This is a genomic window from Lacrimispora sphenoides JCM 1415, from assembly GCF_900105615.1.
Taxonomy (GTDB): Bacteria; Bacillota; Clostridia; order Lachnospirales; family Lachnospiraceae; genus Lacrimispora; species Lacrimispora sphenoides.
On the sequence record NZ_LT630003.1, the window covers coordinates 1,960,828 to 2,018,270 of the forward strand.

Annotated in this window: 58 protein-coding genes and 1 other annotated feature (2 of these 59 only partly in view); of the genes, 8 read left to right on the forward strand and 50 right to left on the reverse strand. The window is 42.9% G+C overall.

Annotated elements, in window-relative coordinates; all coding sequences use genetic code 11:
• The 4 genes from pheS to BMX69_RS08760 form a co-directional block, all read right to left on the reverse strand.
• Positions 1 to 879, reverse strand: the 5' portion of a protein-coding gene (gene pheS, locus BMX69_RS08745) for a phenylalanine--tRNA ligase subunit alpha (RefSeq protein WP_100042143.1). The gene continues 141 nt to the left of window position 1, outside the view; 879 of the gene's 1,020 nt are visible here — the first part of the coding sequence; its start codon is at positions 877 to 879; its stop codon lies off the left edge, out of view.
• Positions 880 to 956: 77 nt separating this feature from the next.
• Positions 957 to 1,203, reverse strand: a binding site (T-box leader).
• A gap of 118 nt (positions 1,204 to 1,321) precedes the next feature.
• Positions 1,322 to 1,561, reverse strand: coding sequence for a hypothetical protein (locus tag BMX69_RS08750; RefSeq protein WP_025233322.1), 240 nt, complete (start codon positions 1,559 to 1,561; stop codon positions 1,322 to 1,324).
• A gap of 330 nt (positions 1,562 to 1,891) precedes the next feature.
• Entirely contained in the window at positions 1,892 to 3,637 is a 1,746-nt protein-coding gene (locus BMX69_RS08755) for an ABC transporter ATP-binding protein (protein WP_100042144.1), read from the reverse strand.
• Between the two features lies 1 nt (position 3,638).
• Positions 3,639 to 5,369: an ABC transporter ATP-binding protein gene (locus BMX69_RS08760; protein ID WP_100042145.1), complete on the reverse strand. Its 1,731-nt coding sequence runs from the start codon at positions 5,367 to 5,369 to the stop codon at positions 3,639 to 3,641.
• Between the two features lie 114 nt (positions 5,370 to 5,483).
• On the opposite strand from BMX69_RS08760, the gene BMX69_RS08765 reads away from it, so the two are divergent.
• Positions 5,484 to 6,371, forward strand: coding sequence for a LysR family transcriptional regulator (locus tag BMX69_RS08765; RefSeq protein ID WP_100042146.1), 888 nt, complete (start codon positions 5,484 to 5,486; stop codon positions 6,369 to 6,371).
• On the opposite strand, the gene BMX69_RS08770 is transcribed toward BMX69_RS08765, so the two are convergent.
• On the reverse strand, positions 6,368 to 7,258 hold the full coding sequence (locus tag BMX69_RS08770; RefSeq protein WP_054790977.1) for an SPL family radical SAM protein: 891 nt from the start codon (positions 7,256 to 7,258) through the stop codon (positions 6,368 to 6,370). The genes BMX69_RS08765 and BMX69_RS08770 overlap by 4 nt on opposite strands.
• A gap of 181 nt (positions 7,259 to 7,439) precedes the next feature.
• Between BMX69_RS08770 and BMX69_RS08775 the strand changes: the two genes are divergently transcribed.
• Complete coding sequence (locus tag BMX69_RS08775) at positions 7,440 to 8,276, forward strand: YihY/virulence factor BrkB family protein (protein ID WP_054790991.1); 837 nt, start codon at positions 7,440 to 7,442, stop codon at positions 8,274 to 8,276.
• Between the two features lie 61 nt (positions 8,277 to 8,337).
• On the opposite strand, the gene cysK is transcribed toward BMX69_RS08775, so the two are convergent.
• The 4 genes from cysK to BMX69_RS08795 all read right to left on the reverse strand — a co-directional run bounded on the left by cysK (position 8,338) and on the right by BMX69_RS08795 (position 12,296).
• Complete coding sequence (gene cysK, locus BMX69_RS08780) at positions 8,338 to 9,267, reverse strand: cysteine synthase A (RefSeq protein ID WP_054790976.1); 930 nt, start codon at positions 9,265 to 9,267, stop codon at positions 8,338 to 8,340.
• A 79-nt stretch (positions 9,268 to 9,346) separates the two neighbouring features.
• Positions 9,347 to 10,843 (reverse strand): carboxypeptidase M32, encoded by a 1,497-nt coding sequence (locus tag BMX69_RS08785; RefSeq protein WP_054790975.1) that lies wholly within the window; start codon positions 10,841 to 10,843, stop codon positions 9,347 to 9,349.
• A 110-nt stretch (positions 10,844 to 10,953) separates the two neighbouring features.
• On the reverse strand, positions 10,954 to 12,030 hold the full coding sequence (locus BMX69_RS08790) for a 5'-3' exonuclease (protein WP_100042147.1): 1,077 nt from the start codon (positions 12,028 to 12,030) through the stop codon (positions 10,954 to 10,956).
• A gap of 32 nt (positions 12,031 to 12,062) precedes the next feature.
• Positions 12,063 to 12,296, reverse strand: coding sequence for a hypothetical protein (locus BMX69_RS08795; protein ID WP_054790974.1), 234 nt, complete (start codon positions 12,294 to 12,296; stop codon positions 12,063 to 12,065).
• Positions 12,297 to 12,489: 193 nt separating this feature from the next.
• On the opposite strand from BMX69_RS08795, the gene BMX69_RS08800 reads away from it, so the two are divergent.
• Complete coding sequence (locus tag BMX69_RS08800) at positions 12,490 to 13,311, forward strand: CZB domain-containing protein (protein WP_100042148.1); 822 nt, start codon at positions 12,490 to 12,492, stop codon at positions 13,309 to 13,311.
• Between the two features lie 93 nt (positions 13,312 to 13,404).
• Here BMX69_RS08800 and BMX69_RS08805 read toward each other — a convergent pair whose 3' ends face one another.
• The 7 genes from BMX69_RS08805 to ruvA all read right to left on the reverse strand — a co-directional run bounded on the left by BMX69_RS08805 (position 13,405) and on the right by ruvA (position 21,131).
• Positions 13,405 to 13,857, reverse strand: a complete 453-nt coding sequence (locus tag BMX69_RS08805; protein ID WP_002603763.1) for an NUDIX hydrolase — start codon at positions 13,855 to 13,857, stop codon at positions 13,405 to 13,407.
• Positions 13,858 to 13,991: 134 nt separating this feature from the next.
• Positions 13,992 to 15,419, reverse strand: coding sequence for a peptidoglycan D,D-transpeptidase FtsI family protein (locus BMX69_RS08810; RefSeq protein ID WP_242941388.1), 1,428 nt, complete (start codon positions 15,417 to 15,419; stop codon positions 13,992 to 13,994).
• A complete protein-coding gene (locus BMX69_RS08815; protein WP_100042149.1) occupies positions 15,409 to 16,734 on the reverse strand; it encodes an FtsW/RodA/SpoVE family cell cycle protein in 1,326 nt (441 codons plus the stop codon). The genes BMX69_RS08810 and BMX69_RS08815 overlap by 11 nt, the downstream gene beginning before the upstream one ends.
• 7 nt (positions 16,735 to 16,741) lie before the next feature.
• Positions 16,742 to 18,877, reverse strand: coding sequence for a U32 family peptidase (locus BMX69_RS08820; RefSeq protein WP_242941432.1), 2,136 nt, complete (start codon positions 18,875 to 18,877; stop codon positions 16,742 to 16,744).
• 122 nt (positions 18,878 to 18,999) lie between these two features.
• On the reverse strand, positions 19,000 to 19,368 hold the full coding sequence (locus BMX69_RS08825; protein WP_025233336.1) for a cell division protein ZapA: 369 nt from the start codon (positions 19,366 to 19,368) through the stop codon (positions 19,000 to 19,002).
• Between the two features lie 132 nt (positions 19,369 to 19,500).
• The gene (gene ruvB, locus BMX69_RS08830; protein WP_054790971.1) at positions 19,501 to 20,499 is read right to left on the reverse strand and encodes a Holliday junction branch migration DNA helicase RuvB; all 999 of its coding nucleotides are present in this window, start codon (positions 20,497 to 20,499) and stop codon (positions 19,501 to 19,503) included.
• Between the two features lie 20 nt (positions 20,500 to 20,519).
• Positions 20,520 to 21,131: a Holliday junction branch migration protein RuvA gene (gene ruvA, locus BMX69_RS08835; RefSeq protein ID WP_100042151.1), complete on the reverse strand. Its 612-nt coding sequence runs from the start codon at positions 21,129 to 21,131 to the stop codon at positions 20,520 to 20,522.
• Positions 21,132 to 21,370: 239 nt separating this feature from the next.
• Here ruvA and BMX69_RS08840 point away from each other — a divergent pair, with 239 nt between their 5' ends.
• Positions 21,371 to 22,465 (forward strand): ribonuclease H-like domain-containing protein, encoded by a 1,095-nt coding sequence (locus tag BMX69_RS08840; protein ID WP_100042152.1) that lies wholly within the window; start codon positions 21,371 to 21,373, stop codon positions 22,463 to 22,465.
• Between the two features lie 138 nt (positions 22,466 to 22,603).
• Here BMX69_RS08840 and BMX69_RS08845 read toward each other — a convergent pair whose 3' ends face one another.
• Positions 22,604 to 23,914 carry a PQQ-dependent sugar dehydrogenase gene (locus BMX69_RS08845; protein WP_054790970.1) on the reverse strand — a complete coding sequence of 437 codons (1,311 nt, stop codon included), beginning with the start codon at positions 23,912 to 23,914 and terminating at the stop codon, positions 22,604 to 22,606.
• A gap of 478 nt (positions 23,915 to 24,392) precedes the next feature.
• A complete protein-coding gene (locus BMX69_RS08850) occupies positions 24,393 to 24,938 on the reverse strand; it encodes a DUF5662 family protein (RefSeq protein WP_054790990.1) in 546 nt (181 codons plus the stop codon).
• 214 nt (positions 24,939 to 25,152) lie between these two features.
• Between BMX69_RS08850 and BMX69_RS08855 the strand changes: the two genes are divergently transcribed.
• Positions 25,153 to 25,350: a cold shock domain-containing protein gene (locus BMX69_RS08855; protein ID WP_025233342.1), complete on the forward strand. Its 198-nt coding sequence runs from the start codon at positions 25,153 to 25,155 to the stop codon at positions 25,348 to 25,350.
• 109 nt (positions 25,351 to 25,459) lie between these two features.
• Here the strand turns inward: BMX69_RS08855 and hslO are convergent, their stop codons facing one another.
• The 12 genes from hslO to BMX69_RS08915 all read right to left on the reverse strand — a co-directional run bounded on the left by hslO (position 25,460) and on the right by BMX69_RS08915 (position 38,281).
• Entirely contained in the window at positions 25,460 to 26,335 is an 876-nt protein-coding gene (gene hslO / locus BMX69_RS08860) for an Hsp33 family molecular chaperone HslO (protein WP_054790969.1), read from the reverse strand.
• 1 nt (position 26,336) lies between these two features.
• Entirely contained in the window at positions 26,337 to 27,095 is a 759-nt protein-coding gene (locus BMX69_RS08865; protein WP_054790968.1) for a class I SAM-dependent DNA methyltransferase, read from the reverse strand.
• A 178-nt stretch (positions 27,096 to 27,273) separates the two neighbouring features.
• Complete coding sequence (locus tag BMX69_RS08870; RefSeq protein ID WP_100042154.1) at positions 27,274 to 27,783, reverse strand: SEC-C metal-binding domain-containing protein; 510 nt, start codon at positions 27,781 to 27,783, stop codon at positions 27,274 to 27,276.
• Between the two features lie 227 nt (positions 27,784 to 28,010).
• Complete coding sequence (locus BMX69_RS08875; RefSeq protein ID WP_100042155.1) at positions 28,011 to 30,590, reverse strand: transglutaminase-like domain-containing protein; 2,580 nt, start codon at positions 30,588 to 30,590, stop codon at positions 28,011 to 28,013.
• 61 nt (positions 30,591 to 30,651) lie between these two features.
• On the reverse strand, positions 30,652 to 31,413 hold the full coding sequence (locus tag BMX69_RS08880; RefSeq protein WP_092250318.1) for a DeoR/GlpR family DNA-binding transcription regulator: 762 nt from the start codon (positions 31,411 to 31,413) through the stop codon (positions 30,652 to 30,654).
• A complete protein-coding gene (locus BMX69_RS08885; RefSeq protein ID WP_100042156.1) occupies positions 31,392 to 32,159 on the reverse strand; it encodes a copper homeostasis protein CutC in 768 nt (255 codons plus the stop codon). Before BMX69_RS08885 ends, BMX69_RS08880 begins: the two co-directional genes overlap by 22 nt.
• A 38-nt stretch (positions 32,160 to 32,197) precedes the next feature.
• Positions 32,198 to 33,169, reverse strand: a complete 972-nt coding sequence (locus BMX69_RS08890) for an ABC transporter ATP-binding protein (RefSeq protein WP_100042157.1) — start codon at positions 33,167 to 33,169, stop codon at positions 32,198 to 32,200.
• 9 nt (positions 33,170 to 33,178) lie between these two features.
• On the reverse strand, positions 33,179 to 34,168 hold the full coding sequence (locus BMX69_RS08895; RefSeq protein ID WP_100042158.1) for an ABC transporter ATP-binding protein: 990 nt from the start codon (positions 34,166 to 34,168) through the stop codon (positions 33,179 to 33,181).
• Between the two features lie 10 nt (positions 34,169 to 34,178).
• Positions 34,179 to 35,084, reverse strand: coding sequence for an ABC transporter permease (locus tag BMX69_RS08900; protein ID WP_025233351.1), 906 nt, complete (start codon positions 35,082 to 35,084; stop codon positions 34,179 to 34,181).
• A gap of 2 nt (positions 35,085 to 35,086) precedes the next feature.
• Complete coding sequence (locus tag BMX69_RS08905; RefSeq protein ID WP_100042159.1) at positions 35,087 to 36,025, reverse strand: ABC transporter permease; 939 nt, start codon at positions 36,023 to 36,025, stop codon at positions 35,087 to 35,089.
• Between the two features lie 133 nt (positions 36,026 to 36,158).
• On the reverse strand, positions 36,159 to 37,835 hold the full coding sequence (locus BMX69_RS08910; RefSeq protein WP_100042160.1) for a peptide ABC transporter substrate-binding protein: 1,677 nt from the start codon (positions 37,833 to 37,835) through the stop codon (positions 36,159 to 36,161).
• A gap of 191 nt (positions 37,836 to 38,026) precedes the next feature.
• Entirely contained in the window at positions 38,027 to 38,281 is a 255-nt protein-coding gene (locus BMX69_RS08915; RefSeq protein WP_100042161.1) for a hypothetical protein, read from the reverse strand.
• A gap of 281 nt (positions 38,282 to 38,562) precedes the next feature.
• Here BMX69_RS08915 and BMX69_RS08920 point away from each other — a divergent pair, with 281 nt between their 5' ends.
• A complete protein-coding gene (locus BMX69_RS08920) occupies positions 38,563 to 38,784 on the forward strand; it encodes a hypothetical protein (protein ID WP_054790966.1) in 222 nt (73 codons plus the stop codon).
• A gap of 250 nt (positions 38,785 to 39,034) precedes the next feature.
• On the opposite strand, the gene BMX69_RS08925 is transcribed toward BMX69_RS08920, so the two are convergent.
• From BMX69_RS08925 to BMX69_RS08945, 5 genes are all read right to left on the reverse strand, one after another.
• A complete protein-coding gene (locus BMX69_RS08925; RefSeq protein ID WP_025233355.1) occupies positions 39,035 to 39,292 on the reverse strand; it encodes a hypothetical protein in 258 nt (85 codons plus the stop codon).
• 39 nt (positions 39,293 to 39,331) lie between these two features.
• Positions 39,332 to 39,817 carry a GNAT family N-acetyltransferase gene (locus BMX69_RS08930; protein WP_100042162.1) on the reverse strand — a complete coding sequence of 162 codons (486 nt, stop codon included), beginning with the start codon at positions 39,815 to 39,817 and terminating at the stop codon, positions 39,332 to 39,334.
• Positions 39,818 to 39,944: 127 nt separating this feature from the next.
• The gene (locus BMX69_RS08935) at positions 39,945 to 40,418 is read right to left on the reverse strand and encodes an acyl-CoA thioesterase (RefSeq protein WP_054790964.1); all 474 of its coding nucleotides are present in this window, start codon (positions 40,416 to 40,418) and stop codon (positions 39,945 to 39,947) included.
• Between the two features lie 370 nt (positions 40,419 to 40,788).
• Entirely contained in the window at positions 40,789 to 41,313 is a 525-nt protein-coding gene (locus BMX69_RS08940) for a hypothetical protein (RefSeq protein WP_147297057.1), read from the reverse strand.
• A gap of 140 nt (positions 41,314 to 41,453) precedes the next feature.
• On the reverse strand, positions 41,454 to 43,127 hold the full coding sequence (locus tag BMX69_RS08945; RefSeq protein ID WP_100042164.1) for a S8 family peptidase: 1,674 nt from the start codon (positions 43,125 to 43,127) through the stop codon (positions 41,454 to 41,456).
• A gap of 181 nt (positions 43,128 to 43,308) precedes the next feature.
• Between BMX69_RS08945 and BMX69_RS08950 the strand changes: the two genes are divergently transcribed.
• Positions 43,309 to 44,985 (forward strand): S8 family peptidase, encoded by a 1,677-nt coding sequence (locus BMX69_RS08950; RefSeq protein ID WP_054790961.1) that lies wholly within the window; start codon positions 43,309 to 43,311, stop codon positions 44,983 to 44,985.
• 33 nt (positions 44,986 to 45,018) lie between these two features.
• On the opposite strand, the gene mscL is transcribed toward BMX69_RS08950, so the two are convergent.
• The 10 genes from mscL to BMX69_RS09000 all read right to left on the reverse strand — a co-directional run bounded on the left by mscL (position 45,019) and on the right by BMX69_RS09000 (position 53,989).
• Positions 45,019 to 45,513 (reverse strand): large conductance mechanosensitive channel protein MscL, encoded by a 495-nt coding sequence (mscL, locus tag BMX69_RS08955; RefSeq protein WP_100042165.1) that lies wholly within the window; start codon positions 45,511 to 45,513, stop codon positions 45,019 to 45,021.
• Between the two features lie 160 nt (positions 45,514 to 45,673).
• Positions 45,674 to 45,877: a hypothetical protein gene (locus tag BMX69_RS08960; RefSeq protein WP_054790959.1), complete on the reverse strand. Its 204-nt coding sequence runs from the start codon at positions 45,875 to 45,877 to the stop codon at positions 45,674 to 45,676.
• 79 nt (positions 45,878 to 45,956) lie between these two features.
• Positions 45,957 to 46,427 (reverse strand): (2Fe-2S)-binding protein, encoded by a 471-nt coding sequence (locus tag BMX69_RS08965; protein WP_054790958.1) that lies wholly within the window; start codon positions 46,425 to 46,427, stop codon positions 45,957 to 45,959.
• A gap of 24 nt (positions 46,428 to 46,451) precedes the next feature.
• Positions 46,452 to 47,303 (reverse strand): FAD binding domain-containing protein, encoded by an 852-nt coding sequence (locus BMX69_RS08970; RefSeq protein ID WP_242941389.1) that lies wholly within the window; start codon positions 47,301 to 47,303, stop codon positions 46,452 to 46,454.
• Positions 47,279 to 49,603, reverse strand: a complete 2,325-nt coding sequence (locus tag BMX69_RS08975; RefSeq protein WP_100042167.1) for a xanthine dehydrogenase family protein molybdopterin-binding subunit — start codon at positions 49,601 to 49,603, stop codon at positions 47,279 to 47,281. Before BMX69_RS08975 ends, BMX69_RS08970 begins: the two co-directional genes overlap by 25 nt.
• A 20-nt stretch (positions 49,604 to 49,623) precedes the next feature.
• Positions 49,624 to 49,815 carry a capping complex subunit for YIEGIA gene (locus BMX69_RS08980; RefSeq protein WP_025233370.1) on the reverse strand — a complete coding sequence of 64 codons (192 nt, stop codon included), beginning with the start codon at positions 49,813 to 49,815 and terminating at the stop codon, positions 49,624 to 49,626.
• Positions 49,802 to 50,722 carry a YIEGIA family protein gene (locus BMX69_RS08985; protein ID WP_100042168.1) on the reverse strand — a complete coding sequence of 307 codons (921 nt, stop codon included), beginning with the start codon at positions 50,720 to 50,722 and terminating at the stop codon, positions 49,802 to 49,804. The genes BMX69_RS08980 and BMX69_RS08985 overlap by 14 nt, the downstream gene beginning before the upstream one ends.
• A 169-nt stretch (positions 50,723 to 50,891) precedes the next feature.
• Positions 50,892 to 51,704, reverse strand: coding sequence for a MurR/RpiR family transcriptional regulator (locus BMX69_RS08990; RefSeq protein ID WP_054790957.1), 813 nt, complete (start codon positions 51,702 to 51,704; stop codon positions 50,892 to 50,894).
• Between the two features lie 128 nt (positions 51,705 to 51,832).
• Positions 51,833 to 52,480, reverse strand: a complete 648-nt coding sequence (locus BMX69_RS08995; RefSeq protein WP_054790956.1) for an N-acetylmannosamine-6-phosphate 2-epimerase — start codon at positions 52,478 to 52,480, stop codon at positions 51,833 to 51,835.
• Between the two features lie 15 nt (positions 52,481 to 52,495).
• Positions 52,496 to 53,989: a PTS transporter subunit EIIC gene (locus BMX69_RS09000; RefSeq protein WP_100042169.1), complete on the reverse strand. Its 1,494-nt coding sequence runs from the start codon at positions 53,987 to 53,989 to the stop codon at positions 52,496 to 52,498.
• A 191-nt stretch (positions 53,990 to 54,180) separates the two neighbouring features.
• On the opposite strand from BMX69_RS09000, the gene BMX69_RS24410 reads away from it, so the two are divergent.
• Positions 54,181 to 54,318, forward strand: a complete 138-nt coding sequence (locus BMX69_RS24410) for a hypothetical protein (protein ID WP_166433185.1) — start codon at positions 54,181 to 54,183, stop codon at positions 54,316 to 54,318.
• Between the two features lie 6 nt (positions 54,319 to 54,324).
• On the opposite strand, the gene BMX69_RS09005 is transcribed toward BMX69_RS24410, so the two are convergent.
• The 5 genes from BMX69_RS09005 to BMX69_RS09020 all read right to left on the reverse strand — a co-directional run.
• Entirely contained in the window at positions 54,325 to 54,891 is a 567-nt protein-coding gene (locus BMX69_RS09005; protein WP_054790955.1) for a thymidine kinase, read from the reverse strand.
• Positions 54,892 to 55,076: 185 nt separating this feature from the next.
• The gene (locus tag BMX69_RS09010) at positions 55,077 to 55,586 is read right to left on the reverse strand and encodes a GNAT family N-acetyltransferase (protein WP_054790954.1); all 510 of its coding nucleotides are present in this window, start codon (positions 55,584 to 55,586) and stop codon (positions 55,077 to 55,079) included.
• Between the two features lie 189 nt (positions 55,587 to 55,775).
• Positions 55,776 to 56,060 carry a hypothetical protein gene (locus BMX69_RS24415; protein WP_054790953.1) on the reverse strand — a complete coding sequence of 95 codons (285 nt, stop codon included), beginning with the start codon at positions 56,058 to 56,060 and terminating at the stop codon, positions 55,776 to 55,778.
• A 79-nt stretch (positions 56,061 to 56,139) separates the two neighbouring features.
• Positions 56,140 to 56,955 (reverse strand): alpha/beta fold hydrolase, encoded by an 816-nt coding sequence (locus tag BMX69_RS09015; protein WP_054790952.1) that lies wholly within the window; start codon positions 56,953 to 56,955, stop codon positions 56,140 to 56,142.
• A gap of 127 nt (positions 56,956 to 57,082) precedes the next feature.
• Positions 57,083 to 57,443, reverse strand: partial view of a CarD family transcriptional regulator gene (locus BMX69_RS09020; RefSeq protein ID WP_100042170.1) — the 3' portion only. It continues 146 nt past the right edge of the window; only the last 361 of its 507 coding nucleotides appear in the window; its start codon lies beyond the right edge, outside the window — the gene reads right to left on this strand; its stop codon occupies positions 57,083 to 57,085.

The window sequence follows — 57,443 nt, forward strand, 5'->3', positions numbered from 1 at the left end:
AAGCACATTTGGATGAACCATGCCGCAGCCAAGAATCTCAATCCAGCCGGAACCTTTACAGAAACGGCAGCCTTTTCCGCCGCATTTGAAACAGGTAACATCCATCTCCGCGCTTGGTTCTGTAAACGGGAAATGGTGCGGACGGAATTTTACTTTTGTCTCCAGACCAAAAAGCTCTCTTGCAAACTCTGCAAGGGTTCCCTTTAAATCCGCAAATGTGATATTTTTATCAATCACTAGTCCTTCAATCTGGTGGAAGGAAGGGGAATGGGTTGCATCCACCTCATCAGACCGGAATACACGGCCGGGAGCCAGCATGCGGATCGGCAGCTTGCCCTTTTCCATGGTCCTGACCTGAACCGGTGATGTCTGGCTTCTTAATACGATGTTGTCACTGATATAAAAGGTATCCTGCTCGTCTCTTGCCGGATGATTCTTAGGTATATTCAGTTTTTCAAAGTTATAGGAATCGTATTCCACTTCCGGTCCTTCAATGACCTCATATCCCATACCAACGAAGATTCTCTCAACCTCTTCCAGAGCAATGGTATTTGGATGGGTGTGGCCTACCTTATTCCGTCTGCCGGGAAGGGTTACATCAATTACTTCCTTTTTCAGCTGTTCTTCTCTGGCTCTTTTTTGCAGGGCGGATATGGCATCCTCTAATTTCCCCTCGATCACGGCCCGGGCGTCATTTACCATCTGCCCCACCTTTGGCCTGTCTTCCGGAGCAACATCCTTCATACTCTTTAATACACTGGTCAGCTCACCCTTTTTTCCAAGATAAGCAACTTTAATATCGTTTAATTTTTCCAGCGCATCGGAAGCTTCAATCTGCTTTAACGCTTCCTGTTTGATTTTTTCCAATTGGTCCATCATCGTGCTCTCCTTCTTTTCATGATCATATTTTACTTTTGCTGCTTTAACATCGAAATAACTAAAAAAGCTCCGCCCCAAAAAGGGACGAAGCTATATTCGCGGTACCACCCTGATTCCTGCGTATGACACAGGCACTCGGTATACGTAACGTGTATTGACGTCATGACTTACCCGCCAGAACGGCAGCCAAAGCCGCCACTGGTTTCAATCATGCTGCTTCGGTGGGAAATTCAATCTCTTAGCTGAACTTAAAAGGGCTTACAGCCGATGGCCCCTTCTCTCTGGAAGAAAATAAGGATTTACTTACACCTTCATTGCATTTGATGTTTTTAATTGTAACGTTACGTACCATTGTAATAACGGATGTTCAAAATGTCAAGGATTATTTTCATATGGATTATATCAGAAGGAAATACGTCGGGTCTCTGCCCGTTTTCCTTTCTTAAATCGCATCCTTATAAGCTTCTTCTAAAATTCTTTTAAATTCAAGGAGTATTTCATAGGTTTCAGCCCGTTTTTCCAGATGCTCTATAAAAATATCAATATACTCCTTATCTTCGGCTCTTTTTGTTTTCTCAATCTGAACTTTTTCTTTTTCTTTATTATAAAAATGGGCCAACGCAACTAAAAGCACACTCTCTGTTAACAGTGCACCCAACAACATAATATCTAAAAAACTCATTTTTTCCCCCTGTTCTTTTAAACCATAAAATCGGCCAAGACTTTTATACTGTCTTTTACAGAATCAATATCTTAAACCGCCTGTAATGTGATTATAATAATCATCCATCCCCCCTCCCCTTATCCGTAAACTGCAAAGGAATTCTTACGGGGCTGAAACAGACTCTCCTGGTTTCCATAATGATTTCAAACATAATCCTACCGCCTTTTATATAGTTATTATTACTAATGTTGAACTTTATAAAGTATATCATAACAGAGAAAAAAAGAACAGCGTCAGAAATCATATCCAAATATCTTTCTGACGCTGTTTTTTATTATCTTTTGGAAACTACACAGCAAACTGGCTGTTATAAAGCTGTGCGTAAAATCCATTTTGGGAAAGCAGGCTTTCATGAGTTCCCTGCTCAATGATATGGCCATCCCTCATTACCAGTATCACATCCGCTTCTTTAATTGTAGAAAGACGGTGAGCGACGATAAAACTGGTACGCCCTTCCATCATCTTTCCAAATGCCTTCTGTATTTTTATCTCGGTTCTGGTATCAATGGATGAAGTGGCTTCATCAAGAATCAGCATGGGAGGAAGGCACAGCATAACTCTGGCAATGCATAAAAGCTGCTTCTGGCCTTGGGATAAATTTCCGCCGTCTTCCGAGATAATGGTATCATATCCTTCCGGCATACGCCTGATAAAACTGTGGGCATGAGCCTCCTTTGCCGCCAGAATGATCTCTTCCTCATCCGCATCCGGCTTTCCATATGCAATATTTTCACGAATGGTCCCTGACTTAAGCCATGTCTCCTGCAGCACCATACCGTAACTGGTTCTTAAGCTTTGTCTGGTCATATGGCGTATATCTGTCCCATCTACCCGGATGGAACCGGAATCCACATCATAAAAACGCATGAGAAGATTGATCACCGTGCTTTTTCCGCAGCCCGTAGGGCCTACGATAGCTACTCTCTGGCCCTTACGTACGTTTAAATTCATATCCTCAATCAAGGCGACCTCAGGATTATAGGAAAAGTACACATGTTCCAGAGAAATCTCTCCCTTTGCGTTGCCAAGAACTGCAGCGTCCGGCTCCTCCGGGACCTGAGGCTCCTCGTCAATCAGTTCAAACACTCGTGCAGCAGAGGCCAGGGCATTTTGAAGCTCAGTAACCACTCCTGATATTTCATTAAATGGTTTTGTATATTGATTGGCATAGCTTAAAAAACTGGAAAGCTGTCCTACGGTTAAAAGTCCTTTTACAGCCGCAAAGGCTCCGGCGATTCCAACGCTGGCATAAACCAGGCTGTTCACAAAGCGGGTGGCTGGATTTGTAATGGAAGAAAAAAATGTGGCTTTCAGGCTCCAGACACGCAAATTTTCATTAATATCTTCAAATTTTTCCTGTGCATCGGCTTCGTGGACAAAGGCCTGCACCACCTTCTGATTTCCCAGCATCTCTTCTACAAGAGAAGTCAGCTCCCCTCTTGTCTGAGACTGCATCTTGAACATGCGGAAGGTCTTTCTTGCAATAAAGCTGGCGACAAACAGGGAAACAGGTGTTACCAGAACCACCACAACCGTTATGGCCGGATTCATGGAAAACATGAAAACCAAGGTTCCTAAAATGGTAAGGACTCCGGTAAACAGCTGGGTAAAGCCCATTAACAGACCGTCGGAAAACTGGTCGATATCCGTGATAATCCTGTTTATAATATCTCCGTGAGAATGGGAGTCAATATATTTTAAAGGAAGGATCTCCAGCTTATTAAATGCCTGGGTTCTGATATCCTTTACCACCCGGTAAGTAACCAGATTGTTAATATGGCTCATAAGCCACTGGGCTGCCGCTGTTATTGCAATGATGACTCCGATTTGTTTTAAAATCGTCCACATGCCGGCAAAATCAACAGCCCCTGCCCCCACAATGCAGTCAATGGCCCGGCCTGTGAGGATGGGAACGTATAAAGTCAGCAAAACTGTGACAAAGGCACAGGCCAGGGAAGCAGCAACTCCCCATTTATAACGGCCAATGCATTGAAAGATCCGGCTGACAGTGGATCTGTATTTTTTTACGTCCATGTTATTGCACCTCCTCTTTTGACAGCTGGGATAAGCATATTTCCCGGTAAACCTGGCAGGAAGTTAACAGTTCCTCATGAGTTCCCCAGCCTGCCATCTGCCCGTCATCTAAGACCAGGATCCTGTCCGCATTTTTAATGCTGGAAGCTCTCTGGGATACCAGGAACACAGTCATATTCCCGGTACTTTCTTTAATTGCCTTTCTAAGCCTGGCATCAGTAGCAAAATCCAGGGCAGAAGCGCTGTCATCCATGATAAGTATCTGAGGATCTTTTACCAATGCCCTGGCAATGGCAAGCCTCTGCCGCTGCCCGCCGGAAAGGTTTTTTCCTCCAGCCTGGATCATAAGCTCCAGTCCTTCTCCTTTTTCCTCTACAAAATCCTTTGCCTGGGCAGTTGCAAGAGCCTCATAAATCTCCTGATCCGTTGCTTCCTTTTTCCCCCACTTCATATTTTCCCGAAGGGTTCCTTTAAAAAGCACTGCCTTTTGTGGGACAATTCCCACCAGCTCCCTCAGCTGGCCCAAAGGATATCGCCTTACGTCAACTCCTCCCACCTTTACGGATCCTTCTGTGACCTCATAAAACCGGGGTATTAAATTAACCAGGGTGGTCTTACCGGAGCCTGTTCCTCCGATGATTCCAATGGTCTCCCCCTTCATGACCTGAAAGGATAAACCGCTTAATGCCGCATCCTTGGCACCTGCATAGGCAAAAGTCATATGGTCAAATTCTACTTTGGGAGCATCCTGTTTCTCTTCCACAGCCTTATGAGTAACTTCTGTAATGGCTGGTTTCTGTTCAAACACAGCGCTAATCCGGCCTGCACAGGCTAAGGACTTTGAAATCGTGATGATCAGATTTGCCAGCTTTACAAGCTCAACTAAAATCTGGGACATGTAATTTACTAATGCAATCACAGCTCCCTGAGTGATGATGCCGCTCTGCACCTGTCTGGCACCGGTGTTTATCAAAACGATGACACCTAAGTTGATCAGCACATAGGTAAGGGGATTCATTAAGGCTGAAATTTTTCCTACGAAAACCTGAAAGCGTACTAAAAGGCCATTTTCCTCATCAAACCTGCGTATTTCATCATTTTGGCGGTCAAACGCACGGATGACACGGACTCCTTCCAGATTCTCCCTGACAGCCAAAAGCACCTGGTCCAATTGCTTCTGCACCTTTTTGTACAATGGGATGCTGATCAGCATAATGCCGAATACTACAATGGAAAGAACAGGGATAAGTACCACAAAAACAAGAGCTGCCCTGGCATTGATGGTAAATGCCATGATCATGGCGCCGCATACCACAAACGGGGAACGAAGGAACAGACGAAGGAATAAATTCACTCCAGACTGTACCTGATTGGCATCGCTGGTAATACGGGTAATCAGAGTCGCAGTCCCAGTGGAGTCTATTTCCTGGTACGAGAGTTTGTTGATATGGGCAAACAAATCATTTCGGAGAGAAGTTCCGAATCCAGCCGCTGCTTTTGCCGCAAAATACTGGGCCGTAATAGAACAGACAAGGCCTATGACACCAAGCAGCACCAATAATCCGCCCATTTTAAGGATATAAGGCATATTCTGAGACTTGATCCCTACATCAATCACCTTTGCCACTACAAGAGGCACCAATAATTCAAAGCAGGCTTCCAGAAGCTTAAATAACGGCCCCATAATGCTTTCTGCCTTATAGTCCTTTAAATATTTCAGGAGCTTTTTCATCCTAATATTCCTCCGCTTTTAAAAATTAAATACATTTTTGGAATAATACCTTGTAACATTATACCATTTTGGTATAATAATACAATACATAAATATGAAATAGAGGATATCCCAATGAATCCAATTAATTCAAAGCAGCTTTATTATTTTACCACAATTGCAGAAACCGGAGGCTTTACAGCCGCTGCAAAAAAACTGGGGTTATCCCAGCCACCACTAAGTAAGCAGATCCTTTTGCTGGAAGAAGAGCTTGGAGTAAAGCTTTTTGAACGCGGCTCCAGGAAAACAGAACTGACGGAAGCAGGTGCTTTTCTCTATTCCCGGGCCAAAGACATCCTGTCCATGATGGACTCCATTGTGGAAGAACTCGATCATTTTCCGACTGCCTCCAAAGGAATTTTAAAGCTGGGAACCATCTCTTCTTCCGGCAATCTGCTTCACGACTTTTTAAAGATATACTGCTGCACCCATCCAAAGGTACGGTTTGAAGTCACAGAAGGAAATACCTATGAGCTTCTGGAAAAGATGAAAAACGGGATTGTGGAATGCGCGATTATCAGGACACCTTTTAATGCAGAGGGATTTGAATGCGTGTACGGGAAAGAGGAACCATTAATAGCGGTTGGAAACCCGTCCTTTTTTTCAGGCGTCCCCAAGAATAAAATCAGGCTGACAGACCTTTCCGGCAAGCCCTTGATCTATTACCGCCGGTTTGATTCCATCATCTCCCTTGCCTTCCAAAACAGCGGTATCATGCCCAATGTTTTTTGCCGCAATGATGATGCCAGAACCTGTCTCCAATGGGCAGGCATCGGCCTGGGAATCGCACTGGTGCCTGAATCCATCAGCAAAATAGGGGAACACACGGACCTCGTATTCAGGGAGATCGACTCTGCGGATACTGTTACCAGAATGGCGGCCGTGTATAAAAAAAATGGCTATGTTTCAAACATAGCCAAAGAGTTTGTTTCCTATTTCGGAGAACTGATGTCCCTTTCCTAATCAAAAAGACTTAACTGGGTTATTTCGTAATTTTTTTTGTACCCATGAATGATATCTTTCATCCGGTATAATATCCCATACCGCTCACACTCCCGGGAAAATACCTGCCATAGCTTTCTGGCTCCCGGGCTTGTACATTGGTAGCTGTTGCCATACTGCCTGATATATTCCGACACCAAATCCTGTTGGGGGAACAGCTCTTTTAGGCGGTCAAAATACCATTCTCTTTGATTATTGCGCAAAGTCACGCCAAAAGCCGGATAAATGAAGCTGGCTCCGGCTTCATGGGCAGCTTTTACAATCGAAAGGATATTTTCCTCGTTATCCTCCAGAAACGGAAGAACCGGCATCAATAAGATTCCCGTAAATATTCCGTTCTTCCTCAATGCCTCAACCAAAGCCAGACGCTCCGAGGGGCTGGATGCATGTGGTTCGATTTTTTTCGCCAGATTGTCATCTGTTGTGGTAACCGTCACCTTACACAGGACAGGGGAATGCTCCATGATTCCTTTTAGAATATCTATATCCCGCTTAAGAAGAGCATTTTTCGTAGCCACTGCCGCCCCAAAGCCGTATGCATCAATAAGCTCAAGGGCATGCCGTGTTAATTCAAGCTCCTGTTCAAAAGGATTGTAGGGATCGCTCATGGCTCCTGTCCCAACAATGCCGGTTTTCACCTTACGCCTTAAATCATCCCGGATGATCCTAAGGGCATCTTCCTTGACCCGCACCGAATCAAAATTATCAATCCGGTAACAATCTGAGCGGCTGTCACAATAAATGCAGCCATGACAGCATCCTTTGTAGATATTCATATTATAGTCAATACCAAACCACTGGGAGCCTTTTGTTCTGGTCACTATGGTCTTTGCAGGAATATACTCCATTCGTTTTCGTTCCTTTCTTCGCCGGCAGCCTGATACTTGTTGGTTTTATTTTATGATTTATGGCAGGATCTGTCAATCATGTATGTATTTTTACCTATGGGCAGAATGCCTTGATATTTTTTTTGTTCCATGATAATATGCTAATACTAGCGAAGAAATTATGGCAGGAAAAGGAGATATTATGATTCGATTCTTATTGCGCTGTAAACAAATCTATGACAAATACAGCAGGGATGAAATGACTGTATATGCAGCCCAGGCCTCCTTCTTCACCATTATAGCAGCATTTCCCTTTATGATGCTTTTACTGGCATTGATACAGCTCATCCCATCTATTACGAAAGCCAATTTACTCCAGCTTATGATTACGATCATCCCAAGTACACTGGAAATGAACAGCTTAATCGTATCAGTTATCGATGACCTTTATACGAATTCTCCGGCAGCTGTCTTATCCGCGACCGCAGTGGCTGCCATATGGTCCGCTTCCAAGGGGATGCTCAGCATTGAACGAGGCTTAAACCGGGTATTTGGCCAGGAGAAAAAGCGAAACTATATCGTGACCAGGATCATCTGCGCTGTTTATACCATTATTTTTATGATTATCTGTCTCCTGACCCTTGTTCTGCTGGTCCTTGGAGGTACCATTCAGAGCTTTATGAACCACCACTTTCCGCTGCTGGCCGAGATCACCCAGTATGTCCTTACATTTCGTACCATGCTCGTTTTTATGATGACGATCTGCTTTGCTGTCCTTTATACTTATGTTCCGGAAAAAAAGCAGCATTTTTTAAGTCAGCTGCCCGGAGCCGCCTTTTGTACCTTGGGATGGATCGCTTCATCTTTTGCGTTTTCCATTTATTTTAATAATTTCGGCAATTACTCGGTCATGTACGGAAGCCTTACAGCCATTGTGCTGTTAATGCTGTGGATTTATGCCTGTATCTGCATCCTGTTTTATGGTGCTGAAATCAATTACTATTATTCATTAAACTGGAGGGAGCATATGCGCTCTTAATCAAAAACCAGGGCTTGCAGAAAAAGGCAGCCCTGGTTTTTCTTATTTACAGTTAAATTGTTCAGGTAAACAAAGGGGTGGATAAGTATCTGTCCCCTGTATCGGGAAGAATGACTACAATCCTTTTTCCGGCATATTCCGGACGTTTCGCAACTTCCCTGGCTGCCCATACGGCTGCAGAGGAAGAAATTCCCACTAAAATCCCTTCTGTTTGCGCGATTTCCTTTCCCGTCTCGTATGCATCTCCATTTTCCACCGGTATGATCTCATCGTAAACATCTGTATTTAAGATTGACGGGACAAATCCGGCACCGATTCCCTGAATTCCATGAGGTCCAGGATTTCCGCCGGATAGAACCGGCGATGCGGCAGGTTCTACTGCTATCACCTTTATCTCTGGATTTTTGCTTTTTAAATATTCTCCTGCTCCGGTAATGGTACCTCCGGTTCCCACACCAGCTATAAGAACATCGATCATACCATCGGTATCTTCCCATATTTCCGGGCCGGTTGTTTCATAATGAGCCCTGGAATTGGACGGATTATCAAACTGTCCCAGAATAATGGAACCGGTTATTTCTGTTTGCAGCTCTTTCGCCTTTGCAATGGCGCCGGACATTCCCTTTGACCCTTCTGTCAATACAATTTCCGCTCCATATGCCTTTAATAGATTACGCCGTTCCACGCTCATGGTCTCCGGCATGGTAAGAATCGCTCTGTATCCTCTCATAGCAGCTATGCTTGCAATACCGATGCCCGTATTGCCGGAAGTTGGTTCTATGATCGTGGCGCCAGGCTTTAAAGTGCCGGACTTTTCTGCATCCTGAATCATATAGAGAGCCGCCCGGTCCTTAACACTTCCGGCCGGATTAAAATATTCCAGCTTTGCTATAATGGCAGCCGCCACATGGTGCTTTTTTCCATAATTGGAGAACTCTACCAGGGGTGTATGGCCGATCAGTTCTGATGCACTTTTCTTGATATTTTCCATATTCATCCTCTTTTCAACTGCGAACGATTCGTTCCCTTTTTATTTCAGCAGGACAGGACCTGCCGCCCCAGCCAGGGCTTTATGACAGTTCATACAGGCTGTAATACTTTTCTTTCAGGTACTGAATGAAATATTCCGGGGTAAAATCCTCTCCAGTAGTATCTTTTAATATCTCACGGCTGGTTTTCAGCTTACCAAACTTGTGGATATGTTCTCTCAAATAATCTCTTATAACATCAAGCTTTCCACTTATAAGAAGCTCGTCAAAATCCATTTCTTTTCTCATATGGTAATATAACTGCGCTCCAAAAGCATTACCCAGGGCATAAGAAGGGAAATAGCCGATCAGCCCCTGAGACCAGTGGATGTCCTGCAGGATTCCCTCTGATGGATTTTCCGGTCGCACTCCAAGATATTCTTCATATTTATCTGCCCAGATTTCCGGAAGCTTCTTTAAGTCCACATCTTCTTCCATAATCATTTTCTCAATTTCATAGCGGATCATAATATGAAGATTATAGGTAAGTTCATCGGCCTCTGTACGGATAAAGCTTGGCTGCACCTTATTAACTGCATCCATAAACTGCTCAATGGAGATTCCCTTTAGTTCTTCAGAATAAAGTTCCTGAAGCTTTCCATAAAGAGGAGTCCAGAACGCCTGGCTGCGGCCGATGATATTCTCAAAAAACCGGGACTGGGATTCATGCATTCCCATGGAGGTCCCCTGCCCTACCGGTGTCTGGGTGATCTCATCACTGATTCCCAGTTCATAAATTCCGTGACCGGCTTCATGGATCACAGAGAACATAGCGTTATCCATCTTCTCACGATAACTGGTCGTAATTCTCACATCGTGATTATGGAGATTTGTCGTAAATGGGTGGGCGCTTTCTGAAAGCACACCCTTTGTAAAATCAAAACCAACATATTCCGCGAGATAGTGTGCCATCTCTCTTTGCTTTTCCTCAGGGTATCCGCCTGATAAAAAGGAATCATCAATGTTCTTTCCATTCTCCTTTATTTCTTTTAAAAGGGGAACAATTTCTTCTTTCAGACGGCTGAAAAACTCATCCAAAAGCTCCATATTAAATCCTTTTTCAAACTCATCCAATATAACATCATAAAGCTTCTGGCCTTCCTTCTTCCGGTAAGAAGCAAACTTCTTTTTAAATCCGATTACTTTTTCAAGTGTCGGTGCAAAGGAATCAAAATCTTCCTCTTTTTTTGCCTTTGACCAGATTCTGGCTGCCTCGGCTATGAGCTGGGCATTTTCCCGGTACTCATTTGACGGAATACACACCAGTTCTTCTCTGGCTTCCTTTGCTCCCTTGACAATGGCCCGCTCCACATCAGACAGGCTTTTATCTTCCTCGCAGTCGGCAATGGCTTTTCCCATCTCTTCCCCTGTCATAACTCTGTAATATTCCTCAGAGAGCGCACCGATTACCCTTGAAGTGTAGGAACCGGCACCTTCCGGTGCAAGAGTTTCATTATCCCATTCAAAAAGAACGAGGGAAGTTTGAAGTGCCATAGTCTTTTCAAGCAAAGAGTACAAAATCTCATAAGATTTGCTCATAATTTGTTTCTCCTTTATTTCTATAAGTAATAAACCTAGTATTTGACTCAAAATCAGGGACGCTCTGTATGAGTGTCCCCAGGCAGGATGAAAAAATACTTTTTAAAGCATCATTTTCCGGTGCCAAAAATGGATGCTTCTTTTATATCAAGGGATTTAAGCCATTTTTTGACTTTTTCCTCCTGATAGGCTTTTGCAGAAAAATCCTCAAGCTCCATATCAATAGGAATATCCGTTTTCATGGTCGCCAGGGTTTTAGAAAGCAGGGCTGCCTTTTCCCCGCACAACTCTTCTTCACTGGTCTTTGTCATCGCTTTATAAGGAGAACGGGTGATTCCCAATTCATTTTTCCAGAAATCCTGGAGTGCTTTCAGGCTCTTTTTATCAGACTCAGCCTCGTGAATGGAACGGTATATCTCTTCCACTGTGCCGTATTCCCGAAGAAGCGGAGGCGCCGCACTGCTGACTCCCTTTACTCCCGGGATATTATCAGAAGGATCTCCCTGGATTCCCTTTAAATCTGCAATCTGCTCCGGCCGTACACCCTCTTCATTCAGCACCGTGTCAGAGGTATATTCAAAAACCTTTTCAGGAAGGTTGACCTCATCTTTTTTTACACCGTAAAAAGAATAATATTTTTTGTATAGCTCCTCCGCTTTCTCCTGCCGTGACTGAACCATCCACGCACGGACATTGTATTCATCGTTTACCAGCTGGAGATAATCGTGGTCCTTTGTCAGAAGGATCATAGAAATCTCATCCCGGAATTTCATAACCAGGCTTCCGGCATAATCATCAGCTTCATACTGTTCACTTAAAAGCACCTGAAAGCCCACGTCTTTTAAGATCTCTTCCATCAGGACAAACTGGCTTTTTAACGGCTCCGGAGTCACTCCCCGGGTTCCTTTATAATCCGGGTACAGCTCTCTTCGAAATGTATCCCTGGTTTTGTCAAATACAAAGGCTATGTGATCCGGCTGCTGCTTTTTCATCAAAGAGACCACCATCTTAAGCATACCGAAAATAGCGTTGGTATAAGTGCCATCCTTTGCATGGAGGATCCTATCATAATGCTTCTGTTTCTCCTCCTCTGACTTTGCAAACATGATCTCCCTTGGTAAAACCGCGTAATAACAGGTCGACAGCATAGAGGAACCGTCAACGACTACAAATTTTCTTTCAGACATGTATTTCTCCATTTCTTTAAATCTTAGCAAAATCAGGTAAAATAATTCTGCAGTTCTGTTTCATTTTTCGCGCCCAGGCGTTTCATGACTTCTTTTCGCTCCTGAGCAGATAATCCCTTCCACAGTTTTTGGACGCGAGGGTCCCCAAAACCGATGTATGGTACTCCATTCCGCTCGCATTCATAGGATGACAAGTAGTGATTGAGAGCACTCCATTCCACATAAAACGCATTGATGCCGCGGCTTAAAGAGCTTACTTTTACCATGATCCTTCCTCCCTGATAAATATGTGCTATCCCGATCAGATATTCCCTTCCATTATACTCTGAATTTCCATTTATTCATAGTCCAATCATTAAGTTTTAAAATATAATTTTCCTCAAAAGACGTTGAACTATGTAGCAATAGGCTATATAATACAGATATCAAGAATAAAAAAAGGGAAGGTACTATCAGAAAATGGAAAAAGAGATCAGATGTCCGTATATTTTATTTAAAATTGCCGGTTCCCTCTATTGCATCAACAGTAAATACATATCAACCATTGTACAGCTGCCAGACTACAGCACAATACCGGCCGCTCCGGCCAATGTGACCGGAATGTTCAAATACCGGAACGAAGTCATTCAAATGCTTGACTTACGGGTTACTTTTGGATTAAAATCCATTTCCGATGAGTGCAGGGATTTTGAAGATATGATTGATGCCAGAAAACAGGACCATGTTAATTGGGTAAAGGAACTGGAGCGTTTTATTAATGAAGGCGGCTCCTTCCATCTGGCAAAAGATCCCCATCAGTGCGCTTTGGGAAAGTGGTATGACAGTTTTAAAACCGACAATCTTACCATCATCAATCATCTGCGCAAAATAGAAGAGCCTCATGAAAAGCTTCATCTGGCTGCCGATGAAGCAGACCGCTGCAAAAAGGACTGCGAAAACTGCCAGAGAGAGGAATGCCTCCTTAAAATTTTAAAGCGGGTAAAGGAAGTATCCATGCCGACCATACTCAACCTTTTGGACCAGACAAAGGAATTATTCCGTTCAACGATTTACAAAGAGATGGTTCTTATACTGGATGGCATCAGATGGGGAATCGTGGTTGACGAGATCGTTTCCGTTGAAGAACTTGAAACAATTGCAGGCAGGGATCAGGATCCCATGGTAAGCCATTGTTCCTATATCAATCAGGTAATGGAAAGTCCTAAAAGCGAAGGTCTTATCTTCGAGCTGAACACAAAGTCCTTATCAGCCAAATTAAAAGAATTGGAAGCTGCTTATTAAAAGATGATTCTATATGAAAAGAGCCGGAAAAGTTGCTGTTAAACTTTTCCGGCTCTCCCAGTGAAAGCCCAGGTACTTCCCTGGACTGACCGTTCAGAAATACTTCTTATTGCCCCACAAATTACTCTTCTTTAAATCCAGATATTCATTGTAGGCCTTTTCCAATATTTGTTTTTCGTTGGAAAACTTCAGAAGATGATACGCTTCATGGAACTTGTAATATCCTGAATCAATAAAATATTCTTCCCGCTGTGGTTTACTGTAATAGCTGTCGGCCATCATAAGATACCAGTGCACATCCTTCTCCACCATATCCTGAGGTGTGTTAAAAGAGTACTGGCTCTTTCCAATGTATTTGATTATGGACGCACTTACGCCTGTCTCTTCCTTTACTTCCCGGAGAGCCGTCTCCTTATACTCTTCACCCGCTTCTACTGTTCCCTTTGGCAAAACCCAACCTTCATACTTATTTTTGTAATTCTTATATAAAACCAGAATTTTACCTCGAAAAATAACCACACCGCCACAACTCGTTGCTTCTATCATTGCAATTCCTCCAGAGTGAAACCGTAACTCCCATGGGAAGCCCGGTTTTGGTGTGTCACACAGACTGGCTCTAGTATACCTCTTTTTGGTTTCATATGCAAGTGCGTAATTATTGTAAACATGTATCATTCTTTTTATTGTTTGGAAAAATATACATCAAAAAGAGCTCTGGCAATCGGAGCTGCTGCCTGCCCGCCTGAGCCGGCCTCTTCTGCAATTACACTTATAACAACTCTTGGATGCTCTGCCGGAGCAAATCCCACAAACCAAGCATGGGTTTCCTTACCTTTTTCAAATTCCGCAGATCCGGTCTTTCCGGCTACCGTATAGGCATCGGTCCTAAGGGCGGAGCCTGTTCCCTCTGTTACAACATCCCGCATAAACTCGGTTAATTCAGAAGCTTCCACGGCAGTCATTAGATTCGTATAGGACTGAGGCATAAATTTCTTAATGACATCTCCCCCTACGTTTTCCACCCGGTCAATAAAATAAGGCTTCATAAGAGTTCCGCCGTTTGCAATGGCCGCAACAATCATGGCATTATGAATGGGCGTGATCTGAGTCTGGCCCTGGCCAATCGCAGTCTGAAGGATCTGCCACGTATCAGCGCCGCCTCCCATGGTATAAGAGCTTTTGCTGCTTGCAATAGGTAAGGCCAGATCCGTATTAAACAGAAGCTGGTCCGCAGTATTCTTTAACCCATTTAAGTCCAGCTGCAAACCAAGATTTGAAAAAGCTCCGTTGCAGGAATTTGCAAACGCCTGTTCCAGATTTTGGTGTCCATGGACTGTCTCATGGTAACACCGTATGGTATAATCCCCATTTTTATAAATCCCTTTGCAGTCAAAGGTATAATCATTATAATTGGAGGGATTTTCCTTTATATATTCCAATGCCGTAATTATCTTAAAGGTGGACCCCGGAGGGTAAAGTCCCTGAGTCGCACGGTTTAATAACTGTCCTGAAGTGTTCTCCTCCGCCACTAGTTGACTCCAGTCTTCAGCCAGGGTATTGGGGTTATAATCGGGCTTGGATACCATGGCAAGGATCTTGCCGGTATCCGGCTCCATCACTACCACCGCCCCTTTTCGCTTACCTAAGGCATCATAAGCCGTCTTCTGAAGATCCACATCAAGAGTAGAGACAACACTGTCCCCCTGATTCTTCTTGCCGGACAGCTCATTTGCCACCTGCTCAACAAGATTTACATGGCTTGTCAGGAGATAGAAATTAGCCAGGGCTTCCAGACCGGTCTTTCCATTGGTGGAATATCCCACCGCATGGGCAAACAGCGAATCATAGGGATAAATTCTAGTTTCCTTTCCCTCTCCGTCCACCTCAGTCCTGGCAAGGATCCTGCCGTCATTGCTGTAGATTTCTCCACGCACCACCCGGTCGGCAAAGCTGTCAAGTCTGGCATTATAGGAGTTATTGATCACGCTGTCGCTTTTCACAAGCAAAAAGTAACCAAAATAAGCCGCAAGCCCTACAAAAAGTAGTACGACCCCATAGGTAAGTATCAGGATATGGTGATTTGCTTTTGGATTCGGGTTAGCCTTCATATTTTTCTTCTTCCTCTTCATTGCGTTTGAGTATATAAAGTCCCTGGATGATTCCAAAGATGATAAAGGTGCTTAGGATTGAGCTTCCTCCATAACTGACCAAAGGAAGCGTTACTCCTGTGGAAGGGATAAATTTCGTTACTCCTCCCACAGTTAAAAATACCTGAATGATATAAATTGTCCCAAGGCCAAATGCAATCAGCTTATAGAATATCGCCTGCATCCGGCTGGCAATCATCATGAACTGTAAAAAGCATCCCAGGCAGATGAGAAGGACACACAGGGCAAAGATTCCCCCCAGCTCCTCCGAAATCGCTGAAAATATAAAATCCTTTTCTACCACCGGGATCCTTCTTGGCATCCCACGGTACAGTCCCATACCAAACCAGCCTCCGGTGCCAATGGCAAACAAAGACTGGGTAATCTGGTATCCCTTCCCTGCAATATCCGACCAGGGGTTTAACCATGCCGATACTCTGGTCCTTACATGCCCGAACAGCTGATATGCCAGCATAGAAGCCAAAGTTCCTCCTCCGGCGCCGGCCAGAAGATACCACCATTTTCCCGTTGCAACAAAGAGCATGAAAACATAAGTCACAAAGAAAATGAGGGCGCTTCCAAGATCTTTTGATGCCACCAGAATGAGCACATGAAGGGCCGCCACCGAAGTGACAATAAGAACCGTCTTCATGCTGGTGGACCGATAAAACATCGTGGCTATAAAAAAGACATAAATAATCTTTACAAATTCCGTGGGCTGGAAGGAATAACCTCCGAACTCCAGGGAAAGCTGGGCGCCGTAACTGCTGGTTCCGGCAAGGCATACTATTCCCAGGAGAAGAATTCCTCCTATTCCATAGATCCATGGAATCTTACTTAGCTGCCATACTCTGTCAATGACAAAGGGGATGGCAAATGTCACCAGAGCCGCGGCAGCTACGATGACAAACTGCTTCATGGCCCGGTCAAAGGAAAGCCTGGTCAGCATAATAAAGCCAATGGTAAGGAGCATGCACATATTATTGACCAGTAGCCTGGATACATTGCGGTAGATCAGCCGGTACAGGAAAAGGTAACTGAAAAAGAAAATTACCTGAGCCACGTAAAAAACCAGCATCTTTTCATCCTCTGTCTCCAGCCAGATGACCAAATAGCCAAGCAGATGAATGAGAAACATAGCAAAATTCTGGCGTCTGCAAATCTTCCTTTTCCTGATTTCATCCGGAAAGGAAAAAAAACGAAAATTCAAATATGTGTATAATGCAATCAACAGTATCATCAGATATCTGGAGATGTCAATAATCAGATTAATCATATGTCACCTACTCTACACCGCGTTTGAAATGACCTCTTGTGAATTCTTCAAACGGCAACTTTGCTTCTCTTCCGTTAAGGAATCCGTCAGAAAAGCTTTGTATCACCGCTTTTGTCTGTGCTTTGTTCTCTGTGGTGAACTGAAGCCGTAACCATGAGGGAGATAATCCCTTTACCGCCTCTTCTAAGCCAAGAAGGGAGACGGCCGCTGAATTATAAATGGAATTATAGCAGAAAGTACAATGGTTTTTTACAGGAAATGCTTTCCCCAACCGGTCCTTTAATGTCAGTACGACCGGTGTTTTATCGCATTGTTCCATTCCCTGATGAAGGCACTGGGCAGTCACCATCATTGGCAGCCGGCCATATACCAAAAGCTCCCCAGGAACTTTTAGTTTTCCCAAATCACGGCTGTTTAATTCTACCGGCCAGGTAAGCTCGTCCGCTCCCAGCTCTTTTAGCATCTCCTGAGCATAATTGTTCATCCCATACATGCCAAAATCAAATACCAGGGTTCCCTTGACTTCCTTCTCTTTTAAATAACCTGTTTCCTCCAGAGAACGGATCAGAAATCCGTCAAATGCAGCGGCTTTCAATTCCGTTAAATGTTTATCAAAGAACTTTTCTGCCCTGATCCTGAAAATGTGAGGCATGGTAAGCATACATTCCTTACCGGCCCTATGGCATGCCTCCACAGACGCTTTCCATTGTTCCGGCTTAAATTCTGCAGCATCAATATAAATTCTTTTTACATCAGGGCTGGACACCGCTTCTTCCAGGCAATCCGGCCGTTCCAGAGAAACCGTTAGTTTAGGGCCTTCTGAAGCAACTTTTCGGCTATAAACAGCCTCATCTACCGCTTTCACCGGTTCTGCCTGCCTGTTCTCCTTGTAATCTTTAAGAATCTCATATTCCAAGGCTTCCAATCCGCGCCTGCGCAGATCATTAAGAGCCTGAACCGGCAGAAATATATTCCCCATTATCTTTATATCAAGATTTTCAAAATAAAAAGGTGTATTTCCGGTTTTATCAAGCTGTTTCCTTACCTTTTCCTCTGTTACAGGCTGATTTTGGGCGGTCTGCACGATCTCGCCTGCGACAGCGGCATTATGGCCGCAGGCACTTAACTGCAAAGAGGCCATTTGTCCTTCTTCCAGAATTGCGGTTCCAACCACCGGCTCTCTTACCTGTTTTTCTACAAAGTTTTTATCAAGGAAATCAAACAACTCCTGATTGCCTTCCCGAAAAGCAGGCTTTTCTTTCCAGACCACCATATCGCGCCCATTTTGGCGCTTGTAGTATCCGTCGGTCTGACCTCCCCGGTCAAATAGATCCAGAAGTATTTTTTTATCCTGCTCTTCGACCCGGTAGCCCTCTCTTCCTTTCGCAAGATAAAGGTCCGCGTACTTTCGGTAAATGCTCACTACTCCAGCCGTATACCTTGGACTCTTCATTCTTCCTTCGATTTTCATGGAATAGACTCCGGCTTCTATCATGTCCGGTATGATATCCAAAGTACTCAAATCCTTAAGGCTTAGGCAATAACGGTCATCTTTTCCTCCAAGAACCTGTCCTTCCCGTTTCACATCGTAGGGCAGGCGGCAGGTTTGGGCACATCTTCCCCTGTTTCCGCTTCGCCCTCCTATGAGGCTGCTGAATAAGCATTGACCGGAATAGCAGTAGCATAATGCGCCGTGTACAAAACTCTCAATCTCCACATCCACCTGATCACGGATCTTTGCAATTTCCTTCAAGGATAATTCCCTGGCAGTAACCACCCGGTCAGCTCCTAAGTCTTTTAAAATCCTCGCCCCATAAGCGCCGGTAATGGTCATCTGAGTACTTGCATGAATGGGAAGTCCCGGAAAATTCTCACGGATAAACCGGAAGGTTCCCATATCCTGTACGATGACTGCATCCAGGCCCTGCCTGTAATATGGAACAAGATAATCGTAAAGCTCCCCTATCTCCTGCTCCTTCATCAGCGTATTAACGGTCATGTACAGTTTTCGCCCATGAAGATGGACGTATTCAATGGCTTCCAGCAGCTTGTCCTCTTCGGGATTTTCCGCAAAAGCCCTTGCCCCAAACCGGCTGCCGCCCATATAGACCGCATCGGCGCCTGCCGCCACCGCTGCCTTCATACTTTCAAATGATCCTGCCGGAGCAAGAATTTCAACTGCTTTCTTCACAAGTTCCTCCTGTTTGCCCTTTATTGATGAAAGAGAGGATGTCACGGCCCTGCCGCCCAACATCCCCTCCTGACTTATTCTTTCTTACCGGAATCTGCAGATTTCCTGGTTTCCACCAGTTCCAGCTTTGCCGACTCAAGCTTCATCTGAGTGGCCACAAGCTCATGCTTTAAGCTATAAATCTCCTTTTCCATCTCCGCCTTCTGCTGCTCCAGTCTGGCGGTCTGTTCTCTGGCCTTGAAGTAATCATCCGCCATATTTAACTGAATCATGATATTTTGATATTCTGCGCTTTGCTTCGTAAACCCTTCCTGATGCTTCAGCGTTATAATCATCTCATTGATATAGCTTGCCAGGCGGTGGATATAACTTTCTTCCTCACTTCCGCCCAAAGCATAAATCTTGCCATCTATTAAAACTTCTGTACTGCGTTTGGAATCCATGCTGTTCTCTCCCTGTTTCATTTGCTCCTTTTTACTATAACATATTTTGTGCAGATAGAAAAGCCCTGCCTGCATACCTTTATGTCCAAAAAGTACGGCTAACTAATAGGAAAGTTCTAAAATCCAGGCAGATTATGAACCCAGGGAGATTCCAAGATGTTCATATGCCCGTTCCGTGGCAACACGCCCTCTGGAGGTGCGGTTTATAAAACCGTTCATCAGAAGATATGGTTCATAAACATCTTCCAGCGTCCCGGCATCCTCTCCCAGAGAAGCAGCCAGGGTATCCAGTCCTACCGGACCTCCGGCAAATTTCTCAATCATTGTGGTCAGGATCGCCCGGTCATTATAATCCAGGCCAAATTTATCCACATCCAGAATGTCCAGGGCAAAATCCGCCACTTCTTTTGTAATAATACCGTTGTATTTTACCTGGGCGAAATCCCGGACTCTTTTTAACAGGCGGTTGGCCAGCCTGGGGGTTCCTCTGGACCGCTTGGCAATCTCTGCCGCCCCTTCTTCCTCGATTTCCACCTGTAAGACTCTGGCAGAGCGGCAAACAATAATCTTTAGCTCCTGGGGCGTATAAAATTCCAGCTTCTGTACCACACCGAACCTGTCTCTTAGAGGAGCGGTTAAAAGCCCCGCTCTGGTAGTTGCTCCCACCAATGTGAATTTAGGAAGATCCAGTCTTATGGATCTGGCAGAAGAATCCTTTCCCAGCATGATATCTATGGCAAAATCTTCCATGGCTGGATACAAAACCTCTTCTACCTGGCGGTTTAAGCGGTGGATCTCATCCACAAACAGCACATCCCCTTCCTGGAGATTGTTCAGTATGGCGGCCATCTCTCCCGGTTTTTCGATGGCTGGTCCTGATGTGACCTTCATGTTGACTCCCATTTCATTGGCAATGATCCCTGAAAGAGTCGTCTTTCCCAGGCCGGGAGGCCCGTAAAATAAAACATGATCCAGGGATTCCCCCCTGGCTTTGGCGGCATCAATGTATACTTTTAAATTGGCACGTATCTTTTCCTGTCCAATATACTCAGCAAGACACATGGGCCTTAAGTTTGGTTCTATTCTTTTATCTTCTTCTGTTATCTCTGTGGTTATAATTCTACGTTCCATCTCTGCCTTTACCCGTTATTTTATATAAATGCCAGATGCTTTAAGGAAGCCTTAAGCACATCTTCCACCGTCATGGATTCCGTCACTTCCACCTGACGAACCGCCTTGCCCGCCTCAACTGAGGAATATCCCAGAGCAGCCAGTGCTTCCATAGCTTCTCCTGCCACCCCGCCGCCGGATAAAACTGGTTTATTCCCCTGTTCCACAAATCCGGAAGGGAGAATTCCAGCGATGTCAATCTTATCTTTTAAATCCAATATAATCCTCTGAGCAGTCTTTGCTCCTACCCCCGGCGCTTTGGATATGGCTTTGGCGTCTCCTGAAACAATGGCCCTTCTTAAATCATCCGGGTCAAGGGAAGAAAGAATTCCCAAGGCTCCTTTGGGCCCAATCCCGTTCACACTTATGAGCTGCTTAAACATCTGCAGATCCTGACGGTTTAAGAAACCGTAGAGGCACATGGCATCCTCTCTTACCTGAAAATATGTATACAACTTAGTCACTGCGCCGATTCCCGGCATATCTTGAATCACGGATATGGGAACATGTATCTCATATCCCACGTTCCCGCTTTCTATAACAACGGTATCTTCAAATAGTTCAACCAATGGCCCTTTTATGAAAGAAATCACGACCTCTGTCTCCTTTTGTTATGCTGGAAATCTTATCTATATTATTTATCATAGCATACAGCCTGTTCTTATGCAAGCGGATAGTCGAACAAATATTCTGTTTCCGTTGACGGACCGGCGCCTTTCCGCTATAATATTGGGAGAGAAATTACCCTGCGGGTATATCCATATACCGGGTAAAGCGGGGTTTGCCCTGTTCAAAAAACAAGGACAGTACTAAGGAAAGGGCGGAATCATACATGATCACCTTACAGAAAACCATTGCATTTCATGAGACATATCCCTTTGACCGGATCGGCCGGAAAGAGGATCTGCTGTTCTTTGATATAGAAACCACAGGCTTCTCCGGGGAGTATTCTACCCTTTATCTGATCGGATGTGTTTATTACAGAAACGACTGTTGGAACCTGGTCCAGTGGTTCGCTGACACCCTGGATTCGGAAAAAGAACTGCTGGAAACCTTTTTTAAATTCTTAGAAAATTTTACTACAGTCATACATTTTAACGGGGATGGTTTCGATATTCCCTATCTTTTGAAGCGATGCCTTGCCTATGGCATGACTTATAATTTTTCCGGAGTGGATAGCCTGGATATTTACAAAAAAATACGCCCTTACCGGGGAATTCTTGGACTTCCTTCCATGAAGCAAAAAGCCATTGAGGAGTTTTTAAAAGTAGAACGGAAGGATCTTTATTCCGGCGGGCAGCTGATCGAAGTTTATAAAGATTATCTTATTTCCCATGATAAATTTCTATTTGATCTTTTAATATTACATAATGAAGATGATTTAAAAGGAATGCCGTTAATCCTCCCTATATTGAATTACCCGGACTTTTTAGGACACAGCTTTTTCCTCGAACATCAGGAGTTTTTAAGCCAGGAGGACATCTTCGGCCGGGAGTTCCACTCTTTACGGCTCACCTGCAAAAATGGCTTTGCCGTTCCCGTTGGATTTTCTAAATCCAATTCCCTGGTCTCCATGGAAGCGGAAGGAGAGCACCTGACCATAACCATAGACCTCTATGAGGGTGAATTGAAATATTTTTATCCAGATTATAAAAATTACTATTATCTGATTTATGAAGACAAGGCCATTCACAAAAGCGTGGCGGAATACGTGGATAAGGAAGCCCGGATAAAAGCTACGGCTAAGACATGCTATACCCGCAGGGCCGGCTGTTATCTTCCCCAGTTTACCTCCTTGTGGACACCCTGCCTGCAAATGGAATTCAAGGATAAGATCACTTATGTTACCTATGAACCGGACTTCTTTGAGGATGGCGAAAAGCTTCGAATTTACGTCCGTCACCTGTTGGATTCCCTGTGCCGTTAATTTAGAATCGTTTTCCCCGGTTTCTGGCACTTTAGCGAATGCTTTCAGGGCACGCATTTTATATATAGCTTTTGTTTAAATCAGTGTTTAATATTTGGATGTTTTAAGGGAAGCCAAATGACTTCCCTTAAGTTATATCTAAAACTTTATTTTTCTTATTCTCCAAATGACTCCTGTGTTTGGTAAATAAATATTTTGCATATCTAAATCAGCGATCGCCATATCTGATATATACATGGAATGATCAGGTCCGAAAACAACATCAGTGGGCCTGCTTAGCCCCCTTTCTTCCGGAAATCCTGATTTGTTGATAGCAAATGTCGCAATTTCTCCATTAACAACATTAACTTTCAATACCCTATGTCCTACACCTGAACGTATATCGCCAAGCTCTTCGTATTGGATTCCGCCGAAACATGCAATGTATATATCGCCAATCAGTCCAAAATCTGATGACTCGTTAAAATCAAATCCCATTATATTGGATCCAGACGGAAAAACTGCTATTGGCGTGGGCGGTACCGATGGAATGGTATGAAGTAATGGTTCTGGTTTTCTGCCTCTGATCGGTGTAAACCTGGGCAATGTCACAGGAACTCCTCCTGTGTAATCCGGCCAGCCATACCACGCACCTATATTTAACAAATGTAATTCATCTAATGCATTGGCAATCGGTCTGCTTCCTCTTGGATCTATTCCCTGGTTTGATATGATCAGCCGTTTCAAGGCATCAAATTTCATACAGAACGGATTACGAAGCCCCCATGCAACCTGTTCTATATCAGATCCATCCATATTTGCCCTTAATACACTGCCAGAGGCTAAAGTTCTGCCTTCTTTTACTTGATATTGTTGAATATTGGGAACTCCAAAAGGGGAAAAAGCTCCGGTAACAGCCGTCCCCATGGCTGGTATCAAAACATTTTTAGTTTCAAAATTAGTGTAGTTAAGAAATATATAGGAACCTGGATAATCATGTAAATGAGGATGCTCAAGAACCCAGCTATTATCCAGTCCTACTACACCGGAATTCGTTGTTGTTCCCTGTCCGAAATATATCTTCTCATCAATACCAAATTCGACACGGTTGTTGCTAAAGTCTCCATTACTTGGCAAGCCACTTATAATATCCTGTCTTGTACCATCCGGACTAAGAACAGTTACAACGCCTTTATGCGATACATAAATATATCCATTTTTATAATTGATACCAGTTATAGGGACATTAAAGCCATCGGCTACAACATCTATATTTCCATTGCTAATACGCATAACTTTAGGATTCATTGTAGCCATTCCGGAATCAGCAATTAACATATCACCCTTTTCTGTAAAAACCATACCAATGGGTGCATTTAATCCCTGTGCAAATACTTCTATTTGATAACCTACAGGTACACTTATTCTATCTGGATCAAGCTCCCTCTGTTTATATGGAGCTTGCTGCATGCATGACCTCTGTAAGTGCTTGTTTACAGCGAAATTCACTTTAAATCTCCGCTTATATTATTCTTTACAATATATGATAAATATAAATATAAAGTGATCGATCTGTACATGATATTCATCGGTAGGATTTCCGGATTTTGCCGGCCTTCCAAAAGATTCACAACCAAACCATTGGATTTAAATTTCAGTATGAAAAATCAAACGATCAGCTCTTCTTTAAATATCTCTTGTAAAAGAGATTCTGATATCTCCTGGTCGATCTATATTTGCAGCATACCTTTAGGTGTTATTTTGAACTCTTCAATTCCTTTTTATATTGCAATATTGATTTTGCTTCAATGTTTATGTGATCCTTAATGAATTAACCTTATACATTTATCCTCAATATAATAACTCGGTAATTTGGCCCATAATTTCATTCACCCAACTCCCATCATTTGGATAAGAACGATTCACTTAAATCCCTCTATAATGAGAACTAGTAATCTCCTTTTTCCAATAAATGTCTGATATAAGAAAATGTCCTTTGCTCCCCTTGGTTTTTAAGCATCAAAAGAAGCTCCTCCAACAAATTCCTTGTCTCAGGGGCAATGACCATGTAGCTTTTCGCGTGCATGTAATATTCCCAGGGCGATGCATCGGTGTAATCCCTGCCCTTATAGGTTTTCGATGCTGCAATCCGGTCCATCATCATTTCGATGACATAATTTAGTGGCATCTTATGGCCTACCAGACCCTCCGACATATCTGTGGTAAAGTCGATCCAGTATTCGTAGTGATGCTTGTTGCGGCCTTTATGGTGGAGCCAGGCTCTTGAAAAACCCTTGTCCTCTCTTTCCGCAGCATTGGGGCTTCTTGTCCCCTGGTAATAAAGAACGCCTGGAACAAACTCTTCCAGACTGTATTTTGACATATCATGAAGCAGTCCCTGCTTAATAAGACCCACACGAAAACAGTTTTTCATGACTCTGATCTTATGTATATTGATCGTGCATAAATGACCCCAAAAATTCATAAATTTCATTGCATTCACCTTTTTATCCTTGCAAAAGAATCTTTTCCCATTTTACCACAAATTTCTCGGATTTCACTACTAATTTCCCCTTTATTTTTTAAAGAAGATTTCTTGATTTTTAAGACGGAAAACGTTTGACACCTCTCCCTTTTTATGCTATTCTTAGGGAGGTTACAGATATCCTGTAACAGTACAATTTTTTATTCATTTTGGAGGTATCATAATGAAAGGTACAGTTAAGTGGTTTAACAACCAAAAGGGTTACGGATTTATATCCGACGAACAGGGTAACGATGTATTTGTTCACTACTCAGGTCTTAGCATGGACGGCTTCAAATCCTTAGATGAAGGCGCTGCGGTAGAGTTCGATGTTGTAGACGGAGCTAAGGGACCACAGGCTACAAACGTTACCAAATTATAATCATTGACTCATCAGTGTACCTTTTTTCAATATACAGGAAGAAGTTATATTGTTTCACATGATTACGATTAGAGCCATCCAGTGGATGGCTCTTTTTGATGTCCTTGTCTTATGACTTATCGCGAAGACTTTCTAAATCTTCTACTGTAAACTCATAATTTTTATTACAGAAATGGCAATTCACCTCAATGCTCTTTCCTTCGTCAATCATTTCCTGAAGTTCTTTCCTTCCAATGCTGATCAGGGCTTTTTCCACCCTGGCTTTATCACAGTTGCAATAAAAGTGGGTAGGAACCTGCTCCATCAGTTCCAGGCCAAACTCTCCGAGGATATGTTCAAGGATCATTTCCGGTGTATTTCCCTGATCCAACAGATCTGTGATCGAAGTAATTTCTCCCAGCTTTTTCTCCAGTCCTCCAATGATCTCCTCAGAGGCTCCCGGCAAGAGCTGGATGATAAAGCCGCCAGCCTGTTTTACGGTATTGTCCCTGTTCATTAAGACGCCCAGTGCCACCGATGAAGGTGTTTGCTCAGAAGAAGCATAGTAATAAGTCAGATCTTCTGCAATCTCACCGCCCACCAGTATGGTCTGTCCAACGTAAGGCTCCTTGAGTCCGATATCTTTAATTACACTTAATACTCCCTCTCCTACTGCACCACCTACATCCAACTTTCCTGCCTGATTGGGAGGAAGCATGACGCCAGGATTGTAAACATAGCCTTTTACATTTCCTTTTGAATCTGCAGTCACCGTAAGGCCTTCCATAGGGCCGCTTCCCTGGATCTTTAGTGTCAGTAAATCATCTTCCCCCTTCATCATAATGCCCATCATGCTCCCCGCAGTTAAAAGCCTGCCTAAGGCAGCCGTTGCGATAGGGCTTGTATTATGAGATTGTCTTGCCTGTTCTACCAGTTCTCTGGTAGTAGCCGCAAAAGCACGGATCTGATGATCCCCTGCCGTAGCTCTGATAATATAATCAGCCATTTTATAATTCCTTTCCGCGTTCTCTTGCTATGATATAAATTCTTTCACTGGTATCCTTTACGGGAGCTTTGGTAAATGCATCAAAAGCTGCTACAAAATCCATGCCGGCCTCTTTTACCGCCATCTTTACCTCCTCCAGGGAATATGCCCTTTGATAATGATTTTCCGTATATTTCCGGTATAAGTCTTCCTCCTGCCTGATAAACAGGGAAAGATCATATTCATTGATCCTGGATTCCTTATCATAATAATTATCCCAGATAAAGCTGCATTCCTCCCGGTCCTCCGCAATGGTAGAGTCCCCCATAAGGGTTTCATATTTATATATGGTGTTCAGATCAAATATAAAAATTCCTCCTGGATCCAGATAATTGTTTACCAACCGGAAAACTTCCGCCAAATCCTCATATTCCAGAATATAGTTCATACAGTCACAAATGCTTATAACAGCCCGCACCGTGCCATAAAGCTCAAATTCCCTCATATCCTGCATAAGATAAAGGATGTCCTTTTCTGACTCTTCCCGCTTTTCCATGGCTATCTGCAGCATGTCTTCGGAGTTATCCACTCCGATCATATCATACCCCCGGTCTGCAAGAAGCTCCGTAAGGCTTCCCGTACCGCATCCCAGGTCAAGAATCAAGCCAGCCCTGATCCCATATTCATTCAACAGACCAGTCACGTATTCACACCAGTCCTTATATGGTATATTGTCCATAAACCGGTCATAGACCTCTGCAAAGCTAGTGTACGCTTCCATTCACAGTTTCCTCTCTCTTGCCCATGCTTTTTGGGCATTAAGGTATACCCGCAGGGTGTTTCCTCTCTCTTGCCCATGCTTTTTGGGCATTATTAAGGTATCCAAAAACAAAGCAGGTAACTCATAAAGAGGTACCTGCCTTCCTGTCTCTTTATCCTGCTGCCAGGGCAGCATTGGATTACTGGTTGGATCCGCAGCACTTTTTATATTTCTTGCCGCTGCCGCATGGACATGGATCGTTTCTTCCAACCTTTGCTCCCTTAACAATGGTTCCAGAAGCTTTCTGCTTTTTATAAAGCTCTTTTTTCTTTTCTTCTGACAGTATTGCCTCCCACTCAGGAAGATTATACAGCCATTCTGCTTTAGCCTCTACCATATTATAATACAGCTTTTCCGGATCGATCTCTATTTTTACCACGGTCTGCTCGTCCATGGTCTCAATAGGATTTTCATACCCCTTTAAGCTTTCATTAATTCCATCTAAAAATCCGGTCATTGTCTGGACATCTGTACCATATCTCTTTGCCAGATCCTCTACCGTTCCCTCTACCGCTTCCTCTGGTTTGGAAAGAATATGCTCATAGATTCCCTTTTCTACTTTGAAATACTCGGTCCATAATTCTTCTTTTCCTTTATCATCCAGCCCATCGCCGTATGCCAAGTTTCTCCAATTTTCTAAAATAGCCATGTTCAAACCATCCTTTTGTCTGTTATTCTCATGAAGGCAATGAGCCAAGATCAAGCGAGCCTGACTTTGGCAGCTGCCAACGGAGTCAAACGGCCCCCAGCTTGCTGCAAGGTATTTGACTTCCAGTAGTACTCCAACAAACAGTATATAACATCTTTATATATTTTGCAAAATGTTTTTTCTTATTTTACAATTCTCTGCGTCTCTTCCTATACACTTATGTTCTTTTAAAGCCTATTCCTGCTTAACCTCAGAAGCTTCATCATTAGATTCACGCTTCCAACATTGTAGCCGCTGCATCCGTAGACAGCTTTCAAGCCAGGGTCGGTAACAATTAGAAGAGGCAGCTTCTCCGGATCCACATACATTCTTCTAGCCAGTGGTTCTACCGTATCATCAAAGCTTATGTAACCCACCTTTATTTGAGGAATTGCTTCCAGGACTTTACTGATGGTCCGGTTCTGTAATGACGTTTCACTTTGCAGCAGGAAAATAATCTGAGCATCAAGGGATTCCAAGGCTTCCTTTTGTTCCAGCATTTCGTTAAGAACGTGTTCGGTTGGTTCCTGACCCTCAGACAGGATGGCAAGAATATTGCTCTTTCCTTCCATAAGCACTGATGCCGGAACCGTCTTTTCTTTCTCATTTTCCTCTTTTATGGTTACTTCAAAATCATCCAGCATGTTATCAACCAGCATATCATCCAGGCTTCCTGCCCGCAGGCGCATGGTCACAGACTTTTCTTCATCCTTTTTTAATTCAAAGACATACTCGCTGGCGTTCTGGTTTCCGCTGGGAAGACGGACAGAGGTGATCAGACGGTAGATACCAGGCTCTAAGTCCAGCTTTAAAACGCCGCCGGAAAATTTTAGGCCGGTATAATCCAGAGACACAAACTGCCCCTCTTTTAGCCTTCCAATGGTCCATGTCTGGTAATACGTCCACAGATTGTCTGTTTCCCCATAAAGTACCAGCTTTCCTGTCTCTTCGGTCCTGTCTTTTACGATCTCATCTGCCCCCGATATTGATACGAATCTTCCTGTCTCATAAACCTCAGCTTCCAGATTCACCGGGTTGATCCGGGCCGGAATGCCAAATGTCCGGCATATAGAGACAAATAATATCTTCTGGCTAAGGGGATTGCTCTGTAAAAGCTTAAGGCTGCCTGCCGGAGTGGAGCAAATCGTCTTGTAGTCCAGCTTTGATTCAAAACCGATATGCTGCTTCACATATTCCCAAATGGTTTCAGGATTTTTACGGAATTCTTCCTTTTCGTCCTCATTGAAAAATCCCTCAATAAATCCCCTGTAATCGGTCATTTCTTCCAGCAAAACTCTTGGACAAAGAATGTATTTTACATATATATCCAGATGTCCGTTCTCCTCCCACTTCTTACGATATGGGGCGGCCCCTGTAAGATGGGTTTCCAGAATCTCTGCCCTTGCATCCTTATAATCTTTTACAGTCAGGCTGTTAAGCATGGCCTTACGGTCCGGATTTTGATCCTTGGAAAGAAAGTTGTAAATCTCGTCAAAGTTACCGGCAGACAACCGGAGGATCTCTGATTCATCAGAATATGAGGAAGCCTCTTCCTCCTTAAAGTACCCTGCGATCCTGACTTCCCGCATCTGATTAGCCTCTTGGATTCGTTTTCTGTTTCTTTCCTTTTGTTCTTTTGTAAGCTTCACCGGATTTACGGGGTAATCCTTTGGAGCTCTGACGTCCGCATCCACCCAGGCATTTATTCCGGATTTCTCCTCTTCTTTCTTTAACACCAGAACCGTTCCATCTTCATCCTCCGGAGAAATCCACGCCTCACAGCATAACCCTTCCTTCATAGCACGGACATGAACATCTCCAAGACCAACGGTAAGGGATACCTTTCCGTTCCTGTCTGTATATAAGTTTACCACGCTGCAGTATTCCGCCATATTAAGGATCTCAAAAGAAACATGGACATTCTCTGCTGGGTTTTTATCCTCATCAAGCACCTGGATCTCATAAGATTTGGTCAGGGCATAGGTTGCTGTCCCATTATAATAGACCATTAAATCTTCTTTCCCCAGACATTCCGTCTCTGAATCACCGGAATAATCGGAGAAGGTTCTGGTGTGTACCAGCAATGCCCTGGAGGAAGCATTGGTAAACCACCCCTTATCCAGCACTTCTTCCGGCTCACAGGCTCCCAGAAAATGCCACTTTCCTTCCACAAACACTTCAACCCATGCATGATTGTCATCACAATGAGCCCATCTGGGGGTATACACCTGTCTGGCAGGAATTCCCACACTCCGGAAAGCCGTTACAGCAAACGTAGATTCTTCCCCACATCTGCCCTTCCCGGATTTATACACAGTCACAGGAGATATGGTTCTGTTGTCTGAAGCCTCATAGGTTCCATTCTCCGCACACCAATAATTGATTTCCAGCACCGCCTCCCTTACGGAAAGCCCTTTGATCCGGTCGACCAATTTGTCATAGAAAAATCTTCGGCAGTCTTCGATATTCTCCGTATTGATCCTGTAATATAAAATATGATGGAGGAACATATCTTCCGGAATTTCCTGGCACCATTCCATTTGTTCATAAACCATGATGGAATGCTTAACATATCCAAGAAACAGGTCAAAATCATATTCCCCAGCATCCCGTAAGGGCATTGTCCCATATAAAAATTTCATGAGTACCTGTTCTATAGGAGTACACCGTTCCATTGCCCTTTCAATTTCTTCCTTAAGACCTCCAAGAAAGGGAAGTCTAAGCTCATATTTTTCCTGGGCATATCTCTGCAAATGTTCTGAAAACATGACTATATTCTCCTTTGCGAAATCAATTAATTATTTTCTGACCCGGGCAGTCCTGCGGAAGTTACTGAATAGTAACTCCTGCAGAGTAAAGCTTCCTGGCTGTTGCCTCATCAGGCATGGAGTCCGTGATGATTCCGTCTATGTCATCAAAATGAGCAAATTTATAGGAATCATTAAAGTAGAACTTATCCTTTTCCATTACCAGATATTTGTGCCTGCTGCTGGCAATGGCCGCTTTTTTTGTCAGACCATCCTCCACTCCTAAGGTGGTAATGGAATTGTCCGTAAGGTCCAGGCCGCAGGTCCCGATAAAGGCCCTGTCAAAGCTGTACTGCTTGATGATCTCAATGGCAGCTGCCCCCATAAAGCCGTTTACCGTGCGGTACATGATTCCTCCGGTTCCAATGGAAGTGATATCCGGATTTACTGCCAGTGTCTGCATAATATCGATCATGTTCGTCACCACGGTCAACCGTTTGTGGGATTTGGCAAGCCGTTCCGCCACCATGATATTCGTGGTGGAAATATCCAGAAATATGGTTTCATTGCTTCTGATCAGTTCAAAAGCCTTCTGAGCAATTAAATTCTTTTTTTCAATGTTTGTATCTCTCCGGTCAATTACATCTCGTTTCAGAGGATAATCCTGGGATAATAAGGCTCCGCCATAGGTCCGTTTCAGCTTTCCGGCATTTTCTAAGTTTTTTAAGTCCTTGCGTATACAGTCTTCTGTCACCTGAAAAAGGGCGCTTAAATCCTTTACTTTCACCATACCCTGATCGTGAAGGAGTTGTAAAATCCTGTCTAAACGTTCTTCCGTAAACATGCTTTCTCCTCCATCAGCCTTTTTGCCCGGCGAATCTGTTCCTCTTCTGTACGGAAAATATCATACTCCCCAATTCCCGGTATTCCCATATTTACATTTTCCTTCCGGTAGATCATGCCGCTGTCCACGATTGTCTTTCCAGACATGTGAAAACACCGGGCATCTATTTCATCCATCAGGCAGGCAATGGCATCTACATTGACTCCGCTGCCTACCAAAATGTCGATCTGGCCAGCCGCCTGTTCCATCAGTTCCCCTAAAAGCTTTTTTCCTTCCATGCAGGTGTTCTGCTGTCCGGAGGTCAGTATGGTATCCACCCCTGTCTCAATGGCCTCTTTCAGGCTCCTGTAAGGATCCCGGCATACATCAAAAGCTCTGTGAAGGGTCATGTTTCCCGTTCCCGCCTTTTCTCTGAGCACTTTCAGCCGTTCCATGTCAAGATCCCCATTCGGTTTTAAAAATCCCACGACAATCCCATCCGCGCCAAGATTCCGATACATCTGTGCATCCTCTGAGATCATCTGAAATTCATGATCTGTATACAGAAAATCTCCATACCGGGGCCGTATCAGAACGTTGATTGGAACATCACAGGCTTTGCGGATCTGATTAAACTGACTAACGCCAGGGGTAGTTCCCCCAATCACCAGATTTGCACAGAGCTCCAGCCTGTCGGCGCCTCCCTGTACCGCTGCTTTAGCGGATTCCACAGAATCCACACAGACCTCCAAGATATAGTCTTTCATTATTTTCTCCTAACCATCTATATTTTGTTGCCGGCATTCTACACTGCCTTGTGGCAGGCTGCAAAATGCCCTGGCCTGACTTCTTTCATTTTCGGTGTTTTTTCCCGGCACAGCTGCTCTGCATAAGGGCAGCGGGAAGCAAACCGGCAGCCTTCCTTCAAATTAACAGGATTTGGCAGGCTTCCCTCCAGCATGATCCGGCTGCGGCTCTTTTCCACATCAGGATCAGGGATAGGAATTGCGGAAAGCAATGCCTGGGTATAGGGATGGAGCGGAGCCTCAAACAGGCTTTCACTGTCTGTCAGTTCCACCATGGCCCCCAGGTACATAACGCCGATCCGGTCACTGATGTGCTTAACCATAGAAAGATCATGAGCGATGAACAGATAGGTAAGCCCTCTCTTCTCCTGCAGCTCTTTCAGTAAGTTGATCACCTGTGCCTGAATGGAAACATCCAGCGCGGAAATAGGTTCATCACAGATCACAAACTCCGGATCCACAGCCAATGCCCGGGCAATCCCCACCCGCTGACGCTGTCCGCCGGAAAATTCGTGAGGGAAGCGGTTTGCATGTTCTTCGGAAAGCCCTACCGTTTCCAGAAGTTCAAGTACCTTCTTTCTCCGTTCCTCCCCGCTTAAGATTCCATGAGCATCAATTCCCTCTGCAACAATATCTATAACCTTCATCCGCGGATTAAGACATGCATAAGGATCTTGAAAAATCATCTGCATCTTTCTTGTGAAGCTATGGCGCTCCGCTGCCGCCAAACTGCTGTTAATTACCTGTCCGTCATATACGATCCGGCCATTCGTTGGCTCATACAGCTGGATTACGGTCCGGCCAAAGGTAGACTTCCCGCAGCCGCTTTCTCCCACCAGACCAAGGGTTTCTCCCTTATATATATCCAGACTGACATCGTCCACTGCTTTCAATATCTGATTTTTTCCTACCTGGAAATATTTTTTCAAATGCTTTACTTCTAATAATGGTTTCTTTTCTGCCGACATCATGATTTCCTCCTATTCCCTGAAAGCCTTTGCCCGCTCATCAAGAAGCCAGCAGCGCGCATGGTGGCTCTCGCCGCAAAGCATATCCTCCGGAGGATACTGTCTGCAGACCTCCATGGTTTTTGTGCATCTGGCTGCAAATGGACAGCCTTTTGGCGGATCCATCAGATCCGGCGGAGTCCCATGAATGGCCGTCAGCTCGCCCCCTTTATGGGAAGCTTTTGGTATGGAAGCCAGAAGTCCCTTCGTATAAGGATGTTCCGTCTGGTAAAACAGCTCACGCACATCAGCACTTTCCACCAGCTGGCCTCCATACATAACGGCAACCCGGTCCGCAATATTCGCTACAACTCCCAGATTATGGGTGATAATAATAATAGAGGTTTTAATTTTCTTCTGCAAGTCCTTCATCAGATCCAGAATCTGTGCCTGTATGGTTACGTCCAAAGCCGTGGTCGGTTCATCTGCGATCAAAATCTTTGGATCACAGGCCAAAGCCACTGCGATCACGACTCTTTGCCTCATGCCGCCGGAAAGCTGGTGAGGGTATTGGTCAAACCTTGTTTCCGGATTGGAAATTCCAACTAGAGAAATCAACTCAAGAGCCCGATTCTTCATCTGAACTTTAGTCATATCCTTCCGATGCTCTTTTAATACCTCTACAATCTGATTTCCTATGGTCATAGTAGGGTTTAAAGAGGTCATAGGATCCTGAAATATCATAGAAATATCCGATCCCCGTACCGTCTGCATCTGACGCTCGCTGTATTTGGAAAGATCCTTACCTTCCAGGAGCACACTGCCTCCAACGATCTTTCCATTCTTCGGAAGCAGGCCCATAATGCTTTTCACGGAAATGGATTTACCAGAGCCGGATTCTCCCACGATTGCCAAAGTTTCCTGCTCATCCAGATAAAAGCTAATCCCGCGCACCGCCTGTACTACGCCATGCTGTGTCTTTATATGTACCTGCAACTGATTGACTTCCAATAATCTGCTCATGACGTCTCACCTACTTTCTCATTCTTGGATCCAGAGCATCCCGCAAGCCGTCTCCAAGAATGCTGAAGCATACCATAATCAGGACGATCACGATTGCCGGGAAAATCAATACGTGGGGGAAATTGCGAAGCACCTGGTAACCGTTGTTGATCAAGACTCCTAAAGATGCTTTTGGTTCCTGCATGCCGATGCCGATAAAGCTTAAAAATGCCTCTGTAAATATGGCGGACGGAATGGTAAACATGGCATTGATGACAATGACTCCCACTGTATTGGGGATCAGATGTTTCCATATGATTCCGGTAGTACTGGTTCCCAGCACTCTGGCTGCCAGCACAAACTCCTGATTCTTAAGCTTTAATATGGATCCGCGGACCAGTCGTGCCATATTCACCCAGCCGGTAATGGAGAGAGCCACTACAATCGTCCAAATACCTGCCGGCATAACCATCATCAAAAGGATGACGATGATCAAATGAGGAATACCCACCAGTACTTCAATGATTCGCTGCATAACGGCATCCACTTTCCCGCCGGCCAAAGCAGAAACCGCTCCATAGGTCACTCCCAATGTTAAATCCAAAAGAGCTGCCACAAAGGCAATGAGAAGGGAAATGCGGGTACCCATCCATGTCCTGACCCAAAGGTCACGTCCGAACTGATCCGTTCCGAAGAGATGCTTCATGGAGGGAATCTGATAAATGATATCATAATTCGTTTCTTTATAAGAATATCTTGAAAACTCCGGTGCCAGTATTGCAAGAAGCCCGATTGCAATCAATGTAAACAGGCAAACAACTGCCGCCTTATTTTTTTTCAATCGAAGCCAGCCATCTTGAAGGGCTGTTAAATTGGGTCGGGCAATATGTTCTTTCTCCGATTCATCCACATATGCCTTTACAAATAATTCATCCATGCTTACCCCTCCTTACCGGCTGCCAGACGAATCCTGGGATCAATGAGGGAATAAGCGATATCAACGATCAGCACTACAAAAATATAGAAAGCGCTGTAAAAGATCGTGATTCCCATGATCGTGGAATAGTCATTAGCCTTTATACTGTCTACAAATAAGCTGCCGATTCCAGGGATGGTATAAATATTCTCAACAGCAAGGGAGCCTGTCAGCAGATTTACAACAATTGGCCCCAGAATCGTCACCACAGGGATGATCGAATTTCTTACCGCATGGCGCATGAGTACCTTCATTGGGCTAAGTCCCTTGGCTTTGGCAGTGACGATGTAATCCTGCTCCAACACCTCCAGCATCTCAGTCCGGATAAACCGGGCGATCATGGCTGTCGCAGAAAAGGACAAGGCAATGGACGGAAGCACCGAACATTTCCAGTCAGTCCAAAAACCAACGGGCAGGATTCCCCATTTTAAGGCCACGTAATACTGCAAAAGAGCCGCAGCTACAAAATTAGGTACAGAAACTCCAAGGACTGCTACGATCATAGTAAAATAGTCAATCCCGCTGTTATGTCTCCACGCCGCGATAATTCCCAATGTCAGGCCAACAGCCAGACCGATCAGGACCGCCTGAAGGCCAATTAATGCGGAGGGGCCGATCCTTCCTCCGATTACGGTAGATACCTTCTGTCCGGTATAGGTAAAGGATGTTCCGAAATCTCCATGCAGGATATTTCCCATATACTTTACGTATTGCCGGGGCACAGACTCATTCAGCCCATATTGCTCTAAAATGGCCTGCTGCTGCTGAACAGACATCATATTAAAGCGCTCCGCATCAAAAGGAGATCCTGGCAGCTTTTTCATCAGAAAAAAAGTAGCTGTTACAATGACCCATAATGTCAGCGCCAGATATATCAGTCGCTTGCAGATATATTTTATCATGCTGTGTCCTCCTTTGCATTCATATTCTCCTGAGATTTTAAAAAGAGCCGTCCTTTTTCAATTTTGAAAAGGGAAGGACGGCTCTTCTCATTTTCCGCATTCCGTATCAGGTCAAATCACTGTCCGCTGCGGCTTACTCAAAATAAGCGTATTTAAATTCCACATCCGGCCCGAACGGATGATTGATCAATCCTTTCACATTGGATTTTGTAAGGGTTGCAGAACCTCTATGGTACAAAGGTGCAACGATCACATCCTCATCAATTAGAAGATTCTCCGCCTGCAGCAACATATCCAGACGCTTGGCGTCATCGGTTTCAACTCTTGCGTCGCTAATCAGCTTATTATATTGTTCATTTTGATAGGAGCCGCGGTATGGAGTGCCGTTGGTCCATAAATCAAGGTATGTCATGGCATCATCATAATCGGCGCCCCATGCGGTAGATGCAAACATGTAATTATCGTTATCCATTAACTCATTTCTTGCCTGTACCGTCTTGGTATCGATTACGATATCAATGCCTAAATTCTTATTTAATTCGCTCTGTATGTAGGTTGCAACCGCTTTTGTCACAGAATCATCTCTTACCAGCAAAGTAAGGGTTGGTGTCTGTCCCAATTCCTTACAGCCCTCTTCCCAGTATTTCTTAGCCTGATCTGCATCAAATTGACAGATGTTTCCGTTTAAATCACGGAAGCTTTTGCTTTCGTTTCCATACATGCCTTCCGCAATCAGACCGGCACTTGGAGCAGAGCCATCGGCAAGAATTGCCTTAACTAAGGTCTCACGGTCAATGGCCATAGAAACAGCTCTGCGGATATTTTTGTTTGCCATAACCGGATTGCTCAAGGAGAACTGCAGATACTCGGTTCTGAACTCACTCTTAGAACTGAATTCCGGATTATTCTGATAAGCAGCTACGTTGGCAGAATCAAGAGCCACCTGGCTCAGTTCATCGGCCAGATAAGCATTAAGGGCTGCAGAAGCATCCTTCATTACTCTTACCTGAGCATTTTCAACCTTCACATTTGCAGCATCCCAGTATTTATCATTCTTTTTCAAGGTAGCCCCTACCGCCGGATCATAGCTGGTAATAACATATGGGCCGCAGTAAATCATATTCTCTGCGCTTAAACCATACTGGTCGCCTTTTGAGGTGACGTATGCTTCATTTAACGGGAAGAACTGGCAAAGAACAGTTAACCGGGAGAAATAAGGGGTAGGTGCTTTTAAAATCACCTGGAAGGTCTTGTCATCAAGGGCCTTTACTCCCACATCTTCTGCACTGGCTTTGCCTTCGTTATACTCAGCGCCGTTTACAATGTAGTCTGTCATAATGAAGCTGTAGCCATTGGTGGCCTCCGCACTCATCTGCTTTAACCAGGCAAATACAAAATCATTTGCTGTCAAAGGAGTTCCGTCACTCCATTGCAGACCGTCTCTCAAATGAAAGGTGTATGTAAGTTTATCATCGGAAACATCATAGCTTTCCGCGAGTGCAGGCTGCGCATCATGATTTTCATCCAGGCGAAGCAGTCCTTCAAATGCGTTATTGTTCACCTTTGATGACTGATTGTCAGAAGCCGCCCATTGTACCAGAGTTTTGATCTCAGCATTTGCATATACACTAAGCACCTGATCACCGGCTGCCGGAGCCTCCTTTTTGTCAGAAGCGGCTTCACTTGATTCCACACTTTGGGTAGATCCTCCGGTGGTGGGGCTGCTGGTTGACCCGGTAAAGCCACAACCTGTCAGGGTTCCTATAGCAAGACAGGCTACAGTGCCTAAAGCTAATACTCTTTTTTTCATTTTTCCCTCTCCTTTTGATATTGTTTTTCTTGTTTCGTCTTAATTCATCGGCATTTCGCCTATGAAATTATTTGAATTATACATAATTTTATTATTTATGTCAATATTTTTTATTATTTCATCCAGTTTTGAATTGTTTTAATTTTTCTTAGAAAATAATCCATATCCTAAGAGCCAATTCTGCAAGAATTTCAGCAAGGATTTCCTGAACACAGCAATTTGCTTTTTTCCCTGGAAAAATCCAGGAATGATACACAGGAGAAGGCATCTTCCTCTTCCGCTCTCATTGCTCGGTTGTAGATCTCCAATGCCTTCTCTACGGTAATCTCATCGTCATGATAATAATATAGAGTCGCTTGCGTAAGGGAAACTACCCGCTCTATTAACAGTCTTGCATCCTGGTTTTCAAATAATATTTCATTTAAGTTGTTTTTTGTGATCATCATACGCGAGTCTCCTTTCATATTAGAACAAATGTTCGTTTCGTGATTAAAAATTAAAACCACATCATTGTGATTTTCTAAAGAACCTCTATCTGGTATTGAATAATACGGCATCTGTTTTCTTAGTTAAGCCAACGGGCCTTTCGTCTGCCGTCTTATTTCTATTGGTTAAATGAAAAACTATATTCCAGTTTCTATATTTTCATATTTTTTGCTCAGTAAATGCCAGTTTATGGTAGGGTGCTATTTTAAAAGAAATATCTGATTATCAACATGTGGCGGTAATGCTTCGTGAACAGCATGCTTCAGTAGAGAAATTCTTTGATCATGAAGATGAAGAAAAACAGTTTTTTTCAGCAGATCTGACAATTAACAAATTCAGGAACAGCAGACATCCTTACGAATCACTTTGGGTTATTATGATTTCTGCATTTGCAGAAAGTCCTGTCATTGATACTGCAATGAGCTACCTTCTTTCGATGCTTTCGCTTAACCCGACGGCGTAAGTTCAGATTCCTTGCTGTATTAACGGAATACTTTTTCGTTTAATCCTTATGCATATTATAACACAGATATGCCGCAATTGAAAACATATGTTCTATTTTTATATCCAGGATTATCCGCCTGACAGCCGCTTTTTGGTGCGGGTGCCGGACGCCTTCAATCACCTGATTCTATTATTACAATTAAAAGTATTAAGAAGGGCACTGGATAATTATCCAATGCCCGATCTACTGCATATCTATAAAAACATCGTTATTTTAAAATATATCTGTCACCGAAGCCCTTTTTCTCAATAATACCATTTAATCCTTTCGAACTTTTGATGGAATACCTGTTTCCTTTTGAAAAAAAGCCAGATATATCCTCCAACTCAAAGTTTTCACCCAGAATATTTTTGGTCTTCAGTTTACCGGAAAATGTTTCCGTCAGCTCCCCCAAATCCTCATCGATAAACCCACTTTCCCGGTAAAGATGGGTTTTTGCACCTTTTGACTTAAAATAAAATTCCATAACATCCTTCCTCTCTGGTTCTTCTGTGATGATGATTTATTAATTCAAATCTAACTTCAGATATACTAAATTATCCATCGGACTGTTATTATACGATTCGATTTCATAAAATCCAAGTTTTTTATACAAACGTATCGCTCCCTCCAAAAAGGGAAGTGTGTCCAGCAGAATGCTTTTATAACCGATTTCTTTCGCATCATTAATAATTAGTTCCACCAGCTTATTTGCAATTTTATGTCCTCGGAATGCAGGTTTAACATACAATCTTTTCATTTCACAATTATCATCATCAATTTTTCTTAAACCAATGCAGCCGACTGCTTCATCTTCTACTTTTGCTAAATATAATCTACCATTTGGATGTGCGTATTTATCCGCCAAATGATCAAGTTCTGAATCGTAATTTTGGATTTTTAAATATTCAGCAAAATCAGGATCATTTTCAACCAACATATGAGTATACTCTAAAAACAATTCTTTAATTTCACTAATATTATCATAAGCGACTGTTATTTCTGTTTTCATATTTAAAAATTCCTTTCTATTTTCACTTATATATATGAAGAATACAGCAAATCTCAATAAATATCAATGTTAAGTTTCGTTTGTTAATTCGTAGTTTTTCATTTAGACTTAAGCTTGGTTAATAATCTTAGAAGCCTTCCTTACGTCTTAACTTACGTAAATCATTCCGCTTTACCGCACTGTCCCATTCAGCCTTTTGTCCTTCTGTCGTAAGCTTAAGTCCCGGCACTTTAACAGGAGTTCCCTCTTTATCAATTGCTACATATACCAGATAGGCACGGTTAATCGGTTTTCGTATTCCCGAAAGATCCTCGGAGTAGGTATCCACTCTTACTTCCATTGAAGTATTACCCACATAGGTTAATCTTCCTATCAGCACAATGGTGTCATTAATAAAGGCCCCAGCCTTGAATTGAAGATTATCTATTGCAGCTGTCGTAGTGTTACATTCAGCATGGCGTTTGGCAGTTATCGCGCCTACGACGTCAATCCACTCCAGAAGCTGCCCGCCAAAAAGTCTACCACTTCCATTGATGTGGGCAGGCATCAAAAGGTGAACCTGTTCTACCATGGATTCCTCTACTGTTTTTAATTCTTTCATTGGTTCTCCCTTCTTCTGCTGTTCAATCAAATTTATTGTTTATTACTTATATACTTTTTAATACTATAAATCCAGAGATGTTATAATGTCAACAGTTTAGATAAATGCTGCCTCAGACGAAAAGCCTACGAAAAGATTATATTCTCCGATTGCTCATCTGGTATTTAAATCCGAAACATTATTGAAGTTAATCATTTGGGCAACCGTTTTTCTATATAAACGCAAAAAAAATGAGAGAAGCCATATAAACGTTGGTTTACGTGACTTCTCTCACTAAAAAGGGGAGGATAAGTATTCACTCATCTTTGGTATAATCCTATTATGGCCTGATCCAGATGTTTTATTCATATAAAACAAAGATTATTTTTTCTTATATCGTTTCCCCAAAATATCTTTCCATTTTCTCGTTTAATCCTTTTAAATAAACCCTATTAAGGGAAAGCATGGTTTCTTCCTTTTTTCCCGGCTCCTTTTTTATCTTTTCTTCCAGGGCATCGACCTCTTCCTGACATTTGCTGATCTGGTCTCTCAGCATGGAACGGCTTGGCTTCTTCATCAGGGCCGGTAAATCAAGAGTTCTTATGAGGAAACGAGTCACAGCTTTCTCTGCATTTGCCTCATTCTCATAGATTCTATTAAAAAAATCACAGACAGCATGATAAATATTATGGTGCTGTTTGGCTGCTTCTTTGCCTCTGCTGCAAACTGAAAAACTTCCATCCCCTACTGTGAAACAGACCGCATCTGCCTTCTCCTTATCCAGGCTGAATTTACTTTTTTCAATTCCGTCCTGTTCCATCCCTTCATTTATGATATCAAAAATATACCATTTGAATTCGCTGATTTCAGCCGTTTTTTCAAGCGCTTCCAACCCACACCTTTTCGTATCTTCCATTCCTTCTCCTCTTTCCTGTATCCAATTATTTTTTAACACTTTTTCCAGAAAGCCAGCCTTTCTATTATATCGAATGTTTTCAATAACCTCAATCATAAAATAAAAACGAGCTGCAATAATATCCATGATCTGCTGTCCGTTTAAATATTTGTAAGCCTTTCAAACAGCGTGTTGACCTCGATCTGACCATATCCCCAGATATTGTTGGGATAAGTGGTCCCGGTGGTTCGCTGTGCTCCGCGTATAAGCAGGCGGTTTACGTCGTTTCCGGTAATATTGGTATAATTTCCCCTTGGAACCGCCCATTCAAAAACCATGGCGACAATTCCTGCTGCCTGAGCTGCCGCAGACCCGCTTCCTGTTATGCTGCCATATTGGTTTCCCGGAACTGCACAGGTAAGCTCAAATCCCGGTGCTGCAATATCTGGTTTAACAAATCCTGTTCTTGTATAGCCTCTTCCGGATTCAGGCAGTACGGTATCATTAAACTGATTATAAGCGGTAACTGTCAGGGGGTTGGTTGCATTTGCCGGTGAAGTTATGGTAGTATCCGGATTGGAATTAACAAAAAAGGTGTCTTCTGAAATCAATTGTCCTGACGGCAGCCATGCATGAAAAGAAAATGGTCCGTTATCAAGGTTCACCACCCGAATGTTCCAAATTCCTGGCAGGGGATCCTGAAAACGCATCAATATGAGCTGGTCCCCGGTCTCTTCTTCAAAAATATAATTATTCACCCATATGACGCTTGGGTTAAATACGAAGGCAAATCTTCTGCATTCTCCCAGGGCCGGAAAAACCTGCCCCGTTGTCTCTCTGTTTGGAGCGGTTATTTCAATTGACAGCCTGGCCGGAGCAAACGGCCATAACTCAATAGCAAACAATTTGTCATTTTCCCCGACTCTTAATTCAAAACTATTCTGGTAAGGTTCTGCTGTGGTGCTGTTAAAGTAATGTCTGCGTTTGTTTGCTTCATTACCGGTGCTTATGGTTATCCCTATATGCGGCTGCTGCGCCAAATAATTGGTAATGAAGCTGGTCGCACCCCGTCCGTCATGGCTTGACTGGTTTGTTCCCATTGCAATGCATATGGTAATTGGACGGTTCAGTCTTTGAGCAACGGTAGTCACATAACTGATCCCAATGATTAAATCTGACTCCTGATAGCACTCAGCATCTGGAGGTGCAAAAAATATTTTTTTCAAATTGCTCTTTGCCTGCTTCAATTTTACAACCAGAATGTCGGATTCCGGTACAACACCGCTGAACGCCTGCTCCAGGCTCGGTTTTCCTGCAATTACACTTGCAATAGCCGTACCATGACCATTGGTATCCACAGAAGGAACTATGGATAAGGGATTTTCCGACTTAAGTGCAACATTGATATACTCCCTGGTGTATTCGGTGCCGTATGTAAATCCCTCCGGCGGTGCGCCCTCCTGAATGGTCTGGTCCCATATGGAAAGAATGCGGGTCGTTCCGTCATTATATAAAAACGCCTGATGCCGGTAATCAATTCCGGTATCTATAACCGCAACAATCACTCCCCGGCCAAATAAAGCCAGATAAGGATTTCTCTGAACCGTTCCGATACCGGATTTTTCAAGGCTGACGGTGGAGCTCAAGGTCAACAGAGAAGGAAATGCATTATAAGGAAAAACTCCCAAGTCGCAGGGATTCGCTGAATCAACAGGGATATGAGCCAAAGAATGCCTTAAATCCATAGGTGTTATATTATCTCCGGTATCATATGTGGGAATCATTATATTACTGATGATCAAGTCATAATAATTATCATCCAATATTTTTTGCATGATCAGGCCTCCCTGTCTATACTACTGGCACATATGATATATTTTATGCAACCGGACCTCTATTATGAGTATAAGAAAATAAGGGGCGTCACCTGCAGGCAGGCAGCGCTCATATCAGTAGCATTGCTGCATAAAATATACTATATGTTCTATAACCAGATCTTATCAGGGAGATTTAATTATGGAGAAAATACTGGACAATAATTATTACGACATGATTATAAGTAATTTATTAGTTCCTACCTATGGTGTCAGTGATGATGTTACATTGCTGAATGACAGGTTTTCCCTGCTGCATATAACCAAAAATAATATGCAGCCATGTGATCTCGGCCAAAATCCTTACCATGCTTTTCCAACTCTTTATACCATTTCTGCTGATGTAGCACCTCCAACACCCGGCATGGCAAGCGTCACACCAATAAATGATTATTCCTTATATGGGCAAGGAGTGATTATCGGCATCGTAGACACCGGAATTGATTACCGGCATCCTGCTTTCATGAATAAGGATAAAACAACACGGATCCTTTCCATTTGGGACCAGACCATACAGGCTGGGCCGCCTCCCAATGGGTTTACTTTCGGTACGGAATATACCAAAGCTGCCATAAATGATGCATTGCAATATGAAAACCCACTTTCCGCTGTTCCTTCCACTGATACAATTGGCCACGGTACAGCCATAGCAAGTATCGCTGCAGGCTCTCCAGACACTACGAACACGTTTAGCGGCGTTGTTCCAAATTCAGAGTTGGTTGTTGTGAAATTAAAAGAAGCCAAGTCAAATCTTAAAATGATTTATTCTGTTCCGGAAGACAAACTATGTTATCAGGAATCAGATATTGTTCTTGGAGTACGCTATTTAATTTCCGTAGGTCAGCGCTTAAAACGTCCTATTGTAATATGCATCGCTTTAAGCAGCAGCCAGGGAAGCCACGATGGCAGGGGAGTTTTAAGCACCTACCTTGAGAGCCTGGTTCAACATCCTGATGTGGATGTCAGCATATCAGCAGGAAACCAGGGAAACAGCGGCAGGCACTATTTTAACAGAACCATATCTGCGCCCCACTTTAATGATTTCCAGTTGAATATAGCAGGAAGTGACAAGCAGTTTTCAATGGAAATCTGGGCACACATTCCAGGACGGCTTTCTATTGAAATTTCCGCACCTGACCGGGAAAAGGTCTCGTCGATCAATCCTTCCTTCAATGATTGCCATAAGTATGTTTTCCAGAACAGCCAGAGCATCTTATGGGTGAATAATATGATTTTTGAAAGGGAAAGCGGCGACCAGCTGATATTATTGCGGTTTGAGAATCCCCTTTCCGGTATTTGGTACTTCCGTGTCCAAAACATAGAAAATGAACCTTTTACTATTAATTCCTGGCTCCCCAGCGGAGACTTAATATCAGATGGGACCTTTTTTTTAAATTCCGATCCGGATATCACCATAACCTCTCCCGGAAACTCCAGACGTACCTTAACCGCTGCCGCCTATAATCAGATAACCTCTAATATCTTAGATGAATCAGGAAGAGGTTTCACAAGAAGCGGCTATGTCAAACCTGATATTGCAGCTCCAGGCTATCAGATACCTTGTGCGGTTTCTGAAAATCAATACGGGACCTTAACAGGCGCTGGCGCTTCAGCCGCCATTGCAGCGGGTGCAGCTGCCATCATCTTTGAATGGACTCAGAACAAAGGCAACTTTACTTATATTACAGGCGAACAAGTCAACCGTATAATAATAAGAGGAGCGCAACGAAATCCTGCCTACAGCTATCCCAACAATATATGGGGATTTGGGCAATTGGATGTAAACCGTGTATTCGGACTATTTTCCTCGATCATGTAATTTACTGATCTGGCAACCCGGTTTTCTATTCCTTTAATCTTCCTGTACTGTTTCAGGCTGTACAGGAAGTTGGCTTGTACAATTGGGGCAGCGGGTAGCGTTTCCATTGATACGGGTAAAGCAAAATGGGCACTCCTTGTCCGTAGAAGCAGCCGGTTCCGCCTGCTGCTTTTTCCCCCGCAGAGTATTAATCACTTTTATCATCATGAAAATAACAGAAGCCATAATTAAAAAGTTGATTACTGCCGTGATAAAGGAACCATAAGCAAATACCGGACCAAGTTCTTGTGCAGCTGAAAGTGTGGAAACATCCGCACCAGCCTGAGCAGCATATAGAGGAACAAATTTATTGGAGAAGTCCACTCCTCCGGTAATCACTCCGATCAAAGGCGATATAATATCCTTTACCAGGGAATTGACGATCGTCTGAAAAGCAGCACCGATAATCACACCAACTGCCAGGTCCACCACATTCCCGCGTAAAACAAATTCTTTAAACTCAGCTATAATACCTTTTTTATTTCCCATAGACATGCATCCTCTCTTAAAGATTTATGAAACCTATTGGTTAACTTTGGAATTATCATATCATGAAAAAGCTGATTCTGCAATTCATGATACTAAAACTACCGGTTGGATGAATATAAAAAAGCGGGTCCGGAATACCGGATACCCGCTCATCTTGCTATCAGCCTCGCCTATCTTTTGCCCCTGCAGCATGGATCGTTGCAGCCATCTCTGAAACCTTCACAATATGCCTCCCTTTTTGCTTCAGCACAAGGATCAACATTACAATTGTTACGGCATCTATTATTACAGCAATTATTCCGGTTGCAGCAAGTATTGTTACAGTTGCAGCCACCAGACCAAGAATTAGAACATCCCATATCATATACCTCATTTCATTATGATACTATATTGTATGGGGCGGCCAGACAAGATGTGAATCATACGAATAAATTCGGATTCTCTCAATAATAATTCCCTGATAATATTGATTTTACGGCATTCTCAATTTCCTCATAACCGGTACATCTGCATAGATTAGATTGTAACCATTCCTCTATGGTTTGATCATCCGCATCTGGCTTGTGCATGGCCAGTGCATGGCAAACCATCAGGAAGCCGGAAGTACAATAACCGCACTGAAACCCCCAGTTTCTAATAAATGCATCTTGTATCGGAGCGTTCTTAAGCCCTTCCACGGTTGTGATCCTATGACCGACCGCCTCCACCGCCAGCATCAGGCAGGATTTGACCGGCATGTCGTCAATCAATACCGTGCAGGCGCCGCAATCTCCGTTCTCACAGCCGCTTTTGGCTCCGGTTAATGACAATTCCTCGCGAAGAACATGAAGCAGAGTATAGGACGGCTTAACCATAACGGCTTTATCTTCACCATTTACATTAAGAACTATAATACTATTACCTGATAAATGCATACAATCCCTCAATTCCTGAAAGGATCATCCGATCTTTTCAAAATTATGAAACATATCCTGAAGCAAGCTTTCTAATACGAATTCTCTATACTCCCTGCTTCCTGACAAATCGCCTTTACAATCACTATGGGCTAAATTTATAATTTTTTTGATCTTCTGTTCCATGTTGTATAATTTATGATTAATGATCCTTTCGGATAAAATAATTGGATAATCGCCATATCCGGTAATCGCCGTTTTTATGGCCTTATTGTTTTTCGATGCCACCATGGTGATCAATGGATAATCTATTTTCTCCTGCTTTGTCCTTTTTACATGATTGTAAGGGTAACTTAAATCATTTTCTTCGATCAATATGGATACCAGAAATTCTCCTTTTCTAAGCTGCAGCTTTCCATTGAATGCCTTTGAAAAAGGCAATTCAGCTAAACCGCTCCGTGTCATTACCTGAAGGGTGCAATCACTTATCATTAACGGTAAGGCTGCTTCACGGTACTTAATAGTGCCGGCCAGATTGCCGCCTATGGTGATCTTCCCCTGAATCGTATGGTCTGCAATTCTTTTTATGGTTTTGGACAATAAGGGATATGCATTGTATTCCGCAATGTTTGTAAGGGTTTGCGCGGCTCCAATCCTGAATTTCCCGCCGCTCACCTCAAGCTGGCTGCATTCGGGTATTCCTTTTAAATCAATGACCGAATCAAATTCTATCCCCCCTACCCTGGCCATACTGATAATTTCTGTTCCTCCCCCATAATAAAGAGGTTTTTTATTATTAATAAGCAGGTCTTGATAGTACTTAAATGCTTCATCCATGCTTTCTGGTTTAAAATAATCAAAATCAAAAGGAATCATCGTTTCATCCTTTCCCTCCATATGAATTCAGGCGTGATGGGAAGCCGGTTTACATCAATATGAGCTGCCAATGATATAGCGTTAGCCAATGCGGCAGGTATTCCAATAATGCCGTGCTCTGCAATACCTCTGGCCCCAAAGGGCGCATCAATTTGAGGGGTTTCTACAAAATCAACCACATATTCCGGATTTTCACCATATCGGATCATTTTATAGGTGCGAAAGCTTGTATCTTCTACAATTCCATCTTCATTATAGACAAAATCCTCACTGGTACCAAGTCCCAGTCCCATACACATACCGCCTATAACCACACCTCTTGCAGTCATAGGATTTATGACCTTGCCCGCGTCAATCACAGTAACCGCTTTTAGCAGCCGGTAGGTGTGAAGCCTGGTATCATATTCAATTTCAACGGCCTGGGCTCCTACCGTCCAGCTCCGGCCGGGTGTTCCCCGCCCCGATGCCTCATTAAGGGGGGTCAGATGATTCATGACATAGCTGCCCCGTCCAATCACAGGCCCTTTGAGAGAATTGCCGTTAGAAAATTTGTAACCTTTTACCAGGTCCTCGAACATGACATAAAGCTCAGGATCATGTTTTACATATATCATTTTATTCTCAAAGTCCAGGTCTTCCGCCGGGTACCGCAGGGCAATGGATGCAAGACTCATCAGCTGGGATATGGCATCATCTGCCGCATTCAATACAGCCCGACCAACGAAAAAAGTTGTCATACTGGCAACGGTTTTCCATAAATACGGAGTTGACTGGGTATTTACATCCAGCTTTACATAAACGTCATTGACACTGATTCTCATTTTTTCCGCTAATATCTGCGCTGCCGTTGTCTTCATTCCGGGCCCTATCTCCGCAGCCCCGCAATCAAGATTTATGCTTCCGTCAGAATTAAAGGTTAAAACAGCGCTTGCGCCTGCATCTGTGGGGGTATCAGAGGTTTTGATCAGGCAGCTGATCCCCTTTGCTCTGACTAAACCGTTCTCTTCTGCGATGCGGGCACCTTCCTCCCAGTTAATGACTTTTTTCAGCCTCTCAAGGCATTTTGCTGCATTCCCTGTATTGCTGGCGGTGACTTTGACTTGGGTGGGAGTTAGATCGCCGGCTTGAACCAGGTTTATCAGCCTTAGCTGAAAAGGATCCAGCCCTGTTTCGAAAGCCAGTTTATCCATCATTCTTTCAAGGCAAAAGGTATGTGCCTCATGACCGAACCCACGGAAAGAGGTTATATAGGGATGGTTAGTATAAACACTGTAGCAATCGCATTGAATATTTGGTATCCGGTAGGGCCCGGCACACTCCGCTGCGATTGCTTTCGTTATCTTAGGAGAAATGTCAGAGTAAGCACCGGTATCTATCTGGAATGTCATTTCAGCCGCCATGATCTGTCCGCTTTTTTTCGCTCCGATCCTTATGGTTCCTTCCAACCCCAAATGGCATGGAGAAGTGACCATATCTTCTTCTCTAGTATTTGCCAGGTTGATCCATTTTCCTTTAACATTCATCGCCGCAATTACTGCAAGCACCTCTGGCTGTATACATGCCTTTCCTCCAAATGCACCGCCAACGAATGGAACCTGGACTACAATCTTTCCCTCCGGAATATTAAGATATTTGCAGATTGATTCCTTGACCTCATATGGAGCTTGGGAAGATGTCTTGATCTTTACACTGCCATCCGGCATGAACATACAGTGAACCGCTCTTGTTTCCATGGCGGCGTGATCAGACTGGGGCAGTGAAAAACTGCCCTCTACAACAACTTCACTATCCATCCAGCCTTTTTGCATATCGCCTTTTCTGATTTTTTGATGATGGCAGATATTGGTTCCCTTTATAGGATAGACTTCCTCCGTAGCTTTTGTATATAGCATGATAGACTCATGTATGATCACAGGATTCCTTTTGAATGCCTCTTTTATGGAATTCACAACCGGTAAAGGCTTATATTCTACAAGTATTTTTCTCACAGCCGCCTTTGCCTGCATTTCATCATCTGCAACAACGATGGCAACCGGTTCCCCGTAGTAACGTACTTTATCTCTGGCTAAGGGAGGTCTGTCCTGAAGCATGGATCCGCAGATAACCTGATGGTCTTTTGCAGTAATGACCGCTTTTACCCCCGGCATAGCAGAAGCTTCCCTGGTATCTATGGATATGATCTGGGCATGAGCATGAACACTTGTTAATAATCTGGCGTAGAGCATCGGCGAATCTGTTATATCATTTGTATATTGGGCTGCGCCTGTTACTTTATCTTTTGCTTCTTTCCTTACCGTGTTTTTTCCCAGCTGGGTTTCCATTGACTGCCTCCTGCAAAATTCTACCTGCTGATTAATACATGATCACCGTTTTTCAGCTGAACCACATCCGCCCGAAGAGCTTTTCCTAAATCAGTCAGACATATTTCCCGCTCCTTGGAATCCGGGATATAAAGGGTCAAAGGATCACCTGATATGATTCTTTCTTTGTTATCTGTTATATAAACCATTATCTCCGGATTACTTTTCCCCATTGATATTTCCTCCTATATCTATATCCATAATTGTAGTGATTTTTCTGCTGCTTTCCAGTACTGGCGTCTTTTTAATTACGTCTATGATGGCATCAGGATCACGGATTATTGGAACAAAAGCCAATAACAACGCTCCATTTTTATAATTTTTCCGGGTAAAACTGTACCGTTTTACGCCAAAGGTCCGGGTAGCCTCAAAAAGCATGGCCTGCCTCTGCCCATAATTCTCAACCGTGATTCTGAATTTATCATTTTTGGGCTCTATAACAATGCCGATCCCTTCTTTTAAAAACAAATCCCGGCTTCTCTCAGTTCCCAGTACATTGGTAACATACATGCCATTTACAAACAGATCTGAATGGTCTATTGTTATTTTTCCTTCCCTTATGTTGCAGATGTCACCGATGCATTTGCCTTTTGTTATTCTTGTCAGGAAATAAATCATACCAAAACCGCTGGCTGCGGCACCTATCATGTTTATGACCAAACTGTCAACAGATACAATACTTAAAACCAATACTACAAACAGGGAAGTAAGCAGGGATAAATAATTTCTGGATTCATAGGTTTTGGCAATGCCATCAATATAGGCAGCTCCTCTTTTTGAATATTCCGTTTTTTCCAGATCCTCAAGGCTTTCTTTTTCTGTTTTTCTCACATCACGGAAGTGCTGGATGGCTAAGGCAATAAAAGTTACGGCCGTAAATTCTTTATTTAACAGGGAGGGAATTGCAACAGCCCCCAGAGAAGAAGCCAGAATGCCTATCACAATGTTAATGAAGCCACCGGTAGGATAACTGGGATTTTGACGGGTATCAATACGAAGTGTAATAGCCCGCGCAATAGTACCCATTACGATACCGCACAAAATGATGAAAAGATCGTGAAATGCCAGTGTTTTTTCCATATTTTTATCATGGTATCACTCGTGAAACCATATTTCTCCAATCCTTATTTTGGTCTATTATCTCCTTTTTGTCTTACAATATGCAAAAAACCAGCGGCGGCTTTGAAATGGGAATTCAAAGCCGCCGCTGGTTTCCATATGAGAGAAACTGCTGCTTTTTATGAGCAGGCTATTTTAAATGAGACTGTTTCACAATGGTTTCTACCGTAATATTCATCTTTTTCTTTCGGGCCTCATCCTTTAGAAGAATCAGACAAAGAAGATCGATCGTATAAAGAGTAGATAACTGACTGTTTACAAACCTTTCCTGATCAACAAACAAAGGATTTACTACGGGAAAACAAAAATCAGCGCACTGTGCGATCGTGCTGTTGGTAAAACTGGTCAGACCTATGAGCTTTGCTCCATTTTGTTTTGCCGCCCTGACAGCATTGATTACTTCCGCGGTTTCACCGGATATGGAAATTGCAATTACCAGATCACCGGGGCCTAAAATTGAGCTGTATATTACCATCAAATGAGAATCTGTTACGCTCTGTACATGAAATCCCATACGTGACAGGCGGAGCATGGTTTCACAGGCAGTGAGCCCCGATGATCCCACTCCGAATATATAGATATTTCCTGCCGCTGCAATCTGGTCTGCCAGGTACTCCAATGCTTTTCTATCTATCATCTGGTTGGAATGTTCAATTACGGTCTTATAAAAATCATAAACCTGAGAAACAAGATCATCTGAGTGAGCAATCTTGTTTCCTGCCCCTGCGCTGCCAAGCTGGATTTTCAGTTCTGCAAAAGACTTTTGTCCTACCTTTTTGCAGAAACGGGTAATTGTGCCGTCAGAAACTCCCACGGTAGCTGCAAGAACAGAGATATTCATATTCCGAATATTATTGCCTTCCTTCAAAATGTAATCAGCGATACTTCGTTCTTTATCAGTAAACGTATTATATTTCTTTTGAATTGATGAAAGAATATCCATATTGTACCTCTTATACTTTCGTCTTTAATTTGTGAAAAACTGAACCCATATTAATAAAGTGTTCTTATTATATCACCTTTTAATAAAAACGAAAAGATTTTAGAGGAAACAGGAAGGGATGAATTTTTTTAATTAAAAACCTTTGATACTGCCTCAGCAAATCCGCGTGTGATGCATTGGGGGCGTGTAATTGCAGTTCCCACAACGACTGCGTAAGCTCCTGATTCAATCGCCTTTGCTGCCTGATTCGGGGTGCTGAAATTTCCTTCTGCAATTACTGGGTGTTTACATTTCGCAATCAAAGACTGAAGCACCTGAAATTTATCCAGACCTTGAGACTGAGGCGTATATCCCAGCAATGTCAGACCCACAAAATCAAAACCAATCTCGTCAGCACGCAGCCCCTCTTCTTCCGTTGAAATGTCAGCCATAAATTTTTGATGAGGATATTTTTCATGTAGCTTATATAAAAAATCCACATCCTGATTTATGGTAGCATCTACGGCGACTACATCAACACCGGTCCGAACCAGTGCATCTACTTCTGCAAATGTGGGTGTGATGTAAGGTTTGCCTTCCTCATATACCTTTTTGATAATCCCGATAATCGGAAGATCCACATGTTTCTTGATTTCTTCAATATCTTCCACGCTGTTTGCGCGAATACCGACTGCGCCTCCTTCTTTTGCTGCCAGAGCCATACGCCCCATGATAAATGAACTGTGCAGGGGTTCCTCCGGAAGCGCCTGACAGGATACAATTAAACCTCTATTCATAAGTATTACATCTCCCTAATCTTCGCCAATTATGTCGTTTATTTTTGATTTTATCAGATCTGCTTTCGCTCCAAATATTGCTTGAATACCACCTTTTACTTCCAATACGGCCGTTGCGCCTTCCCGTTTTATGGCCTCTTTGTCAACCTTGGTAATATCCTTTACCGCTACACGCAGACGGGTGATACAAGCATCACAATCTTCGATATTTTCCTTACCGCCCAGAGCCGCTAGTACTCGAACCGCCGTTTCAGCGATTGTACCCTTTGTCTCTACATTTACCTCATCTTCTTCTCCTGCCTCGCGGCCTGGAGTCGGAATGTTAAACTTTGTGATCAGGAAACGGAACAGCACATAATACAGAACCGCCCAGAATACTCCCACCACTACCACATAAATCCAGTGAGTCCTTGCATTGCCCTGCAGGACTCCAAATAAGGTAAAATCAATGATTCCGCCGGAAAATGTGTTGCCGATACGAACGCTTAAAAGATCGGCAATCGCAAAAGAGAGACCATCTAAAAATGCGTGAATCACATACAGCCAAGGAGCTACAAACAGAAACATGAATTCAATGGGTTCTGTAATACCGGTTAAAAATGATGTAAGGGCTGCCGAGAAGAATAAACCGAATACTAATTTACGGCGTTTTTGGGGAACACAGTGATACATTGCAAGGCATGCAGCAGGTAAGCCAAAAATCATCGTATCAAAACGGCCTGCAAAGAACCGTGTACCCTCGGTATACATTCCTGTAAAATTAGGATCAGCCAGCTGGGCAAAGAATATCTTTTGAGCACCTGCAATCTCCTGGCCCGCCACAGTAGCAACTCCCCCCAATTCCGTATACCAGAACATAGGGTAAATCATATGATGCAGACCCACTGCTCCGCAAAGCCTCATCAAAAATCCATACAGGAAAGTTCCAAAAACTCCCATACTTGCAATGGTCTGACCGCTGGAGATCAACAATGACTGAAAAGGAGGCCAGATCAGGAAAAATATTACACCGATAAAAATTGCTGCAAAAGAGGATATAATCGGTATAAAACGTGATCCTCCGAAAAATCCAAGAAACGGAGGCAGCTGTATATCGCGGTACCGGTTATGAAAATAGGTAACCATACAACCAATAACAATAGAGCCTACGACTCCGGTATCTATTGTGTTTCCATCCGGTTTAAAGACTGACAGCAGTGCACCAATCGATGCATTCATAACAAGAAACGCAACCGCAGCTGCCAGACCCGCCGTTCCTTTATCTTTTTTTGCAAGCCCCACTGCCAGACCAATACACATGATTAACGACAGATTTCCAAACACCACTTCCCCAGCCTTGCTCATAACAGTAAATATTGCCTGCAGAGCAAAAATGTTCAAAAATGGATAGGCTGCGATCGTGTTTGGATTGGACATTGCCCCACCGATTCCTAACAGGAGACCTGCTGCCGGAAGAATGGCAATCGGTAACATAAATGCCTTACCTAATTTTTGAAGCTGCTTAAACATAAAATATACCTCCTCCTTGGGCGCACATTGTACAAGTAATGTATCAATATGCATTTCTTTTTGGTTAATTTCATTATATTTTATAAAATAATTTTAGTCAATCCTTTTTTAATAATAATTATTTTAATAAAACATAAATAATAATCCGAGTGCTTCAACAGGTATTGCAGCAGTTAAGGGTATTATGTGATATGTTGCAAGAACAATGGTATGTGGGAAAACTGGCTGGAAATAGCCATTTACGATACTGCTCCATGAATATAAAGCAGTGGAAAAATGTGTTATTTACCGGGGCCATCGCCCCGGCTTTTAATAAGCATAAGATTTAGTATAAACTATTGCCTGATTTTACCTTCTTTATAGTGTTTACGGCACAATGAAATGTATTTATCATTTGCCCCCATTAATATTTGCTGTCCTTCTCTGATTACATTTCCATCTTTATCAATCCTGGCATTCATATTGGCACTATTCCCGCACCAGCAGACCGTCTTAAGTTCCTCAATTTCATCTGCCAGTTCCATCAAACGTTTGGATCCGGGAAAAAGGTGGGATGTAAAATCCGTTCTAAGGCCATAACAGAAAACTGAAATATCGTATTCATCTACAATCTTAGAAAGCTGTTCAATATCATTTTCAGAAAGAAATTGTACCTCATCCACAATGATCGCATCCAATTCTTTGATTGAATTATAATCCTCATATTTGAATTCAGACCATAAAATGCAATCTGCTTCCAGCCCGATTCTTGATCTGATTTTCGTTTTTTCGTCCCTGGTTTCTAAATCAGGTTTTATTAATAAAACGTTTTTTCCCTTTTCTAAAAAGTTATATCTTGTCATTAGTGCGTTAGCCGTCTTAGAACTTCCCATTGCACCATATCTGAAAAACAATTTACCCATTTATTTCTCCTTTACTGTAAATAAAATATATCCATGATCCATAATAATTTAACATAATATCATGAAACACTTTTAGCAACAGGAACTCAAAAGCTACGAATCCTATATTATCTTAGCACCATTTTACTATTAGTCAATCGTATATTCGCAATCCACTTCGCTGCTTGATTAGGTTAAATTGATATTTAAACACTTAACTTATACAGGTAATGCAGCATCTCACCGTTGTAGTATGTTGTATAAAACTCTTTGACCTTATTCATGCCATTTCGCTCAGCAATTTTTATCGAAGCTGAATTATCCGATTTGATGACTGAATAGATTTCTTTTTCTTTCAAAACTTCAAATACATATCTTATTATTTCTGCTGTAATTTCACCCGCATATCCTTGTTTCCAGAACTTCTTTTTGAGTAGATATCCAAGCTCAAGAACCAATTCTCCTTCTACGTTTTGATATGATAAACCAGCATTTCCTATGAATTCATCAGACTCCTTTAAAGATATTCCCCACAGCCCAAAACCATATTTCCGATAGCGGTCGATATTTCGATCGAGCCATACTTGAACGTCTTCATCGGTAAATTGGTGCTCGTATGCATACATAACCTCATCATCCTGCAACATAGAAGCTAAGTTTACAAAATCGTTTTGCGTCATTTCTTTAGCCTTTAATCTTTTAGTTTCTAAGATCATACGTTCCCTCCAATATATACACTTCAATATTTATTTTACCGGAAAAACTAAGCGGGTGACTTACTTGATGAGATTAAATTGTTAAAAAAACTACTAACTTAATTACTGATAGCTAGTAGTTTCCTATACATAATCTATTTATTGGCTCGGTAATACGCTCATTTTGAGTTGTTTAGCAAATTTCATGAATCAAATAAAACTATAACATTCCCCAAAGCAAATTAAACCTATTATAACCACCTTAGTGATTTGTTTCGGAGTTTGATATAAGATAAATAATATACCTGCCCATAAAAATAATTCTAAGATATATTTAATGTCAAGATACCAAAGACCACAGACAAATGTTTGTCTGGTCATAAACATTAAAATTGAAGCTGCAATAATAATTGAAATAATCCTCTCTCCTTTTGCATACCAACAAATAAAAGCCATAAGAGGGGAAAGGAATGTCATTGCAACCCAAATCATCATATAGGATCTTGGAAAAAAACCGGCTTTTTCGATAGGGTTCCTAATATAATTCCTGCAAGCAGAATTGCAAATGAACTACTTAATTACAGTTATTTAGCCAATCATGAAAATGCAAATCAAACAATGGTTTATTTTCTATTTGCAGATTATGCCCTGCTTTATCAAGACACAGGAAGGTCAAACGCGGTAAATGCTTTACTAATCCCCATGTATCTTCATAACCAACACAATTATCCTGTTTTCCTGTTAATACAACAATAGGTTTGTTGAAGTTTATATCTTTTAACGATGCTTCAAAAGAAAAACCATATCCATCTTTTTGGTATGTATTAACGAAATCTATGTCAGCATCTTTTAGACCAGGCATGATTTCGCTTTTATATCTTTCCCATGTTTTAGTTGTAGCAACAACCGCATAATCCATAAAATCCTGAAATTCATCTTTCTCACTAGCTTCAGGTTTTAAATCCTGCTCTATAACAAGAATTTCTTTTTGCGCACGATTACGGTTTTCATGTTTACTTATTACACAAGGACACAATAAGAATACCCCACTGATATTTAGATTCGCTTTTGACATCAGCCCCAATGATAAATACCCGCCATAAGACTGGCCAACTAATAAAAAGCTTTCATCTTTAATGACCTCTTTTATAAAATTAATCACAAAAGTTAACATATCATCTGCATTTTTTATACCCGGATTCATCTCTGAACTGCCAAATCCTGGCAAATCAATATAAATCCTGCGATAATGATCCAAAGACTCCATGATAGGTTCAACACACCCGAGCATTGTTCTATGATCCTCTGGAAACCCATGAATACAAAGGATTGGTTTTCCCGAACCAATTTCTTTATAGTAAACAGAATGATTATCTATCTTACATATCATAATTGTTTCATACCTCTCATTCCTATAAGTCTTCCGATCATACGCTTTTGCAATTTATAACAGCGGAACAAGGCATTTCAGCAGATGAATGCGATATATGAGATTGCAGTTAAATTCCGTTTCTTTTTTACTCAGCACTCACCCTTGTCACCACCATGTCTTTCACTACGGCTGGTTCCAATTCTAAAGCTACCGCAAGTTCACCGTAAAGCAGATCTTCTGCCATCTTAAAATAGAATTCATCCTTTGCCGAATTTTTCTTACCTTCTACCAGCCCCTTCTGTTTCCTTAAATATAGTGTTTTGATGATCTGAAGCCAGCCTGAACACTCATTTTTCATCATGATATCCTTATAGCTTCCTTCCCGTTGCCTTTCGTCAAGCACCCACGTGGTTGGAGTATCGGGAATCAGATTAATCAGCTCTATGGCCTCTTCTCTGGTAGATACTTCTCTCATGGGTGCTTTTAGATTGTCTACGGGCGTATAA

Excerpts from the sequence above, each read along its gene's own strand:
- BMX69_RS08750 (WP_025233322.1), bottom strand. The coding sequence starts at position 1,561 with ATGAGTTTTTTAGATATTATGTTGTTGGGTGCACTGTTAACAGAGAGT.
- BMX69_RS08755 (WP_100042144.1), bottom strand. The coding sequence starts at position 3,637 with ATGGACGTAAAAAAATACAGATCCACTGTCAGCCGGATCTTTCAATGC.
- BMX69_RS08760 (WP_100042145.1), bottom strand. The coding sequence starts at position 5,369 with ATGAAAAAGCTCCTGAAATATTTAAAGGACTATAAGGCAGAAAGCATT.
- BMX69_RS08765 (WP_100042146.1), top strand. The coding sequence starts at position 5,484 with ATGAATCCAATTAATTCAAAGCAGCTTTATTATTTTACCACAATTGCA.
- BMX69_RS08770 (WP_054790977.1), bottom strand. The coding sequence starts at position 7,258 with ATGGAGTATATTCCTGCAAAGACCATAGTGACCAGAACAAAAGGCTCC.
- BMX69_RS08775 (WP_054790991.1), top strand. The coding sequence starts at position 7,440 with ATGATTCGATTCTTATTGCGCTGTAAACAAATCTATGACAAATACAGC.
- cysK (WP_054790976.1), bottom strand. The coding sequence starts at position 9,267 with ATGGAAAATATCAAGAAAAGTGCATCAGAACTGATCGGCCATACACCC.
- BMX69_RS08785 (WP_054790975.1), bottom strand. The coding sequence starts at position 10,843 with ATGAGCAAATCTTATGAGATTTTGTACTCTTTGCTTGAAAAGACTATG.
- BMX69_RS08790 (WP_100042147.1), bottom strand. The coding sequence starts at position 12,030 with ATGTCTGAAAGAAAATTTGTAGTCGTTGACGGTTCCTCTATGCTGTCG.
- BMX69_RS08795 (WP_054790974.1), bottom strand. The coding sequence starts at position 12,296 with ATGGTAAAAGTAAGCTCTTTAAGCCGCGGCATCAATGCGTTTTATGTG.
- BMX69_RS08800 (WP_100042148.1), top strand. The coding sequence starts at position 12,490 with ATGGAAAAAGAGATCAGATGTCCGTATATTTTATTTAAAATTGCCGGT.
- BMX69_RS08805 (WP_002603763.1), bottom strand. The coding sequence starts at position 13,857 with ATGATAGAAGCAACGAGTTGTGGCGGTGTGGTTATTTTTCGAGGTAAA.
- BMX69_RS08810 (WP_242941388.1), bottom strand. The coding sequence starts at position 15,419 with ATGAAGGCTAACCCGAATCCAAAAGCAAATCACCATATCCTGATACTT.
- BMX69_RS08815 (WP_100042149.1), bottom strand. The coding sequence starts at position 16,734 with ATGATTAATCTGATTATTGACATCTCCAGATATCTGATGATACTGTTG.
- BMX69_RS08820 (WP_242941432.1), bottom strand. The coding sequence starts at position 18,877 with ATGAAGGCAGCGGTGGCGGCAGGCGCCGATGCGGTCTATATGGGCGGC.
- BMX69_RS08825 (WP_025233336.1), bottom strand. The coding sequence starts at position 19,368 with ATGGATTCCAAACGCAGTACAGAAGTTTTAATAGATGGCAAGATTTAT.
- ruvB (WP_054790971.1), bottom strand. The coding sequence starts at position 20,499 with ATGGAACGTAGAATTATAACCACAGAGATAACAGAAGAAGATAAAAGA.
- BMX69_RS08840 (WP_100042152.1), top strand. The coding sequence starts at position 21,371 with ATGATCACCTTACAGAAAACCATTGCATTTCATGAGACATATCCCTTT.
- BMX69_RS08845 (WP_054790970.1), bottom strand. The coding sequence starts at position 23,914 with ATGCAGCAAGCTCCATATAAACAGAGGGAGCTTGATCCAGATAGAATA.
- BMX69_RS08850 (WP_054790990.1), bottom strand. The coding sequence starts at position 24,938 with ATGAAATTTATGAATTTTTGGGGTCATTTATGCACGATCAATATACAT.
- BMX69_RS08855 (WP_025233342.1), top strand. The coding sequence starts at position 25,153 with ATGAAAGGTACAGTTAAGTGGTTTAACAACCAAAAGGGTTACGGATTT.
- hslO (WP_054790969.1), bottom strand. The coding sequence starts at position 26,335 with ATGGCTGATTATATTATCAGAGCTACGGCAGGGGATCATCAGATCCGT.
- BMX69_RS08865 (WP_054790968.1), bottom strand. The coding sequence starts at position 27,095 with ATGGAAGCGTACACTAGCTTTGCAGAGGTCTATGACCGGTTTATGGAC.
- BMX69_RS08870 (WP_100042154.1), bottom strand. The coding sequence starts at position 27,783 with ATGGCTATTTTAGAAAATTGGAGAAACTTGGCATACGGCGATGGGCTG.
- BMX69_RS08875 (WP_100042155.1), bottom strand. The coding sequence starts at position 30,590 with ATGTTTTCAGAACATTTGCAGAGATATGCCCAGGAAAAATATGAGCTT.
- BMX69_RS08880 (WP_092250318.1), bottom strand. The coding sequence starts at position 31,413 with ATGTTTACGGAAGAACGTTTAGACAGGATTTTACAACTCCTTCACGAT.
- BMX69_RS08885 (WP_100042156.1), bottom strand. The coding sequence starts at position 32,159 with ATGAAAGACTATATCTTGGAGGTCTGTGTGGATTCTGTGGAATCCGCT.
- BMX69_RS08890 (WP_100042157.1), bottom strand. The coding sequence starts at position 33,169 with ATGATGTCGGCAGAAAAGAAACCATTATTAGAAGTAAAGCATTTGAAA.
- BMX69_RS08895 (WP_100042158.1), bottom strand. The coding sequence starts at position 34,168 with ATGAGCAGATTATTGGAAGTCAATCAGTTGCAGGTACATATAAAGACA.
- BMX69_RS08900 (WP_025233351.1), bottom strand. The coding sequence starts at position 35,084 with ATGGATGAATTATTTGTAAAGGCATATGTGGATGAATCGGAGAAAGAA.
- BMX69_RS08905 (WP_100042159.1), bottom strand. The coding sequence starts at position 36,025 with ATGATAAAATATATCTGCAAGCGACTGATATATCTGGCGCTGACATTA.
- BMX69_RS08910 (WP_100042160.1), bottom strand. The coding sequence starts at position 37,835 with ATGAAAAAAAGAGTATTAGCTTTAGGCACTGTAGCCTGTCTTGCTATA.
- BMX69_RS08915 (WP_100042161.1), bottom strand. The coding sequence starts at position 38,281 with ATGATGATCACAAAAAACAACTTAAATGAAATATTATTTGAAAACCAG.
- BMX69_RS08920 (WP_054790966.1), top strand. The coding sequence starts at position 38,563 with ATGCTTCGTGAACAGCATGCTTCAGTAGAGAAATTCTTTGATCATGAA.
- BMX69_RS08925 (WP_025233355.1), bottom strand. The coding sequence starts at position 39,292 with ATGGAATTTTATTTTAAGTCAAAAGGTGCAAAAACCCATCTTTACCGG.
- BMX69_RS08930 (WP_100042162.1), bottom strand. The coding sequence starts at position 39,817 with ATGAAAACAGAAATAACAGTCGCTTATGATAATATTAGTGAAATTAAA.
- BMX69_RS08935 (WP_054790964.1), bottom strand. The coding sequence starts at position 40,418 with ATGAAAGAATTAAAAACAGTAGAGGAATCCATGGTAGAACAGGTTCAC.
- BMX69_RS08940 (WP_147297057.1), bottom strand. The coding sequence starts at position 41,313 with ATGGAAGATACGAAAAGGTGTGGGTTGGAAGCGCTTGAAAAAACGGCT.
- BMX69_RS08945 (WP_100042164.1), bottom strand. The coding sequence starts at position 43,127 with ATGCAAAAAATATTGGATGATAATTATTATGACTTGATCATCAGTAAT.
- BMX69_RS08950 (WP_054790961.1), top strand. The coding sequence starts at position 43,309 with ATGGAGAAAATACTGGACAATAATTATTACGACATGATTATAAGTAAT.
- mscL (WP_100042165.1), bottom strand. The coding sequence starts at position 45,513 with ATGGGAAATAAAAAAGGTATTATAGCTGAGTTTAAAGAATTTGTTTTA.
- BMX69_RS08960 (WP_054790959.1), bottom strand. The coding sequence starts at position 45,877 with ATGATATGGGATGTTCTAATTCTTGGTCTGGTGGCTGCAACTGTAACA.
- BMX69_RS08965 (WP_054790958.1), bottom strand. The coding sequence starts at position 46,427 with ATGCATTTATCAGGTAATAGTATTATAGTTCTTAATGTAAATGGTGAA.
- BMX69_RS08970 (WP_242941389.1), bottom strand. The coding sequence starts at position 47,303 with ATGGAGGGAAAGGATGAAACGATGATTCCTTTTGATTTTGATTATTTT.
- BMX69_RS08975 (WP_100042167.1), bottom strand. The coding sequence starts at position 49,603 with ATGGAAACCCAGCTGGGAAAAAACACGGTAAGGAAAGAAGCAAAAGAT.
- BMX69_RS08980 (WP_025233370.1), bottom strand. The coding sequence starts at position 49,815 with ATGGGGAAAAGTAATCCGGAGATAATGGTTTATATAACAGATAACAAA.
- BMX69_RS08985 (WP_100042168.1), bottom strand. The coding sequence starts at position 50,722 with ATGGAAAAAACACTGGCATTTCACGATCTTTTCATCATTTTGTGCGGT.
- BMX69_RS08990 (WP_054790957.1), bottom strand. The coding sequence starts at position 51,704 with ATGGATATTCTTTCATCAATTCAAAAGAAATATAATACGTTTACTGAT.
- BMX69_RS08995 (WP_054790956.1), bottom strand. The coding sequence starts at position 52,480 with ATGAATAGAGGTTTAATTGTATCCTGTCAGGCGCTTCCGGAGGAACCC.
- BMX69_RS09000 (WP_100042169.1), bottom strand. The coding sequence starts at position 53,989 with ATGTTTAAGCAGCTTCAAAAATTAGGTAAGGCATTTATGTTACCGATT.
- BMX69_RS24410 (WP_166433185.1), top strand. The coding sequence starts at position 54,181 with ATGTTGCAAGAACAATGGTATGTGGGAAAACTGGCTGGAAATAGCCAT.
- BMX69_RS09005 (WP_054790955.1), bottom strand. The coding sequence starts at position 54,891 with ATGGGTAAATTGTTTTTCAGATATGGTGCAATGGGAAGTTCTAAGACG.
- BMX69_RS09010 (WP_054790954.1), bottom strand. The coding sequence starts at position 55,586 with ATGATCTTAGAAACTAAAAGATTAAAGGCTAAAGAAATGACGCAAAAC.
- BMX69_RS24415 (WP_054790953.1), bottom strand. The coding sequence starts at position 56,060 with ATGATGATTTGGGTTGCAATGACATTCCTTTCCCCTCTTATGGCTTTT.
- BMX69_RS09015 (WP_054790952.1), bottom strand. The coding sequence starts at position 56,955 with ATGATATGTAAGATAGATAATCATTCTGTTTACTATAAAGAAATTGGT.